We start from the raw sequence: 55,323 nt of genomic DNA on the forward strand, positions 1-55,323 counted from the left end.
GCGCGATTGCCGGGTCCGTTGCCTTGTCCGTCGCCGTCGCCCTGCTGCATGGCCTCGGCCATGCTCTGGGCGCCCTTGCGCAGCGCGTCGAGCGCCTTGCCCTGCGAATCCACAGCGCCGTCGGCGTTGCCCTCGCCGAGCCTGCCGCCGGCATCGTCCATCGCGCTGCCGGCATCGCCGAGCGGATCACCGCTGTCGCCCTGCTGCTGGTCCCCGTCCTGACCCTGCTCGCCTTTCTGGCCGCGCTGGCCCTGACCAGCCATGCCGCGCTTGGCAAGCTCCTGCTGCAACTTGTTGAGCCGGTCGCGCAGGCTTTGCTGATCCTGCTGCAAATCGCCCATGTCCTGGTCGCCCTGCTTGCCGCGCATGCGGTCGCGCCGCGAATCCTGGCCCTGCCTGAACGTCTTGTCGCGCAATTGCTGCTGCTTGCGGATCACGTCGCCGAGTTCGTTCAGCGCCTGCTCCATGTCGCCATCGCCGGACTGGCCGGGCTGCGCCATTTGCAGATTTTCCAGCATCGATTCCAGCTGGTCGAGCAATTGCTTGGCGGCGTCCTTGTCGCCCGAGCGCGACAACCGCTCCATGCGCTCGATCATGCTGTCGAGATCCTGCTGGCGCATCACCCTGGTATTGGGATCGAGCGGACTGGCCAGGGCTTGCGGATTGTTGCGCATCTGCTCGGCAAGCTGGCGCATGAAATTATCCAGCGCGGCGCGCAGATCATCGGTAAGCTTCTTGATCTCCTCGTCGCTGGCGCCGCGTTCCAGCGCCTGCTTCAGCGCGTCCTGCGCGGCGCGCAGCGCCTTGTCGACGTCGCTGATATTGCCGTCCTCGATCGACACCGCGAGCGCCCACAGGCTGCCGACCACCTCGCGCAGCGCATCGTCGGAGCGCGCCCGCTCAAGCTGGTTGGACACCGTGTAGAGCCCGAGATATTGCCCGGGCTCCGGCGTGAACAATTCCGGCGCGATCAACAGCGCCTCCAGCGCGGCGGCGACGTCGGCATTATGGCCAGCGTCGAGCGCCAGAATCCGGCGCTGCTCGATCAGCGCGCGCGCCAGCGGCTTGGTGAACAGCCGCTCCGGCAGCCGCATCTCGAACGGCTCGCTGTTGCCCTCATTGCCGGCCTCGTCCTTGGCGCTGAGCGTCAGCGTCACTTCGGCGCCGGCAAAGGGATCCTCGCTGAGGTCCTTCACGGTCTGGCCGACGCCATTGCGGGTCCGCGCATTGGGCAGCACCAGGGAAAATTGCGGCGGCTCGAACAACGGCCGCGGCGCCGCGCCGCCCGGGGTCTCGCCGGCGCGGGCGGCAAATCTGGCGTGGGCCTCGGTGACGCCGTAGTCGTCCTCGAGCCGGTACGACAGCTGCAGCGAGCCGCGGGCCTGGCGCTCGGGGTCTTTGGCGAGCGCAATGCTCGGCGCGCGGTCGGCGGCGGCGGCGAATTTCCACAGAGGCTGGCCGGACGGTGAGCGCACCTGCGCCGAGCCATCGCCGGCGATGCTGAAATGCCGTTCGCTGGTGCCGGCGGGCGGCGGCGCGGTCGGCGTCGTCTCGGTGATGCCGCCGGACACCGCGACGTCGAGCGAGCCGCCGCTGGCGCGGACCACCAGCGTCGAGCCGGCCGGCACCGACAGCACCGGCGCCTCGACGGCAAGCTCGCGGCTAGCGGTCAGGATGATCGGCGGCTTGTTAGTGTAGAGCGGCGGCGCGACCCAGGCGTCGACCCGGGTCACCGCCGGCGCCAGCACCCCGTTCCAGTCGAACGCTGCCGCCACCCGCGCGGCGCGCTCCTCACCGGCGGCAATGAAGGTCGCGACCAGCAGCACCGCGACCAGCGCGCGCAGCGCCCAGGGATCGTGAATCGCCAGCCGCGGCGACGGCAGCCCGGCGCGGATGGTCTGCAGCGAGGCCAACGTGCGCTGCCGCTGCACCTGCCACAGCGCCTGCGCCACCGGATCTTTCGAGGCCAGCGTGTCGGCCAGCGCGGTGGCCGGGCGATGCTTGATCCCGGTGCCGCGGTCGAGCCGGTGCAGCGCCTCGTCGCGGCTCGGCCAGCGGAATTTCACCAGCGGCGTCAACGCCGCCAGCGCCAGCACCAGCAGCAGCGCCAGCCCGATCGCACGGCCGACGAACGGCAGCGCCAGCCACAGCCCGGCCCAGGACAACACCAGGAACAGCCCCGCGACGCTCAACAGCCGCGCCAGAACCGGCCAGCCGCGCTCCCAGGCGATCGCCCATTGGGCCCGCCGCAGCGCCTGCGCCAGTTGCAGGCGGCTCGCCGCCTCGGGATCACGCGCGGGCTGTGCGGGGTTGGGGGGTACGCCGCTCAAGGAACTCTCCGGGTTGTGCAAACAGCAGCCTACCACAACGGCGGCAATGAGGCACCGCCGCAAATGCCATCACCTGCCGCCCGGCCGAGCAGCACACGAAAGCGTGACGCCGGCCGGCGGCCGGCGCCGGGTCGGTAAGGTTGATTGGTTAGGTTAAGCGACGGATTGCGTTGCTCAGCGCCGGCGTTTCGCTACCGTGGCGCGGTCGCGCAGTTGGACGGCGAAGCCGCACTTCCCGTCCAACATTTTAATGCCGCGATCGGGACCGCCGGGTTTTCGTTGCGTCTGGCGGTCCCACCCCATTTGCCGCGCGAGCCCGCGGGCCTCACAGCCACGGCGCCGGCCGGTCCAGCGCGATCAGTTGGGCGACCTCCAGCCGCGGCCGCACCACCGCGTACTGATCGTCCTTGACCAACACCTCCGGCACCAGCGCGCGGGTGTTGTAGGTGCCGGCCTGCACCGCGCCATAGGCGCCGGCGGTCATGATCGCGATGAGGTCGCCGGGTTTCGGCTCCGGCATGCTGCGCGCCAGCGCCAGATAGTCGCCGCTCTCGCACACCGGGCCGACCACGTCGGCGAGAATTTCGCGCGACTCCGCCGACGCTTGCTGCACCGGCAGGATGTCGTGATAGGCCTCGTACAGCGTCGGCCGGATCAGGTCGTTCATCGCCGCATCAATGATCACGAAATTCTTGGCGTCGCCGCGCTTCACGTAAACCACGCGCGCCACCAGGATGCCGGCATTGCCGACGATCAACCGCCCCGGCTCGAACATCAGCGTGCAGCCGAGATTGTGCGTCACCCGCTTGACCATCTCGGCATAGGCCTGCGGCTCCGGCGGCACGCCCGGCTCCTCGAAATAGGGAATGCCGAGGCCGCCGCCGAAATCGACGTGGGAAATGGTGTGGCCGTCGCCGCGCAGCACGGTGACGAAATCCGCCAACAGCCGGAACGCGACCTCCAGCGGCGCCAGATCGGTGATCTGGCTGCCGATATGCATGTCGACGCCGGTCACCTTGATGCCCGGTAGTTGCGCGGCGCGGCCATAGACCGCGCGGGCGCGGCTGATCGGGATGCCGAATTTGTTTTCGGATTTGCCGGTGGAGATTTTGGCGTGACTGCCGGAATCGACGTCCGGATTGACCCGCACCGAGATCCGCGCCACGCGGCCGAGATCGCTGGCGATGCGCGACAGCAATTCCAGCTCGGGCTCGGATTCCACATTGATGCACAGGATGTCGTGATCGAGTGCGGCGCGCAGTTCGGCTGCGGTCTTACCGACGCCGGAGAACAGGATTTTTTGCGGCGGAATGCCGGCCGCCACCGCGCGCTGCAACTCGCCGCCGGAGACCACGTCGGCGCCGGCGCCGAGCTTGGCCAGCGTGCGCAGCACCGACTGGTTGGAATTGGCCTTCATCGCGTAGCACACGAGCGCATCGACGCCGGCGAAGGCCTCGCTGAACACCCGGTAGTGCCGTTCCAGCGTCGCGGTCGAATAGCAATAGAACGGCGTGCCGACGGCGTCCGCCAGCGCTGACAAATTCACCGCCTCGGCGTGCAGCACGCCGTTGCGATAGTCGAAGTGATGCATTGCGGTGGCTCAGTCGTTGAGGAGCGGGTCGAGGATGAACGGCTTCTTGCGCCCCTTGGCGGCGACCGGCGGCGCGCTCGAGCTCGGCGACTGGTCGAACAGCCCGCTCTGCGCGGCCGGTTCGGTGCCGGCGGTCGGATCGAGCGTCGGCGCGACTTGCGCCGACGCGCCCGGCGGCAGATCCAGCCCGGATTTGCGGCCGCAGCCCGCCAGCAGCACGGCGGCAAGGGTCAGAGCGAGCACGGCCCCTGTCGGGCGGATCAAGCGGTTCACGGCGGAGTCCCCAATTGCGCGGGCACCATACAAAGAATGCTCCGCTCTGGCGAGAGCCGCGGCCGGGCGAATTTCTCGCGCCCGGCCGGGCTTCATTTCTGCTCTTTTTCCAAGCGCTTGAGCCAGGCCTTGGCCTGCGCGCGGACGTTTTTCGGCGCGGTGCCGCCATAGCTGACGCGGCTTTTCACCGACGATTCGACGCTCAACACCGACAGCGCCTGCGCCGTAATGCGCGGCTCGACCACCTGCATCTCGGCCAGCGGCAAGTCGTGCAGCGGCAGATTTTGCGCCGAGGCCAGGCCGACGATCCGCCCGGTGACGTGATGGGCGTCGCGGAACGGCATCTTCAATTCGCGCACCAGCCAGTCGGCGAGATCGGTGGCGGTGGCATAGCCCTCGCCCGCCGCCTGCTTCATCCGCGCCTCGTCCGGCACCAGATCGCTGACCATGCCGCTCATCGCCCGGATCGCCAACGACAGCGCGGCAAAGGCTTCCATGGCGCCCTGCTTGTCCTCCTGCATGTCCTTTTGATAGGCCAGCGGCAGCCCCTTCATCACGATCAGAAGCCCGGTCAAGGCGCCGATCACCCGACCGGTCTTGGCGCGGGCGAGTTCAGCGGCATCCGGATTGCGCTTCTGCGGCATGATCGAGGAGCCGGTGGTGAATTTGTCGCTCAATCGCACCATTCCGACCAAGGGCGAGGTCCACAGCACGATCTCCTCGGCAAAGCGCGACAGATGCACCGCGGCGATCGACGCCGCCGCCAGCGTCTCCAGCACGAAATCGCGATCCGACACCGCGTCGAGCGAATTCGCCATCGGCCGCTCGAAGCCGAGCGCGCGCGCGGTGGCGTCGCGGTCGATCGGAAACGAGGTGCCGGCCAAGGCCGCGGCCCCGAGCGGGCTTTCGTTGAGCCGCTTGCGGGCGTCGCGGAAACGGCCGCGGTCGCGCGACGCCATTTCCACATAGGCCATCAGATGATGCCCGAGCGTCACCGGCTGCGCGGTCTGCAGATGGGTGAAGCCCGGCATCACGGTATCGGCGTGCTGTAGCGCGCGTTCCGCCAGCGCGTGCTGATAGCCAGCCAGCGCCGCGTCGATGCCGTCGATGGTGTCGCGCACGAACAGCCGGAAATCGGTCGCCACCTGATCGTTGCGGGAGCGCGCGGTATGCAGCCGACCGGCGGCGGGGCCGATCAGCTCGCTGAGCCGGCTTTCCACATTCATGTGGATGTCTTCCAGCGCGCGCTTGAAGTCGAACGATCCGGCGACGATCTCTGACAAAATCGTGTCTAGACCCTTGCCGATATTTTTCGCATCTTTCGCGGTGATGATGCCCTGCGCGGCCAGCATGGCGGCGTGCGCCTTCGAGGCGGCAATGTCCTGGGCATAAAGGTGGCGGTCGACATCGATCGAGACGTTGATTTCTTCCATGATCGCGTCGGGACGCTCGGTGAACCGGCCGCCCCACATCTTGTTACTCATGTCCATCGCTCACGATCATGTCCTGTTGCATGCCTTGTTATATGCCTGAACCCGTCACCCGCCGCACCCCGCCACCTCGGAATATCGATCCCGCATGAATGACGACAGCCACGAGTCCCCGGCGCCGCGCCGCGCTTCCCGCCGCGTTCCCATAATCCTGGCCGCGATCCTGGTCGGCGCGGCGGCCGGATTTGCCGGGGTATACGGGATTGCAGCGCTGAAGCGCAATCCGCCGGGCGATCCGGCGTGCCGGCCGGCGGTCGATCTGGCGCAGAAGATCGCGCCGCTGGCGAAGGGCGAGGTCGCGGCGCTAACCATGGCGACCGCGCCGCTGCGGCTTCCGCAGCTCGCCTTCGCAGACGGCGCCGGCCAGCCGAAGACGCTGTCGGACTGGCGCGGCAAGACCATCTTGGTGAACCTGTGGGCGACCTGGTGCGTGCCGTGTCGCAAGGAGATGCCGGCGCTCGACAATCTGCAGGGCAAGCTCGGCAGCGAGCGTTTCGAGGTGGTGGCGATCAACATCGACACCCGCGACCCCGACAAGCCGAAGAATTTCCTGAAAGATGCAGGGCTCGCCCGGCTTGGCTATTTCGCCGATCCGAACGCCAAGGTGTTCCAGGATCTGAAGGCGGTGGGTCGGGCGCTGGGGATGCCGACCTCGGTCCTGGTCGACGGCACCGGCTGCGAGATCGCCACCATCGCCGGACCGGCGGAGTGGGACAGTTCCGACGCGCTGACGCTGATCGACGCCGCGACGGCGCGGTAGCCTCAGGCGGCGATGTTCAAATTGCCGCCGACGCCGGCGCCGACATTGGCCAGCGACAGGTTTTGCTGCGCCGCGCCGAGCAGCGTGGTCACCGCGGAGGCTTCCGCGTCCATGTTCGATTTGACGATCGCGGTGGCGACCTGGGTTTGCAAACCGCCCGCCTGCAAGGCGAGAAGGCTGCCGACCATACTGACTGTATCCATGGCAATGTGCTCCGGACCGCAAGCTAGGCCCGGCCGGTTAACGATCAGTCACGATTCGCGTCTTCGACGCGATGCGCCGAAGCGGCGCCGACAGCGGAGGTAGAGCGTTGAAAGTCCTCAATATTCTAGTGCGTCGCTGCGTTCCGCTGCAGCGCTTCGAGGCGGCGGTGGGGTTTTACGAGCAATTGTTCGGGCAATCCGCGCGGCTGCGCTTCGATTATCCCGAGCGCGAGCTGAAGCTGGCACAGGTCGCCTCGCTCTTGATCGTGGCGGGATCGGCGCAAAGTCTCGCGCCGTTCGTTGACACCGAAGCCACCTTCCTGGTCGATGAGATCGAGGCGTTCGCCGCGAGCCTGCCCGGCCAGGGCGCTGCGATTGAGAGGCCGCTGAAGGCGGTGCCGACCGGGCGCAACATGCTGGTGCGGCATCCCGACGGCATGCTGGTGGAATATGTCGAGCACCGCGACAAGCATCCGGCGGACCGGATGGCGGAGTAAGCCGTCTCAGCGGGTCGGCACCGGCTTGTCGCCGCGATAATCGTAGAAGCCGCGGCTGGTCTTGCGGCCGAGCCAGCCGGCCTCGACGTATTTCACCAGCAGCGGGCACGGCCGATATTTGGAATCCGCCAGGCCCTCGTGCAGCACCTGCATGATCGACAGGCAGGTGTCGAGCCCGATGAAATCGGCGAGCTCGAGCGGCCCCATCGGATGATGCGCGCCGAGCTTCATCGCCGCGTCGATCGCCTCGACATTGCCGACGCCTTCATACAGCGTGTAGATCGCCTCGTTGATCATCGGCAGCAGGATGCGGTTGACGATGAAGGCCGGAAAATCCTCCGACACCGCGATCTGCTTGCCGAGCTTGGCGACGAAGGTCTTGGCGGCCTCGAAGGTCGCGTCGTCGGTGGCGATGCCGCGGATCAATTCGACCAGCTCCATCAGCGGCACCGGATTCATGAAGTGAATGCCGATGAAACGCTCCGGACGATCGGTGGAGGCGGCGAGCCTTGTGATCGAGATCGACGAGGTGTTGGAGGCGACGATCGCCTCCGGCTTCAGCACCGCGCACAGATCGTGGAAGATCTTGCGCTTGACCTCTTCCTTCTCGACCGCGGTCTCGATCACCAGATCGCAATCGGCGAGGCCTTCGAGCCGCTCGGCGCCGGTGATCCGCGCCAGCGCCTGCTTGCGGGCGTCTTCCGTGATGATCTTCTTGGCCACCTGCCGCGACAGATTGCCGTTGATGGTGGCCATCGCCGACTTGGTGCGATCGGCGGAAATGTCGTTGAGCACGACGTCGAATCCGCCCAATGCCGCGACATGGGCGATGCCGTTGCCCATCTGGCCCGAGCCGATCACGCCGACCTTCTTGATTGCTACCGCCATGTTGTCATCTCACCGGAGGGCTTTGCCGCGGCTCGCGACATCGCATCCTCGCACAGATCCAAGTCGGTGTCCGTCGCGCCGGCGACGCCGGCCATCCGGATCGCCGGCGTCGTTGCAGACACCTTCAAACAAACCAGCCAAACAAACCCGTCAAATAGATCCATTGCCTCGTCCGGCGACCGCAGGGCGGAGGCGCCGGCCCGTCACTTCCCGAGCTTGCCGAGCGCCTCGGTCAGTTCAGGCACCGCCTGATACAGATCCGCCACCAGGCCGTAATCGGCGACCTGGAAGATCGGCGCGTCCTCGTCCTTGTTGATCGCCACGATCACCTTGGAATCCTTCATCCCGGCGAGATGCTGGATCGCCCCGGAAATCCCGATCGCGACGTAAAGCTCCGGCGCCACCACCTTGCCGGTCTGGCCGACCTGCCAGTCGTTGGGGGCGTAGCCGGCATCGACCGCGGCGCGCGAGGCGCCGACGCCGGCGCCGAGCTTGTCGGCCAAGGGCTCGATATATTTGGTGAAGTTCTCGCGGCTCTGCATCGCACGGCCGCCGGAAACGATGATCTTGGCCGAGGTCAGTTCCGGACGATCGCTTTTGGCGACCTCCTCGCCGACAAAGCTCGACAGGCCGGGATCACCGGCGGCCGTGGCGCTCTCGATCGCGGCGCTGCCGCCCTCGCCGGGTGCCGCGGCAAAGGTCGAGGTGCGCACCGTGATCACCTTCTTGGCGTCCTTCGACTTCACGGTCTGGATCGCGTTGCCGGCATAGATCGGCCGCTCATAGGTATCGGGCGCGATCACCTTGATGATTTCCGAGACCTGCATCACGTCGAGCAAAGCGGCGACCCGCGGCATCACATTCTTGAACCGCGAGGTCGCCGGCGCCACCAGGGCGTCATAGCCGGGCGCCAGCGAAACGATCAGCGCCGCCAGCGGCTCGGCCAGGTCATGGGCATAAAGCGCGTCCTCGGCGACCAGAACCTTGGTGACGCCAGCAAGCTTGGCGGCGGCGTCCGCCGCCGCCTTGGTGCCTTCGCCGCCACCGGCCACCAGCACATGGACCTCGGCGCCGAGTTGGCTCGCCGCGGTCAGCGCCTTGTTGGTGGAATCCTTGAGGAGCGCGTGTTCGTGTTCGGCAATCAGCAGCGTCGTCATCAGATCACCCCGGCTTCATTCTTGAGTTTCGAGACCAGCTCGGCGACGTCCTTGACCTTGACGCCGGCCTTGCGGCCGCCGGGTTCGACGGTCTTCAGAATCTCCAGATGCGGGGTGAGATCGACGCCGTATTGCTCGGCGGTGGCTTCGGCGATCGGCTTTTTCTTCGCCTTCATGATATTGGGCAGACTGGCATAACGCGGCTCGTTCAACCGCAGGTCGGTGGTGACGATCGCCGGGCCTTTCAGCTTCACGGTCTGCGAGCCGCCGTCGACCTCGCGGGAGACCTGGAAGTCGGCGCCGTCGACCTCGAGCTTGGAGGCAAAGGTGGCCTGCGACCAGCCGAGCAAGGCGGCCAGCATCTGGCCGGTCTGGTTGGAATCGTCGTCGATCGCCTGCTTGCCGAGGATCACCAGGCCGGGTTTCTCTTCGTCGGCGATGGACTTGAGGATCTTGGCGACCGCCAGCGGCTCGACATTGCCGTCGACCTTGACCAGGATGCCGCGGTCGGCGCCCATCGCCAGCCCGGTGCGGATGGTCTCGGAGGCCTGGGCCGGTCCGATCGATACCACCACCACCTCGGTTGCCTTGCCGGCTTCCTTCAGGCGCAGCGCTTCTTCGACCGCGATTTCGTCAAACGGATTCATCGACATCTTGACGTTGCCGAGTTCAACGCCGGTGCCGTCGCTCTTGACCCGGATCTTGACGTTGTAATCGACTACCCGCTTAACCGGCACCAGAACCTTCATCGATCCTCTTTCGTGTTAAGTTAAGTTTGAATCTCGTGGCCGCGGAACCTAAAGCGCCCGTTATCAGCGGTCAACGCGGCAAAGCCAAAAAGTCGGAGCGCTGGGCTTGATCAGCGGTTCTGCCCCGGCACCCAGAGAATATCGGCGGCGCCGTTGTCATTCGCCGTCCGGCTGGCAACGAACAGGAAATCCGACAGCCGGTTGATGTACTGGATGGCGATCGGACTGAGCGTCTCATCCGGCAGCGCCGCCAGTTCTACCATCGCCCGTTCCGCCCTGCGGCATATGGTGCGGGCGACATGCAGATGCGCGGCGGCCGGCGAGCCGCCCGGCAGCACGAACGAGTTCAACGGTTTCAGCGCCGCATTGAGGCTATCGATCTCCTGCTCCAGCCGGTCGACCTGGGTGGTGAGCACGCGCAACCGTTCGGCGCTGCCCTGCCGCTGCGGCACCGCGAGGTCGGCGCCGAGATCGAACAGATCGTTCTGGATCCGGCCCAGCATGGCGTCGACCGCCGGCGCATGCGCCAGATGCAACCGCACCACGCCGATCGCGGCGTTGGTTTCGTCCACGGTTCCATAGGCGCAGATGCGCAGATCGTATTTCGGCCGCCGCTCGCCATTGGCCAGCGCCGTGGTGCCGTCGTCGCCGCTGCGGGTATAGATTCGATTGAGCACTACCATCATTGTCCCCTGTTGCTTGGTGTGGCCGAGTTCCGCTAGCGCCCCAGCGCCCAGACCGCCAGCATCGTCACCACGATCGCGACCAGCTGCAGCAGAACCCGCCATCGCATCAGCTGCTGCGATCGATTCGCCGAGCCGCCCCGCATCATGTTGACGAGGCCGAGCAGCAGCACGATCGCGACCGCACCGACCGCGACGGGAAGAAGAATGGTGCTCAGGAACGTTGCCATTGGGGTCTCATAACACCACAGCCGCAGCGGCGCCATTGCCGACGTCGAGGCCCGACAGCGCGTTCGGTCATCTTCCCTCGCGGCGCCGGATGATAGTATTGTGGCACGTCAGCCCGCTTCGGACCAAGGTGAACCGTGAGGCAACTTCGCTACGCCTATCTGGTCGGGATGGACGCCTTCTACACGTTCCTTGCCGATGACGGCTGGGCGATCGCCAGCCATATCGCGCTGTCCAGCCTGATGGCGCTGTTCCCGTTCCTCATCGTCCTGACCTCGCTGGCGGGGTTTTTCGGCTCCAAGGGGCTGGCGGACCAGGCCGCGGAACTGATGCTGCAGGTTTGGCCGATCCAGGTCGCCGACGCGCTGTCCAGCGAAATCCACGACGTCTTGACCACGACGCGCGGCGACGCTTTGACCATCGGCCTGCTGCTGGCGATCTACTTCGCCTCCAACGGCGTCGAGAGCCTGCGGGTGGCGCTGAACCGCGCCTATGCGGTGATCGAGCCGCGGCGCTGGTACTGGCTGCGGCTGGAATCGATCGGCTACACGCTGGTCGCGGCGTTCACCGCGCTGGCGATGGCGTTCCTGATCGTGCTCGGCCCGTTGCTGCTGGCCACCGCGCGCTATTTCCTGCCGCTGATGGTCGACGACAATGTGCGGCTGCTCAACGTCGCGCGCTACGGCGTCACCATCCTGGCGCTGGTGGCCGCGCTGTTCATCCTGCACGCGCGGCTTCCGGCCGGGCGGCGGACCCTGGTGCAGATCTTCCCCGGCATCATCTTCACGCTGATGGCTTCGCTGGCCTCCAGCATCGGCTTCGGGATGTATCTGGCGCGGTTCGCCGGCAACTACGTCTCGATGTATGCCGGGCTCGCCTCGGTGATCATCGCGCTGGTGTTTCTGTATTTCATCGCCGCGATCTTTGTGTTCGGCGGCGAATTGAACGCCGCGATCATCAAGTCGCGACTGCCTCACGGCGTGTCGCTTCAAGCAGCGCAGTCGCTAGCCCCCGAGGAGACACTGGTTTGAGCAGAAAGGCGTCGGCGCCGGCGGCACGCGAGGCGATCTCGTCGTCGCCGCGGCCGGACACCCCGATGATGGCGATGCGGCCGGCGGGCCCCGGCAGCGCGCGGATCTGACGGATCGCCTCGATGCCGCTGATGCCGGGCAGCACCATGTCCATCAGCACCGCGTCGAACTGGCCCTCCTCGATGCGCGCGGCGGCGATTTCGCCGCGGCCGACGAATTCGGTGCGATGGCCGAGCTCGGTGAGCACCGCGTTGAGCACCACGCGGCCGAACGGATTGTCCTCGACGCTGAGGATATGCAGCGGCGCGCCGCGATCCTCCGGGCTCTCGCCGTCGGCGCCAAGCGTGATCGAGGGCGCGCCGGTCGCCCGCGTCAACGCCACCGTCAGCGTGAAGGTGGTGCCGCCGCCGGCCCGCTGCGCCACCGCGATGTCGCCGCCCATCGCCCGCGCGATCTGCCGCACCGACGACAGCCCGAGCCCGGCGCCGCCGAACCGCGTGGCGATGGTGACGTTGGCCTGCGAGAACGGACGAAACAGCCGCTTGATCTCGGCGAGCGACAACCCGATGCCGCTGTCGGACACCGCGAACACGATGCCGACCTTGCCTTTCGGCGCCCGCGCGGTGGTCACCTTGATCGCGACCGAGCCCTGCTCGGTGAACTTCACTGCGTTGTCGATCAGGTTTTCCAGCGCGGCGCGCAACCGCACCGCGTCGCCGACCACGAAGCTCGGCAGGGTTTCGCTGATCTTGACCGCGGCCTGCAGGCCCTTGGCGGCGGCGCGACCGGACAGCGAGTCGGCAGCGGTGCGGGCCAGCGCGCGCAGGTCGAAGAAATCCTCGCGCACGCCGAGCCCGGAGGCGCTCGAGCGCGCGGCGTCGACGAACAGCGTCGCCAGGCCGGCGAGATGCTCGGCGCCGGCCTTGATGGTGTCGACCCAGCGACGCTCGCGGTCGTCGAGATCCGAGGTCGCCAGCAGATCGCTGACCGCGAGAATCCCGGTGAGCGGGGTGCGGACCTCATGCGCGAACGCCGCCAGCGCCAATTCGACCATGCCGGGATCGGCGCGCGGCGCGGCGCGGCGCTTCGGCGGCTTCGGCGCGGGTTTGCGGGCGCGCTTCTTCGCCGTCCGCTTCACCAGCGTCCGCCCGCTTCGCAGCTGGCGCGATGTTACTGCCATCAATCCCCCGACCGCCCCGCGGCGCACCATGCCACGACAGCAGGCTTCGAGTCACGCCGGCTGCGCGTTTTCGGCTTGCGGCAAACTTCAGGCAGCGGGCGGCAGATCCAATTGCAGCCGAATCGCCTGCGGCGTGACCCCGCTACCTCTTAACTCCGCCAGCGAAGTTGCGCGGGTCGACTTCGACAACTTGCGCCCGGCGCGGTCGCGCACCAGGAGGTGGTGGCGGTAGGCCGGCGGCGGCAGATCGAGCAGCGCCTGCAGCAGCCGGTGCACGCTGGTGGCAAAGAACAGGTCGCGGCCGCGCACCACCTCGGTGACGCCCTGCAGCGCGTCGTCGAGCACCACCGAGAGGTGATAGCTGGTCGGCGTCTCCTTGCGCGCCAGCACCACGTCGCCCCAGGCCTGCGGATGGGCTTGCACCGTGCCGGTCTCGCCGTCAGGGCCTTCGCCGTGTTCAATCCAGCTCAGCTCGCCGACCCGGGCCAGCGCCGCCGCGATGTCGAGCCGCAGCGCATAGGGCGCGCCCGAGGCCAGCAGCTTGGCGCGCGCTTCGGGCGCCAGCGCCTTGGCGTCGCCGGGATAGAGCGGCGCGCCGTCGGGATCGCGCGGCCACGGCCCGGCCTGCTCGCGCTGCGCCACCAGCCGGGCAATCTCGGCGCGGCTCTCGAACGCCGGATACAGCAGGCCGATCTCCGACAACCGCGCCACCGCCTGTTGATACAGGTCAAAATGCTCGGACTGCCGCCGCACCTCGCCGTCCCAGCGGACCCCGAGCCAGCCGAGGTCGTCGCGGATCGCGGTCTCGAATTGCGGGCGGCAGCGGCTTGCGTCGATATCCTCGATCCGCAGCAGCAGCCGGCCGCCGGCGGCCCGCGCCAGGTCGAAATTCAGCAACGCCGAATAAGCGTGGCCGAGATGCAGGAGGCCGTTCGGGCTCGGCGCAAAACGGAAAACGGGTGGCATTGATCTCTTTCGGCGGACATGATGGTTGTAAGCCGCGATGACCGTCCACCTCAACAGCCAGGCCGACCTCGACGATGCGATCACGGCGCTGGTCAAGCAGGACCCGCGGCTGCGCGCGGTGCTGAAACGCGCCGGCAGGCCGGCGCTGCGGCGCCGCGAGCCGGGCTTTGCGGGGCTCGCCGCGATCGTCTGCGGCCAGCAATTGTCGGTGGCCTCGGCGGCGGCGATCTGGCAGCGGGTGTCGGCGGCGTTCGATCCGTTCCACCACGACGCGCTGCGCCGCGCCCGCGCCGACCGGCTCGGCCGGCTCGGGCTGTCGGCGGCCAAGATCAAGACGCTGAAGAATCTGGCGCGCGAACTCGCCGCCGAACGGCTCGACCTCGAGGCACTGGCCGAGCAGGATGCCGACGCCGCGCACGCCCGGCTGACCGCGCTGCACGGCATCGGGCCGTGGACCGCCGACATCTATCTGCTGTTTTGTCTCGGCCATGGCGACGCCTGGCCGGCCGGCGACCTCGCGCTGCAGGAGGCGATGCGGGTCGGGCTGAAGCTCGAGGCGCGGCCGACGCCGAAGCAGATGGCGCCCTTGGCCGAGCCCTGGCGGCCGCTGCGCGGCGCCGCGGCGCATCTGTGGTGGGCCTATTACCACGCGGTCAAACAGCGCGAGGGCGTGATCGGGAAGGTCTCGGCGTGAGACATTTCGAATTGGATTGAAGCAGCCCTGCGAATGCCGTCGTCATTGCGGATTGCGAGTTCGCAAGAACGAGCGCGACTCACGCCTCGGTCGGCGCGTGCGGCGTGGCGAGCTGCGCCGCGATTGCCGCGAGCACCCGCGCCGGCGAGGTGCGGGTCATGCCGTCCGGTGCGCAGCGGCCGTCATCGGGCAGGATCGGGTGGATGAAGCGCGAATAGTCGAGCACCGAGGTGGTGCCGAACAGCCCGAACGCCGGCGTGCCCACCGCGGCGGCGACGTTCAGCGGCCCGGAATCCGGCCCGACATAGAGATCGGCCGCAGCGATCAGCGCCGCCGATTCCGCGATCGGCAGCGCGCAGGCGTTGACGCCGCAGCCGGTGGCTTCGATCAGCGCCGCGGCCCGCGCGGCGTAGCTCGGACCGCCGACCAGCAACGCCGTGCCGCTGATGCGCTGCCGCAGGCCTAGCAGGAACGCGGTCCATTGCGCGTCCGACCAATCGTGATTGGCGCGCGAAGCGCCGATGCCGAGCACGATCCACGGCCGCGGCCAATCATGGTAGCGCCGCAACAGTTCGGCGCGCAGCGCAGCCGGCAGCGTCAGCCCGGGCTCGGTGCTTGGCAGCGGCAACGCCATCGCCGCCATCAAGGCTTTCAGCCATTCGATCGGGTGCTCGGGCCGGTAGCGCGCGTCGATGCCGGGATTGCTGATGAACAGCCGCTGCTGGCCGAAGCCGAGCCCGATCCGGTTCGGGATGCCGGCCGCGAGCGCCGCGAGCGCCGGACGCACCGAGCGGTCGAGAATCCACAGCGTGGTGAAGCGGCGCGCCCGCAAGGTGCCGATCAGCCGGGCGAGGTGCCGGCCGCGCGCCCATTCCGAGCCGCGGTTTTCATAATAGATCGTTTCGGCGACGCAGGCCTCGCCGCTCAACAGATCGCGGGCGAAGCTGGAGGGCAGCGTCAGGAAGGTCACCGCGCGCTCCGGCGTCGCCGCCGCGATGGCGCGGATGAACGGCAGATGCCACATCACGTCGCCGATGCCCTGCTTGGTCTGGATCACGGCGGTGGAGGTCATGGCGGGGCCGCGCGAGGTGGACGGGACGTCCTCTATAAGCCAAACGCCGCGGCAGGCAATCGGCGCGGCAGCGCGGCGGCAGCACCATCGACCGCGAGCAGCAGCCGGTGCGGCGCGCCGCTATTTGCGCATCTGCACGACATTGCCGGCGCCGCCGCCGCCCAGCGCGCGGCTGATCTTGCGCAGCAATTCGTCGTCGCGGAACGGCTTCTGCACGATGGCGTCCTCGCCGATATTCTGCAGCGCGGCGAGATCGGCGTAGCCGGTGATGAAGATCATCGGCAGGCCGGGCCGCCGCAATTGCGCCTCGCGCGCCACCTCGGCGCCGGTCATGCCGGGCATCGCGAAATCGATCACCATCAGATCGAACGGCGCCGGATCGCGCTCCAGAATATCCAGCGCGGCGCCGCCGCTGCCGGCCTCGATCACCATGCAGCCGATCTCGCGCAGCATCGCCGCGGTGACGTCGCGCACCGCGCTGTCGTCGTCGACCAAGAGCAGCCGGCGCGCCGGGCCGCGCAGCGGCGCGGCCTCGTTGCGGTCGGCGCGGCGCGCCGCGGCACTGCGCGCGGCGCGCGGCAGAAACACTTTCACCGTGGTGCCTTCGTCGACCCGGCTGTCGATCCGCACCCCGCCGCCGGACTGCTTGGCGAAGCCGAACACCTGGGCGAGGCCAAGCCCGGAGCCCTTGCCGACCGGCTTGGTGGTGAAGAACGGCTCGAACGCCTTGGCCTGCACCTCGGAGGTCATGCCGGTGCCGGTGTCGGCCACCGCGATCATGACGTATTCGCCGGCGGCCGGCATTTCCGGCCGGGTCGGCGCGCCGAGCCGGACGTTGGCGGTCTCCACCGTCAGCGAGCCGCCGACCTGCATGGCGTCGCGGGCGTTGATCGCCAGATTGAGGATCACCAGCTCGATCTGGGTCGGATCGACCAGCGCCTGCCAAAGATCCGGCTGCAACACGGTTTCCAGCCGCACCGAGCCGCCCATCGAGCTTTGCAACAGCTCACGCATCTTCGCCACGGTCTCGTTGAGGTCGACGGCGCGGGTCTCCAGCCGCTGCCGTCGCGAGAACGCCAGAAGCTGCGCGGTCAGCGTGGCGCCGCGTTCGGCGGCGCTGCGGATGTTGGCGAGCCGGGCGTGCGCCTTGGCGTCGGCGCCGGCGCGCTCCAGGGTCTTTTCCAGGAAGCCGAGATTGCCGAGCACCACGGTCAACAGGTTGTTGAAATCGTGCGCCACGCCGGAGGTGAGCTGGCCGACCGCCTCCAGCCGCTGCATCTGCCGCAGCGTCGCCTCGACCCGCTCGCGCTCCTCGATCTGGCTGACCAGTTGCCGGTTCGCCGCGGCGAGTTCGGCGGTGCGCTCCTCGACGCGGGCTTCCAGAGTCTCGGTGATGCGCCGCAACTCGACGTCGCCGGCAACCCGCCGGGTGACGTCGGAGCCCTGCACGAAGATGCCAGTGACCTCGCCATTGCCGTCGCGCACCGGCTGATAGACGAAATCGACGAAGCGGTCGTCGACGGCGCCGCCGGGCTCGCGTTGCAGGCTGACCTTCAGCGCATTGCCGACAAACGGCTGGCCGGAGCGGTAGCAGTCGTCCATGATTTCGGAAAAGCCCTGGCCCTCGACCTCGGGCAGCGCCTCGCGCAGCGGCTTGCCGATCACGTCGCGGTGGCCGATCAGTCGCAGATAGGCCTGGTTGGCGAGGGTGAAGACGTGCTGCGGACCCTCCATCATCGCCATGAAGCCCGGCGCCTGTTCGAACATGCTGAGCAGCCGGTCCTGCTCGGCGGCGACGCGCTGATCGGCCTGCACCCGCTTGGTGGTTTCCACCACGATGGCGATCACGCCGGCGGGCCGGCCGGCCTCGTCCAGCACCGGCGAATAATCCAGATTCATCCACACCGGCTCGGGAACGCGGTTGCGGTACAGCGTCAGTTTCTGGTCGCGATAGGCGAGGCTGCGGCCGCCGAGCACGATCCGCATCACGTTGTCGTTGAAATCGGCGACCTCGGGCCAGCCGTCGCGGACCTTGCTGCCGAGCAGCGCCGGATGCCGGGCGCCGGCGAATTCGGAATAGGCGTCGTTGTAGATCATCAAGCCGTCGGCGCCCCACAGCGTCACGATCGGCACCGCCGAATGCACCACGAACCCCACCGCGGTCCGCAGCGACGGCGGCCATTGCGCGATCGCGCCGAGCGCCGTCGATTGCCAATCGAATCCCGCAATCAGCGCGCCGGTCTCGCCCCCGCCGCGCAGAAATGCCGTGTCCGAAGATGCCATATCGTGGATGCCCTCGATCGGCCGCCGATGGCGACCCGGTTCGCGCGGCCCCGACAAGGGCAAGTGACGCATTGGCCGAGGCGGAGAGCCTCTTTCTGGATGCCAGACGTCTGGAGGCCAAACGTCCGGATGCCAATGCCGGGCACAAACCCGGTGAGGCTGAAATCGTTCCCGCGGCGCGAAGAAAATCTCGCGGCGCCGACCGCCGAAAACTTGCGGCGTCCGCTCGACAGAAAAGGCGCGCCGGTTGCCCGGCGCGCCCTCTCCTCGATCTCGCTGGTTCCCGGCGCCGAGGGCGCCACAGCCTTGGGTCGACGTCGACCGTTAGCGGGCGGCCTCAGCGAGGTGACAGCGCTTTGAATAAGACACTGGATCACCTCCTTTCGTTGGTTGCGGATGAACCCAACATAGGCACGCGGTGCCGCGATGGGAAGTCCCCGCCGGGCACCGGAACGAGTCGCGTTGCTGACGGTTGATTCCACCACAAGGGAGACGAGCATGATCACCGAAGCAGACGAAACCGTCAGCCTGATCGGCAGCGACAAGGTGCAGGGAACCGCGGTCTACGGTCCCGACGGCGAGAAAATCGGCGCGATCGAGCGGCTGATGATCGAGAAGGTGTCCGGCAAGGTGTCCTATGCGGTCTTGTCGTTCGGCGGCTTCCTCGGCATCGGCGACGACTACTACCCGTTGCCGTGGCCGTCCTTGAAATACAACGTCGACCTCGGCGGCTACCAGACCATGGTGACCGACGACCAGATCAAGGGCGCGCCAAAATACGCCCGCAGCTCGGACTGGGACTGGCGCGACGAACAGGGCACCCGCAAGATCGACGATTACTACGGCGTGGCGATGGCCTGACCGCAGATGGCCTGACCGCAGATGAATCTTGAAACTGGATTGGCAGCGATGCCCGGCCCTGCGCCGGGCATCGCCGTTTGTCGGGGGGCGCGATGATCGACGATCTGTGGTACAAGAACGCGGTGTTCTACTGTCTGTCGGTCGGCACCTTCATGGACGCCAATGGCGATGGCGTCGGCGACTTCAAGGGGCTGCTGCGCCGGCTGGACTATCTGCAGGGCCTCGGCGTCACCGCGATCTGGCTGATGCCGTTCCAGCCTTCGCCCGGCCGCGACGACGGCTATGACATCTCCGATTACTACGGCGTCGATCCGCGCTACGGCACGCTCGGCGACTTCGTCGAATTCACCTACGGCGCCAAGCAGCGCGGCATGCGGGTGATCATCGACCTCGTGGTCAACCACACCTCGGACGCGCATCCCTGGTTCAAGGCGGCGCGGACCTCGAAAGATTCGCCCTATCGCGACTGGTATGTGTGGAGCGACACCAAGCCGGCCAATGCCGACAAGGGCATGGTGTTTCCCGGCGTGCAGAAATCCACCTGGACCCACGACAAGCAGGCCAAGGCCTGGTTCTTCCACCGCTTCTACGATTTCCAGCCCGACCTCAACACCTCGAACCCGCTGGTGCAGGCCGAGATCCTGAAAATCATGGGGTTCTGGATCCAGCTTGGCGTCTCCGGCTTCCGGATGGACGCGGTGCCGTTCGTGATCGCCAGCAAGGGCCCCAAGGTCAAGACCGCGGTCGAGCAATACGACATGCTGCGCGCTTTCCGCGAATTCCTGCAGTGGCGGCAGGGCAACGCCATCATTCTCGCCGAGGCCAATGTGCTGCCGGACACCGACATGGAATATTTCGGCCGCGACGGCGACCGCATGCACATGATGTTCAACTTCCACGTCAACCAGCATCTGTTCTACGCGATGGCTTCCGGCGACACCCGGCCGCTGGCGAAATCGCTCGCCGCCACCAAGCCGCGGCCGGCCACCGCACAATGGGGGTTGTTCCTGCGCAACCATGACGAGCTCGATCTCGGCCGGCTGTCGAAGCCGCAGCGCGCCGCGGTGTTCAAGGCGTTCGGCCCGGACAAATCGATGCAGCTCTATGACCGCGGCATTCGCCGAAGGCTGGCGCCGATGCTCGGCGGCGACCGCCGCCGGCTCGAACTCGCCTACAGCCTGATGTACACGCTGCCCGGCACCCCGGTGCTGCGCTATGGCGACGAGATCGGCATGGGCGACAATCTCGATCTGCCGGAGCGCAATTGCGCGCGCACGCCGATGCAATGGTCGACCGAGCCGCATGGCGGCTTCACCAAGAGCGACAAGCCCGCGGCGCCGGTGATCGACTTTGGCCCCTACGGCTTCGATAACGTCAACGTCGCCAAGCAGCGCCGCGATCCGGGCTCGATGCTGAACTGGACCGAGCGGATGATCCGGATGCGCAAGGAGATCCCGGAGATCGGCTGGGGTGACTTCAAGGTGATCTCGGCGCGCGACCCGGCGGTGCTGATCATGCGCTATGACTGGCGCAACAATTCGGTGCTGTTCGTGCATAATCTCGACCAGAAGCCGCGCGAGGTGTCGTTCGCGGTCGGGCTGCCCGGCGACGCCGGCCATTCGCTGATCAATCTGTTGGCCGAGGACCACAGCCGCGCCGATCGGCGCGGCCGCCATACGCTGATGCTGGAGGCCTATGCCTATCGCTGGTACCGCGTCGGCGGGCTCGACTATCTGTTGAAGCGCAGCGACATCGACCAGCAGCAGGACTCGCATCCGGAGTGAGCGAGCATGGGGGGCCGTCATCCTGAGGTGCGAGCCGGCAACGCAATCAGCTTCACCGCGCCAATGGCGCAGGCGAGCCTCGAAGGATGACGGCGGAGTGCTTGCGGCGCATCCTTCGAGGCCCGCGCCAAGTCACGCGCCCGTTGGCGTTCTACCCGCCGGCGCGGGCACCTCAGGATGACGGTGACTGCGTGGAGAGCGCGGCGTGGGGGACCGACCCGAAAACTTCCCCGCCTTCGCCCCTACACCACCTCCTCCGGCGCCGGGCCGACGATGACACCTTCATGGCCGCGCAGGTTGAGTTCACTGCCAACCCGCTCGCCGCCGCGGTCCATCGCGGTGGAGAGCAGGATCTCGCCGTCGAGCCCGATCGAATCCGACACCACCGAGACCGGCTCGGCGCCGAGATTGAGCGCGATCAGCACCGAGCCCTCGGCGTCGTGGCGACGATACAGCAACAGGTCGCCGTCGGCGGCGAGCGGCGCGTAGTCGCCGCGCGCCAGCTGCGGCAGCCGTTTGCGCAACGCGATCAGCGCGCGGTAGAGATTGAGGATCGACTGCGCCTCCGCGGCAAGATTGGCGACGTTCTCCTGCGGGTAATCCTCGGCCAGCGGCAGCCACGGCGCGGCGGAGGAAAATCCACCATGCGCCGAGGCATCCCATTGCATCGGCGTGCGACAGCCGTCGCGGCCGACCCCGATGCCGGGCACGTTCTTCTCGAACGGATCGCGCACTTGGTCGGGCGCGATCGCCACCTGCTGCATGCCGATCTCGTCGCCGTAATACATCGTCGGCGTGCCGCGCAGCGTCAGCAACAGCATCGCCGCGACCCGGGCCTGCGCTGGACCAACGCGGCTGGCGATCCGCGGCCGATCGTGATTGCCGAGCACCCAATTCGGCCAGGCGCCCTGCGGCAGCGCGGCTTCGTAGCGGTCGATCAGCTTGGCCAGGGTGCGGGCGTGCCACGGCGCCGACAGCAGCGCGAAATTGAACGGCAGTTGCGCGCCGCCGAGGCCCTCGCCGTAATAAGCCACCAGCCGCTCGATCGGCAGATAGATCTCGCCGATCAGCACGCGGGCGTCGAATTCGTCGACGACGCGGCGCAGTTCGGCGACCACCTGCAAGGTCTCCGGCCGATCGGCGGAATACACCGGATGCAACGCGGCGTGCGGCGGCATGCCCGGCTTGAAATCCGGGTTCGGCGGATTGTCGCGGAACTGATCGTCCTTGATCAGGTGCCAGATCACGTCGACGCGGAAACCGTCGACGCCCCTGCCGAGCCAGAACCGCATCACGTCATAGATCGCCTCGCGCACCTTGGGGTTGCGCCAGTTCAGATCCGGCTGCTGGGCCAGAAAGGCGTGATAGTAATATTGCCGCGTGGTCTCGTCATATTGCCAGCCGGAGCCGCCGAATTCCGACAGCCAGTTGTTCGGCGCACCACCGTCCGGCGCGGGATCGCGCCACAGATACCAGTCGCGTTTCGCATTATCGCGCGACGACCGGCTTTCGATAAACCATGGATGCTGATCCGAGGTGTGGTTCGGCACCAGATCGAGAATCACTTTCAGGCCGGCGCGGTGCGCGGCGTCCACCAGCGCGTCGAAATCGTCCATGGTGCCGAACAACGGATCGATGCCGACATAGTCGGCGATGTCGTAGCCGAAATCCGCCATCGGCGAGGGAAAGATCGGCGACAGCCAGATCGCGTCGACGCCGAGTTCGACCAGATAGGGCAGCCGGGCGATGATGCCTGAGAGATCACCGACGCCGTCGCCATCGGAGTCCTGAAACGAGCGCGGATAGATCTGGTACAGCACGCCCAAGGCCCACCAGGACGTGATCGCAGCACTCGGCATCGGCGGCTCCTTCCCCAACATGACGTCGAACGCGCAAGCTCGGTTCCATGCGGAGCACGCGGGCGGTTTCGCAGCATCATGCTGTAAACCGTGATCGGCCGGTTCGGAAATGCCCGCGCCGTGGCGATCGTTTGTGAAGGATTTACCAAGCCGCGCCGGCGACAACGGTTGCAGACTACCGGGCTTCATCAATCGGCTAGCACGCGGCTATGCGTCGGTTCACTACCTCGCAACCGCGGCACGGTATCCAAATCCGACAAAACCGTGTAGGGCAATGACAAGCCCGTGACGGTGGAACTGAACAACGGCGACCGATTTACCTAGGGAAAGTTTAATCCGCGCCGCTTGCGCGAAACGATTTTCACATGGGGCCGCTAGTGTGGCTCGTAATCGACAAAGGAGTGAGAGACTTATGGCGCAGATGATCAGAACATTCGACAATCCCCGCACCGCTTCGGCGGTGGTCGCCCAGCTCAAGGCGGCTGATTATGACGACGTCGAGCTGGTATCAGACGGCAAGGGCGGTAGTGTGGTAGCGGTGACCGCACCGTTCGGCAAGGGCGCCAAGGCGGAGCAGATTCTCAACAGCGCCGGCCCGAGCAAGGCCACCAATGGCAGCGGCAATGGTTATGCCCGCGCCAGCAACGGCGCTTCGAAGCCGGATGCCGCGGCCCCGCTGTCGAGCGCGATCGGCGCCCCGACGCTGACCCGCTCGTCGACCAGCCTGACCGGCGCGCCGCGCATCACCGAATCCAAGACCACCGGCTCGTGGCTCGGTCTGCCCGAGGTGATTAGCTCGGACAGCTTCTTCTCCGGCTTCCCGCTGCTGACCCGCAGCCAGGAGCCGTTCTCCTCGCTGAGCCATAGCCAGGAGCCGTTCTCCTCGCTGAGCCACAGCCAGGCGCCGTTCTCCTCGCTGTCGGCAAACCAGCGCGGCTCGGCGTCGCTGATCCACGACCCGGCGCCGTTCTCCTCGATGCTCGGCCTGCCGGTGCTGCTGCGCGGCTAACCGCGGTCCCGATCCCGCATTCGGCGGACCTGAAGTCAGCGGATAAAAAAACGCCGGGGGATATTTCCCCCGGCGTTTTGCTGTCTGCTGCTCGCTTGGTTTTTGATGCGCTTCGCAATTCACACTGGTCATTCCGGGGCGCGAGCCCATTTGGGTGAGCGAACCCGGAATCTTGCTGCAAAGACAAAGCCGCGCTGAAACGTTCGCAGCTATTGCGAGATTCCGGGTTCGCTCGAGCTATCGCTCTCGCGCCCCGGAATGACGCTTGGTGTTTGCTGCCCTGCCAGCAGCGGCGCCAACCGCAACTGCCGTCGCGATCAGCCGGCGTCCTTCAGCGACGCCATGTCGATGACGAAGCGGTAGCGCACGTCGTTCTTCAACAGCCGCTCATAGGCCTTGTTGATGTCCTGGATGCGGATCATTTCGACGTCGGAGACGATGCCGTGTTCGGCGCAGAAATCGATCATCTCCTGGGTCTCCGGCATGCCGCCGATCCCCGAGCCGGCCAGGCTGCGGCGGCCGTGGATCAGATTGCCGCCGACCACCGGATCGACCGGCGTCAAGGCGCCGACCAGCACCATGGCGCCGTCGAGCTTCAACAATTGCAGATACGGATTGACGTCGTGGCCGACCGGGATGGTGTTGAGCAGGAAGTCGAACGAGCCCGCCGCCTTGGCCATCGCGTCAAGATCCTTCGACACCAGCACCTCGTCGGCGCCGAGCCGGATCGCGTCCTTGCCCTTCTCCGGCGAGGTGGTGATCATCACCACATGGGCGCCGAACGCCTTGGCGAACTTGACGCCCATATGGCCGAGCCCGCCGAGCCCGATCACGCCGACCTTCTGGCCGGGGCCGACCTTCCAATGCCGCAGCGGCGAATAGGTGGTGATGCCGGCACACAATAGCGGCGCCACCGCCTTGAGGTCCAAGGTGGCCGGAATCTTCACCACGAAACGCTCGTCGGCGACGATCGCTTCGGAATAGCCGCCGAAGGTGATCTGCTCGGAGCCGCGCTCATGGGCGTTGTAGGTCCAGGTCGGACCCTCGAGGCAATATTGCTCGAGCCCGGCCAGGCACGGCGCGCAGTGCCGGCAGGAATCCACCATGCAGCCGACGCCGGCGAGATCGCCGACCTTGAGGTTTTTCACCTGCGCGCCGGTGGCTTTGACGCGGCCGACGATCTCGTGGCCCGGCACCATCGGATAGATCGAACGGCCCCAATCGTTGCGAGCCTGGTGCAGATCGGAATGGCAGACGCCGCAGTACAGAATCTCGATCTGCACGTCGTGCGGGCCGGGATCGCGCCGGTCGAGACCGAACGGCGCGATCGGCGAAGCCGCGGACTGCGCGGCGTAGGCTTTGACATGAATCATCTTGGTCTTTCTGAGTGGTGTTGTCGGATGCTCTTGCGGGCCGGCCGCGCGGTTCAGCGGCCGGTCAGAACTTCGAGTTGTTCAGGGTAGCGGTCGCCCTGCACATTGGCGGCGGCGGCGTCGATCTCGCGCAGATCGTCGGGCGACAGCGTCAGCGCGACCGCGCCGAGGTTTTCATCGAGCCGGTTCAGCTTGGTGGTGCCCGGGATCGGCACGATCCACGGCTTTTGCGCCAACAGCCAGGCCAGCGCCACCTGCGCCGCGGTGGCCTGCTTGCGCGCCGCGATGCGGCCCAAGAGATCGACCAACGCTTGATTGGCGGCGCGCGCCTGCGGGGTAAAGCGCGGCAGCGAAGAGCGGAAGTCGGTGCTGTCGAAGCTGGTGGTGGCGTCGATCGTGCCGGTGAGGAAGCCGCGGCCGAGCGGGCTGTAGGGCACCAGGCCGATGCCGAGCTCGGCGAGCAGCGGCAGCGTTTCGGCTTCCAGGCCGCGCCACCACAGCGAATATTCGCTCTGCAGCGCGGTGACCTTCTGCACCGCATGGGCCCGCCGGATGGTCTGGGGAGCGGCTTCCGACAGCCCGAAATGCTTGACCTTGCCCTCGCGGATCAGATCCTTCACAGCGCCGGCGACGTCCTCGATCGGCACCTGCGGATCGACGCGGTGCTGATAGAACAGATCGATGCGGTCGGTCTTCAGCCGCTTCAGCGAGGCCTCGGCGACCTCCTTGATGTGCTGCGGCCGGCTGTCCAGCCCGGCCCATTTTTCCTTGCCGGTGGGATCGAGCTTAAAGCCGAATTTGGTGGCGATCACCACGCGGTCGCGCAGCGGCGCCAACGCCTCGCCGAGCAGCTCCTCATTGGTGAACGGGCCATAGACCTCGGCGGTGTCGAAGAACGTCACGCCGCGCTCCACCGCCGCGCGCAACAGCGCGATCATCTGCCGCTTGTCCTTCGGCGGACCGTAGGAAAAGCTCATGCCCATGCAGCCGAGCCCGAGCGCCGAGACCTCGAGGCCGCTGTTGCCGAGTTTGCGTGTCTGCATTGTCCACTCCTGTCACCTGATGGGCGCGCCGCATCGGGCGGCGGGAGCCGCAATCTAGCGCTTTGACGCTGTGCGACTAGCCGCTATAATCGGCATGTGGTTATGAGGATATTTCATGAATAATCGGGCCCCGCTCGGCGACCTCGCGGCCTTCGTGGCGGTGGCGGAGGAGCGCAGCTTCACCCGCGCCGCGGCCAAGCTCGGGGTGTCGCAATCCGCGCTCAGCCACACCATCCGCGACCTCGAGGCCCGGATCGGGCTGCGGCTGTTGACCCGCACCACCCGCAGCGTGGCGCCGACCGAAGCCGGCGAACGGCTGTTGCACACCGTGGCGCCAAGGCTGGCCGAGATCGACGCCGAACTCGCGGGCCTCAGCGATCTGCGCGAGAAGCCGGCCGGCACCATCCGCATCACCGCCGGCGAGCACGCCGCCGAGACCGTGCTATGGCCGGCGCTGGCGCGGCTCTTGAAGGATTATCCGGAGATCCGGATCGAGATCTGCGCCGACAACACCTTCACCGACATCGTCGCCGAGCGCTTCGACGCCGGCGTGCGGTTCGGCGAGCAGGTCTCCAAAGACATGATCGCGTTGCGGATCGCGCCCGACATGCGGATGGCCGCGGTGGCCTCGCCGGACTATTTCGCGCAGCGCTCAAAGCCGGAGACGCCGCAGGACCTCACCCACCACGCCTGCATCAATCTGCGGCTGCCGACCTATCACAGCCTCTACGCCTGGGAATTTGAGAAGGACGGCCGCGAGCTGAAGGTGCGGGTCGAAGGCCAATTGGTGTTCAACACCCTGCCGCTGGCGCTGCAGGGCGCGCTGGCCGGCTTCGGCATCGCCTTTGTGCCGGAGGATCTGGTGCTACCTTATCTCGACGACGGCCGGCTGATCCGGGTGCTCGGAGACTGGTGCCCGCCGTTTCCGGGCTATCATCTGTATTATCCGAGCCGGCAGCCGACCCCGGCCTTCGCCGTGCTGGTCGAGGCGCTGCGCTACAGGGGGTGAGCGGCGGCCGCGGCCGCGGCCGCGGCCAAGGCCATCCGATGCGCGATCTGGGCGTGGGTGATGCGACGGGCTGGAGCGGGCGAAGGGAATCGAACCCTCGTATGCAGCTTGGGAAGCTGCCGTTCTACCATTGAACTACGCCCGCGAAATCAACGAGTTACAGCATCCTCCGCGGATCCCGGCGGTGTATCATCGATTGCGGGGCAACGATAGACAAAGCTGGCGGCATTGGCAATTTCCGATAACGGCCATCCACTTGTCCCAAGTGCGCCAGTTGCAGGACGCGGCCATCATTCGCGCGCGACGTGATGGATATGCAATATTTCGACCGCATCCGCCGTGACGCGATAGAAGACGTTGTAGGCATAGCGGACGAGAGGCGCCATGCGCACGCCCGGATCGTCGGAGACGTGCTGAGCACTCTGCGGCCACTCGCCGATCCGAGCCACCACCGCCGTCAGCCGGGTTCGGAACGGCTCCGCCACCGTGGGGAAATTTTCGGCGATATGATCGAGAATCCGGTCGAGGTCGTCCAACGCCGCGGCGGTGAACACCACCCTCATGCCGGCCGACGCTTTTCCAGAACCCCGCGGACCTCGTCGTCAGAAGCGAACCGGCCAGCGCGCGCGTCGCTCAGGCCGCGGGCGATGCCTTCTCGCTCGGCCGCGGTCGGGTGATAGAGACCCGCCGATAGCCCGGCATCGATCTCCCTGGCGATCTGGGCGAGCTCCGCCTGAGCCGCCTCCGGCCAGGACTCGGCCCGCTGCATCATCTCTTGAAGCGCCTTGCTGCCCATGCACGCAGAATAACACGAGATCCGTTCGAGTGCATGACCGGCGAGGCTGCCGGGCTCAGCGCACGTCGTCGACAATCCCGACACTTTTCTGACAACTTTCCGGATGCGGAGCGCAACGCCGCTGCTATAGTCGTAGAATGGGGGAGCGGGCGTACACAGTTTTCGACACCGTGGTCGGGCGATGCGCCATCGCCTGGGGGGTGGCCGGCATTGTCGGCGTGCAGCTCGCCGAAGCCCGCGAAATCGAAACCCGGCGGCATTTGTTGCGCCGCTTTCCCGACGCCCGCGAGACCAGGCCCACCCCAGAGATCGAGGCCGCGATCGACGGCCTCAAAGCGCTGCTGCGCGGCGAGCCGGCCGATCTGTCCGACGTCGCACTCGATATGGCGGACGTCTTGCCGTTCGCGCGCCGGGCATATCAGCTGGTGCGGACCATCCCGCGCGGCGAGACGCTGACCTTCGCCGACATCGCCAGCCGGCTCGGCGCCTCCGGCGCGGTGCTGTCGGTCGGCCAAGCGCTGGCGAAAAACCCGTTCGCCCTGCTGGTGCCGTGCCACCGCGTGTTGCCGGCGCGCGGCGAAACCAGCGGCACGCTGGCCTGCGGCGGCATCGTCAGCCGATACCGGCTGCTGTCGATCGAGGGCGCGCTGACCGGGCGCGGCCCGACGCTGCTCGACGCACTGTCATTCGCGCCGCCGCGCTCGACCGGCTAGAGCTATTCCGGGTCTGATAGAATCAGAACCGGAGCTCTGGATCCCTATTTTGACGCGTTTTCTTCACGCGAACCGGACTCCGCTTCGCTCGAAAACGCTATGGCCGCGCGGTTCTGCCGCAGCAAGTCACATCAAATTCATGGCGCCGCGCTGAACGTTGCCGCCGTTGCGGCATTTGTTCGGAAACGCCGAGGACGTGCCATGGGTGGAAAATTCGTTGTCGCCAGCTGTCTCGCCGCGCTGACCCTGCCGCTCGCCGCCTGCAACGAGCAGGCCACCGTTACCGGCGGCGAGGATTTCGGCCCCTCGCCGACCCTGGTCGCACCGACGTCATCGCTGATCCCCACCATCAACGTGGCGCCGGTCAACCGTCGGCCGGACGGCGCCAAGCCGACGCCGGCTGCCGGCATGGCGGTGAACGCCTTCGCGAGCGGCCTCGACCATCCGCGCCAGCTCTACGTGCTACCGAACGGCGACGTGCTGGTGGCGGAGAGCAACGCGCCGCCGAAGCCCGAGGACGGCAAGGGCATCCGCGCCTGGGCGCAGCGATTGTTCCAGAAGCGCGCCGGTGCGATGACGCCGAGCGCCAACCGCATCACGCTGCTGCGCGACGCCGACGGCGACGGCACAGCGGAAACCCGCAGCGCATTTCTCGAGGGATTGAAATCGCCGTTCGGCATGGTGCTGGTCGGCGACGAACTCTATGTCGCCAACTCGGATGCGGTGGTGAAATTTCCCTACCACGAAGGCGACACCAGGATCACCGCCGCGGCGGTGAAGGTCGCCGATCTGCCCGGCGGGCCGATCAATCACCACTGGACCAAGGACCTCACCGCCAGCCGCGACGGAGCCAAGCTCTACGCCACCGTCGGCTCCAACAGCAATGTCGGCGAGAACGGCATCGCGGCCGAAAAGGATCGCGCCGGGATCCTGGAAATCGACCGCGTCAGCGGCGCGACGCGCGTGTTCGCCTCCGGCCTGCGCAATCCGAACAGCCCGTCCTGGCAGCCGCAGAGCGGCGCGTTGTGGGTCACTGTGAACGAGCGCGACGAGATCGGCAGCGACCTGGTGCCGGACTACATGACGGAGGTCAAGGACGGCGGCTTCTACGGCTGGCCGTACAGCTACTACGGCCAGCATGTCGACGTCCGGATGCAGCCGCAGCGGCCGGATCTGGTAGCCACGGCGATCGTGCCGGACTACGCGCTCGGCGCCCACACCGCCTCCTTGGGGCTGACCTTCAACACCGGCGAGTTGTTTCCCGAGCCGATGAAGGGCGGCGCCTTCATCGGCCAGCACGGCTCGTGGAACCGCAATCCGCATTCCGGCTACAAGGTGATCTTCGTGCCGTTCAAGGACGGCAAGCCTTCGGGCAAGCCGCAGGACGTGCTGACCGGCTTTCTCAATGACAAGGACGAGGCGCAAGGCCGCCCGGTCGGCGTCAAGATCGACAAGCGCGGCGCGCTGTTGGTCGCCGACGACGTCGGCAACACGGTGTGGCGGGTGACGCCGGACACCGCGGCGAAGGCGGCGGAGGCGGGGCGGTGAACGCCAAACGCTTTCGATTTCCCGGCTGATAGCCTATATTTGCCGGCAGCTCTTACGACTGGAGGCCGCCGTGTTGTTGGAAAAGGCCCGCGAGCACGCTGATGAAATCCGCGGTGCCGGCGCCGAGGCTGCCAAACTGGCTTTGGCAGCCGGAGTCCCGGTGTATTATTTCGATGACAGTCTCGGCGACGGCATCATCAAGGAAATGCCGGATGGAAATCGCTTCCGCATCGCTGTGACCGGTGGCAAAGCCGTCGTGACCGAGGCGCTCCCGCCCAAGCCATGAGTCCTCCCCGGCCCACCTGCACTATTCTAGGCGGCGCAAACGGCTCTGGAAAATCGACCATCTACCGAAAGCTCCATCTGGATGGCGAATTCGTCAACGCCGATCTGGTGGCCCGTCAGATCTCGCCGGAACATCCCGAAGCAGCGACCGAAGCGGCTGGCCGCCGCGTCCTTAAGCGCTTGAGGCAGTTGCTGTTGGCCCGAGAAAGCTTCGTCTATGAGACAACACTTTCAAGCTATCAGTCGATCCGGCTGATGGAGCACGCCCGAGCCGGCGGCTACAGCGTCAATCTGGCATTCGTGCTGCTACGCGATCTCGAACTCAACGTGCTTCGTGTTGCCGAGCGCGTGATGCAGGGCGGCCACTCGATCCCGGAGAACACCATCCGGCGACGATATTCGGCCGCCTTCGAAAGATTGCCGCGCGCAATCGCCCTCGCGCATCAGGCTATCGTCTACGACAACAGCAACCAGACCGATCTGCAGACACTGCTCACGATCAAGGATGGATCGATCGTCTTCAACTCGCTCGATGCGGCCCGCCCGCTGCATACCCGCATCGCCACATCTGTCGGGCGCGGACTGAACGTCAGCACTGTTCAGATCTTGAACGCAGCCAGACCGGGGTAGATGCGTTGCGGATTCACGCCTTGAAATGCTTGCTCAGCTTCAGGCTCTGGCCCTGGTAGTTCGAGCCGATGCGCTGGCCGTACATCGCGGCCGGGCGCGCCAGCATCTTCTCGTAGATCAAGCGGCCGACGATCTGGCCGTGCTCGAGGATGAACGGCACCTCGCGCGAGCGCACTTCAAGAACCGCGCGGGAGCCGAGCCCGCCGGCCCCTTCGTAGCCAAAGCCGGGATCGAAGAAGCCCGCGTAATGCACCCGGAATTCGCCGACCAGAGGATCGAACGGCACCATCTCGGCGGCGTAGTCCGGCGGCACTTGCACGGCTTCCTTGGAGGCCAGGATGTAGAACTCGCCGGGATCGAGGATCAGGCTGCCGTCGGGCCGGGCCGCGATCGGCTCCCAGAATTCGCCGATCGGATAGCCGCCGCGGCGATCGATGTCGACCACCCCAGTGTGGCGCTTGGCGCGATAGCCGACGAAGCCGCTGGCCTTCTCGCCGGACAGGTCGACGCTCAGCGCCACGCCGCCGGCGAGATCGGCATCGTCGCAATCCACCAGCCGCTCGAGGTCGTGCAGCGCCTGCAATTCGTCGGCGTCGAGCACCGCCTCGCCGATGCGAAACCGCACCTGCGACAGCCGCGAGCCCTCGCGCAGCAACACCGGGAAGGTCTTCGGGCTGATCTCGGCATAGAGCGGGCCGTGATAGCCGGCGCCGATCATGTCGAAGCGCCTGGTGCCGTCGGCGATGACCCGCGTGAACACGTCGAGCCGCCCGGTCGAGCTTTTCGGATTCGCCGCGGCGACGATGTTCTTCGGCAGCGCCAGGCTTTCCAACAGCGGCACGATGTAGACACAGTTGGTTTCCAGCACCGCGCCGTCGGACAGATCGATCTCGTGCAGCTTCAGCTCATCGATCCGCTCGGCCACGGTGCAGTCCGGCCCCGGCAGAAAGCTGGCGCGTACCCGGTAGGCGATGTCGCCGAGCCGCAGATCGAGGCTGGCCGGCTGGATCTGGCTCTCCACGAACGGGTAGTCCGGCAGAATCAGCCCGGCATCGGCCATCGCCGCGATCATGCGGTCGGGCAGAATTCCGTTGGCGTCGGCGGGGAGTATAAATGGCACGGTGTCGGTCCTTCGGATGGCAGCCATGCCCTCCAGGCGCTTAAATCACGCGCTTTTATCGGTTATCTGAAGCCCGGCTTGACGGAAAGAGCGCTCAGGATTAAGAGCAAGACTTATCCCGTGGTGATTTGAGCCGGCCGGCTTGCAGCCACGTTAAATAAATCGCTAAACAGGCCGGGGACAGTGTGATCCCGGCCTGTGGAATTTTTCCAGGCCGGTTTTTTGTGCCCGCGCTGCGGGCACGATGGAGACCACATGTCCGAGATCAAGACCACCGCCCCAGTAACCTCCGCCTATCGTCGCGAGACCAGGCTGGTGCATTCCGGCACGCTGCGCTCGCAATATGGCGAGACCTCCGACGCGCTGTTCCTCACCCAGGGCTTCGTCTACGCCTCCGCCGAACAATGCGAGGCGCGCTTCACCGGCGACGACCCCGGCTTCCAGTATTCGCGGTTCTCCAACCCGACGGTATCGGCGTTCGAACAGCGCATGGCAGAGTTCGAAGGCGCCGAGGCGGCGCGCGCCACCGCCACCGGGATGGCGGCGGTGACCGCGGCGCTGCTGGCGCCGCTGCGCGCCGGCGATCACGTGGTCGCCTCCAAGGCGATGTTCGGCTCCTGCCGCTACGTGGTGGAAGACCTACTGCCGCGCTACGGCATCGAGTCGACGCTGATCGACGGGCTCGACCTCGACCAATGGCAGAAGGCGCTGCGGCCCAACACCAAGACGTTCTTTCTCGAAAGCCCGACCAATCCGACGCTCGACGTGCTCGACATCGGCGAGATCGCCAAGATCGCCCATGCCGGCGGCGCCCGCCTCGTGGTCGACAACGTGTTCGCGACCTCGCTGTGGCAGAGCCCGCTCGAACTCGGCGCCGACGTCGTGGTGTATTCGGCGACCAAGCATATCGACGGTCAGGGCCGCTGTCTCGGCGGTGTGGTGCTGTCGTCGAACGCCTTCATCGAAGAACACATCCAGATGTATCTGCGGCAGACCGGGCCGTCGCTGTCGCCGTTCAATGCCTGGGTGCTGTTGAAGGGGCTGGAGACGCTGGCGATCCGGGTCGAGCAGCAGACCAGCAACGCCGCGGCGGTCGCCGACGCGCTGGCCGGCCATCCGAAGATCACCCGGCTGATCTATCCCGGCCGCGACGATCATCCGCAGGCCGCTACGGTGAAGAAGCAGATGCGCGCCGGTTCGACGCTGGTCGGCTTCGACGTCAAGGGCGGCAAGGAAGGCGCGTTCCGCTTCCTCAACGCACTGCAGCTGACGCTGATCAGCAACAATCTCGGCGACGCCCGCAGCCTGGTCACCCATCCGGCGACCACCACGCACCAACGGCTGAAGCCGGAGGTGCGCGCCGAACTCGGCATCAGCGAGGGCTTCATCCGCTACTCCGCCGGGCTCGAGCACAAGGACGATTTGATCGCGGATCTGCACGCCGCGCTGGAAAAGGCGTAAGGCGACACGGCCGTCGTCCCGGCAAGCGAGCAACGCGAGCGCAAGCCGGGACACAAGTCACATTGTTAGCAATAGAACCGTTGTTAGCAATAGAATGCCGTCATCCTGAGGAGGCCGGCGAAGCCCGAAGGGCGCAGCCGGGCGTCTCGAAGGATGGCGGCGCGCGTACTCGTCGCCGTCATCCTTCGAGGCTCGCCCGGCCGCGCAAATGCGCGCCCCGGCGAGCACCTCAGGATGACGAGCCACCCGCCCGAGACGACGACGGCGGCCGACAGATTACATCGGCCGATAGGTGTGCACGTCGGCCGGCACGTTGACGCCGAGCTTGATCTGGCCGACCGAGCGGATGATGTCGTCGCCGAGCAATTGCGCGAAGCAGGCATAGCCCCAATCGTTCATGTGCAGGCCGTCGGCGATCACGAAGCTGTCGAACGGGATCGCCTGGGCCTCGTGCCATTGACGCATCACTTCGAAGCGCGGGAAGAAGCCGACGCGGCGCAGTTCGGCGACCCGGCCGAGCAGTTGCACCATGCGGCCGGCTTTCTCGGCCTTCTCGGTGACCCGCGGGGCATATTGCGGATCGACCAGCACGAGGTCGGCGCCGGCGGCCTGGATCGTGGTGATGCCGTCCTCGACCATCTTGGCGGTGTCCGCCGGATCGAGGTTGCGCAGGATGGCGTTGGTGCCGACCTGCCAGATCACCAGATCGGGCTTCAGATCCAGCACCGAGCTCTTCAGCCTCGCCATCATCTCGGGGGCGTCTTCGCCGCCCTGGCCGCGGTTGATCACCGAGATGTCGGCGGTCGGGTAATGCCGGCGCAGCTGCGCCGCCAGCCGGTTCGGATAGTTGAAAGCCGGCGAGGTCGAGCCGTAGCCCTGGGTCGAGGACGAGCCGAACGCCACGATCACCACCGGCGTTCCGGCGATCAGCTTGTTTGCGACATGCGGCAGCGAGCCCATCGGTTTCAGCCCGCCCTTCGGCGGCAGGCAGGGCACCCGGGTCAGGATGTCGCCGGCCTGTTTGGCGGCGTCCTTGACGCGGTCGATCGCCTTGCCGGCGAGACCCTTGTCGGGAAAGCGGTCCTGCGATTTATCTTGGGAGCTATCTTGCGGCTGCAGCGCGCCAGGCGCGTCGGCGGCCGCGGAAACCTCGGGATGAAGCGGCGCCGGCGCCGCATGGGCGGCCTGGGCGCGGGCCTGCGGCGCCCCCGCGAGCAACAGCAGCGCCGCCGCCACCGCGGTCGCCCGCCTCGCCTGTTTCACGCCATCACGCAACATTAACGCTGTATCCTCAATTCCCCCGGATTGATCCGGGCCGCGTCGATCACAAAGCTCGACAGCGCGCGCCCGATGCAGTCGTGCACGCGCTTGGCCAAATCGATCCCTGGCGACGGGCTGAACAGGTCGAACTCGCCCTTTTCATTCCATTCCCGCATGATCGCGAAACGGTCGAACAGCGGGACGTCGTGTTTCTGGGCCACCACGCGCAAATTGTCCAAATACGGCGCCGAGGAGATCATCGTCTCGGTGCGGGGGCTGTACTGCAGATTCATTAAAATCACGTCGGCACCGGCCTTCTGCATCAGCGTGACGCCCTCATCGACGGCGTCGCGGAACTCGTCGGGATCGACCGACCGGGTGGCGTCGAAGGTTCCGGTCTGCCAGATCACCAGCACCGGCTTGCGCTCCTCCATCATCTTGGCGAAGCCGGCGACCGCCTCCTCGGCGGTCTTCTTGACCTTCAGTTCCACCGCGACGTTGATCGTCGCCGCGGCAAGCTTTTCCTGCAGCGCGCTCTGCATCCGCCACGGATAAGCGGTGGCGTCGGCGGTCATGATGGTCGAGGACCGGCTGCCGACCACCAAGATGTCCAGTGGGCGGCCGGCTTTCAAGGCATCCGCGACCTTTGGCAGCGCGCTGTCGCTGGCCAACAGATATGCCGGCACATTGCAGCTGCCGGGTTGATCTTCCGCAAGGGCCAGGCCCGGCGCCAGCATGGCGAGCAGTACCAGCCCAAGCACCAGCCGAGGCCTGGCCGCCGATCTGGCCGTCATGCTGCCCCTCCCGCCAGGTCGGCGTCGTTGCCGGCGCCGCGCGATCCGGCCTTGGCTGCGACCCGTTTGTACCACGAAAACAGCCAGGCTGCGGCCGTCATCAGCACCACGCCGGAGACGCTGACCAGGAAATGCATCAGCGCGCCGCCGGCGATTTCGGCGAGGATGAAATAGCCGGCGAACGCCAGGAAAATGCCGAGGCAGAAAATCTCCAGCGAATGCTGGCCGCACAGGATCACCGGGCGCAGCCACGGCGATTTCAGGCCGGGCCAATCGCGGTGCAGAAACCGCACGGTGATCGCAGCCAGCGCCAGAAAATGCGCGAAACGCAGCACGTCGAGGTCGGTCTTGTTGATCGGATACATCCACTGTTCGATCAGCCGGGGCATCAGAGGATGCAGTTGCGGCACGTACCAGGTCAACGTGACAAAAAATGCCGCAAGAAGATAGGCGACAGATATCGCCAGCGTAATGTTGGAGGACAGAATCCGCGCCATCCGTTGTGCACCGCCGAGCGCGCACCACGCCCCGAATACAAACAGCAGTTGCCAGGCGTAGGGATTGAACGCCCACACCCCGCTCGGATAGGCGCTGAGATAAAGATCGAACTCCCAGGTCGCGGCATATAGCGCGACCGACAGCGTCAGCGCCAGATCCGGCTTGCGCAGCATCAGCCACAGGATCGGCGGCAGGAAGAACATCAAGACAATATAGAGCGGCAGCACGTCCATGTTGACCGGGCGAAACCGCAGCAGCAGCGCCTGCACGATGGTGACGTCGGGCTGCTTGAGAAAGTCCAGGATGCCCATTTCCTCGGAATATAACGGGCTTTCGAACGAGGTCGCGACGTAGGAAATTTCGGCGAGAAAGATCGTGAACAGGAACACGTGGGCGACGTAGATCTGCCAGACCCGCTTCAGGATGCGCGCCGCGGCAACCACAAAGCCCTGCTCGACCATGGCGCGGCCGTAAACAAATGCCGCGGTGTAGCCGGAGATGAAAATAAAAATCTCGGTGGCGTCGCTGAAGCCGTAATTGCGGATGGTCAGCCAGGTCAGGATATTGGGCGGCAGGTGGTCGATGAAGATCAGCCACAGCGCCAGGCCGCGAAACAGATCGAGCCGCAGCTCGCGCTTGCCGGCGGCCGGCGGCTTGGCGGCGGGAGGTGGAATCGGCCCGGCGACGTCGGTGCCGAACGGCGCTGCGGCAGTGGATTCAGCGACGGACGTCATGGGGCACCGTTCAGACAGATCAGGGTCGCGGATCGGCGCGACCGGCCGGATCGCGCTGAGCGTGGAAGAAATGCACGGATCGGCCCACGAATTGCAAGGTCGTCGGCTTGCAAAGTTGTCGGCCCCGGCCGGCGCCGGATGCGCGCGATCGATCGCCGCGAGGAACCGAACCGGACCGGATCATTTGAGTCCACGTCGGCTACCACGCAACTGTGTTGAAACGGCGGTCCGGCCGATGACGCCGCCGCCAAATCTGGTTGCGGCGCCTAATTTCGCGTATAATGGAAAAAACTGAAAGACGCCCGCTATGTACCGTGCCGTAACCCGCCAGATCGAGGTGACCGTTGAGCCGAACTTCCTGCCGGAACGCTCGTCGGCGGAAAACCGCCAGTTCTTCTGGTCCTACACCATCGTCATCATCAATTCCGGCGACGAGACGGTGCAGCTGCGCACCCGGCACTGGATCATCACCGACGCCTCGGGCCGCAAGCAGGAAGTCCGCGGCGAAGGCGTGGTCGGCGAACAGCCGGTGCTGGAGCCGGGGCAGCGCTTCGAATACACCTCGGGCGTGCCGCTGCCGACCGCCTCGGGCTTCATGGCCGGGCGCTATCAGATGGTCACCGCCAGCGGCGAGCCGTTCGAGATCGACGTGCCGGCCTTCTCGCTGGACAGCCCGGAAGCCAAGCGGACGTTGAATTAGCGGCCTCGGAATCGGCCGGCTTTGCGTTTCATCGGTCGTCGTCGCCCCAAAACACGCTGTCATTCCGGGGCGTGAGGCCGCGCCAGCCTGGAATCTCGCAACAGGTCCGACGCTTGTTCACGCCGCGAGATTCCGGGTTCACTCGCGGCTCACGCCGCTTGTGCCCCGGAATAACCGGATGCAAGGTCGACGTTGCTCGGCCCCGACCTGATAGTTGGGCCACGCATCGCCATGACTGCAAACGCCGCGACGCTGCTACTCCACCCCGGCCTCTTGCGGCGTGAATTCATAGACCGACGAGCAGAACTCGCAGGTCACCACCACCTTGCCGTCCTTGACCATCTCGGCGCGGTCCTTGGCTTCGAAGTTCGACAGCATCGCCGACACCGCCTCGCGCGAGCAGGAACATTGGGCGCGCAGCGACAAGGGCGCGAACACCCGCACGCCGCGCTCGTGAAACAGCCGATACAGCAGGCGCTCGCCGGAGAGGTCCGGATCGATCAGTTCGATGTCCTCGACGGTGCCGATCAGCGACTGACCCTCGACCCAGGCGTCGTCGTCCGGCACCTCGTTGACCGCGCGGCCTTCCGGCGCATCGCCGGGATGCAGATCGCGCTGCGCCCGTGCCGCCGCCTTGGGGAGAAACTGCAGCAACATGCCGCCGGCGCGCCAGCGATGTTTCGGGCCGTCGCCGCCGCGCCATTCCTCGCCGACAGCGAGCCGCACCTTGGTCGGGATCTGCTCGGAGCGCAGGAAATATTCATGCGCGGCGTCTTCCAGGTCGCCGCCCTCCAGCGCCACCAGGCCCTGATAGCGCTTCATGTCGGCGCCCTGGTCGATGGTCATGGCGAGATGGCCGCGGCCCAGCAATGCTGCGGAATCCTGTCCCTCGGAGAGCCTCGTCTTGTCGAACCGGGCGTAGGCGCGGATGCGGTCCGGCGCCTGGAAATCCACGATCAGGAACGACACCGGGCCGTCGGTCTGGGTCTGCAGGATGAAGCGGCCGTCGAATTTCAATTGCGAGCCGAGCAGCGTCGCGAGCACGATGGCCTCGCCGAGCAATTTGCCGACCGGGGCCGGATAATCGTGCTTGGTGAGGATGTCGTCGAGCGCGGGGCCAAGCCGGGTCAGCCGGCCGCGCAGATCGAGCGAGCCCACCTCGAACGGCAGCACCTGGTCGTCGACGGGAACCGGCGACGGCGCGCGCTCCGGCGGAGTGGCTTGGATTTTCGGATCGGGGGATTGCGATGTCATGACGCTCTATCTGGGGTCAGCGTGTTGCGATGAAAACCCCCGGCGCGCGGGGAAAGGTGATGCAGGATGCACGCTCCCTCCCTCTCCCCTTGTGGGAGAGGGTGGCTTCGCGAAGCGAAGCCGGGTGAGGGGTCGAGGGATCGGTCGGTGTCACCCCTCATCCGGCACGGACTTCGTCCGTGCCACCTTCTCCCACAAGGGGAGAAGGAAGAAAGGGCAGGGCCGCGGAGCTTGTTAGGAGACCGCCTCAGCCCACCGCGTCGAAGCACCAGGCCAGAATGCCCTTCTGCGCGTGCAGGCGGTTTTCCGCCTCGTCGAACACCACCGATTGCGGACCGTCGATGATCTCGTCGGTGACCTCCTCGCCGCGATGCGCCGGCAGGCAGTGCATGAACAGCGCGTCGGGCTTCGCCAGCGACATCAGCTTGGCGTTGACCTGATAGGGCTTCAGCAGATTATGGCGATGCTCACCGTCCTTGTCGCCCATCGACACCCAGGTGTCGGTGATGACGCAATCCGCGCCCTTCACCGCCTCTTCCGCGTCGGTGCCGAGCACGATCGGCGCGTCGGTGGCCTTGATCCAGTCCTTCAGCAGCTTGTTCGGCGCCAGTTGCGGCGGCGTCGCCACCTTCAGGTTGAAACGGAAGCGCTCGGCGGCGTGCGCCCACGACGCCAGCACGTTGTTGTCGTCGCCGGTCCAGGCGATGGTGCGGCCCTCGATCGGGCCGCGATGTTCCTCGAAGGTCATCAGGTCGGCCATCACCTGGCAGGGATGCGAGCGCCGCGTCAGCCCGTTGATCACCGGCACGGTGGCGAACGCCGCGAGCTCCAAGAGCGCGTCGTGGCTGAGGATGCGGATCATGATGGCGTCGACATAGCGCGACAGCACCCGCGCGGTGTCGGCGATGGTTTCGCCGCGGCCGAGCTGCATTTCGGCGCCGGTCAGCATGATCGACTCGCCGCCGAGCTGCCGCATGCCGACGTCGAACGAGACGCGGGTGCGGGTCGAGGGCTTCTCGAAGATCATCGCCAGGGTTTTGCCCTCCAGCGGCTTCTCGCGGATGGTGTGACGGGCCTTCTGCGCTTTCAGCTTGGCCTTCAAGGCGACGCCAGCGTCGAGCATGGCGCGCAGCTCGGCGGTCGGCATCTCGCTGAGATCGAGAAAATGACGCGGCGACTTGCTCATGACGCAACCTCACGCTTCGCTGCCGGCGCCGACAGCGCGACACAGGCGCGCTCCAGCCGCTCGACCGCCTCGTCGATCTCGGCTTCAGAGACGATCAAGGGCGGCAGCAGCCGCACCACATTGTCGCCGGCGCCGACCGTGAGCAGTTTCTGCTCGCGCAGCGCCGCCACCAGATCGGTCGACGGCACCACCGCCTTCAGGCCGATCAGCAGGCCTTCGCCGCGCAGTTCGGCGAGCACGCCGGGATAGCGATCGACCACCGAGGCGAGTTTCTGCCGCGCCAGCCGCGCGATCTGCTGCACACGCTCGAAGAAGCCCGGCTTCAGCATGATGTCGAGCACCGCGTTGCCGGCGGCGACCGCCAGCGGATTGCCGCCGAAGGTCGAGCCGTGCGAGCCCGGCAGCATGCCGGACGCGGCGGCCGCAGTGGCAAGGCAGGCGCCTATCGGAAAGCCGCCGCCGAGCGCTTTGGCCAGCGACATCACGTCCGGGGTCACACCGAACCGCTGATGCGCGAACAGGATGCCGGTGCGGCCCATACCGGTCTGCACCTCATCGAAGATCAGCAGCAGGCCGTGCTGGTCGCACAATTCGCGCAGCGCCCGGAAGAACGCCGGCGGCGGCGAGCGCACGCCGCCCTCGCCCTGCAGCGGCTCGATCAGGATGCCGGCGGTGCCGGGGCCGATCGCGGCCTTCATCGCCGCGATGTCGCCGAGCGGCACCTGGTCGAAGCCGTCGACCGGCGGGCCGAAACCGTCGAGATATTTCGCCGATCCGGTCGCCGCCAACGTCGCCAGGGTGCGACCGTGGAAGGCGCCCTCGAAGGTGATGATACGGTAGCGCTCCGGATGGCCTTTGGCGGCGTGGTGCTTGCGGGTGATCTTGATCGCGCATTCCATCGCCTCGGCGCCGGAATTGGCGAAGAACACCAGGTCCGCAAAGCTGTGCTCGCACAACCGCGCCGCCAGCCGCTCGCCGTCCGGGCTCTTGAACAAATTCGACATGTGCCAGAGCTGCGTCGACTGCTCCTGCAGCGCCGCCACCAGATGCGGGTGGCAATGGCCGAGCGCATTGACGGCGACGCCGCTGGTGAAATCCAGATAGCGCTCGCCGGTGGTCGAGATCAGCCAAACCCCTTCGCCGCGCGCGAAGGCGAGATCCGCCCTGGCAAATACCGGCAAAAGATGGGAGGTCGTAGCGCTCTTGGACATGGCCGATCCGATCGGAAGTTGGGGTGGAGCTCGATCCGCGGCGATCGCGCGATCGGGCTGAGCGACCCCGGAAACGAAACGTGCCGCCTTTCCAGGCGGCACGTGGCATTATTCTATGTGCGCTGCGATCACTGTCAACCTGTGTGTGCGTCAGAGTTCCCGCAATCGCCGCCGAGCGCCGCCGCGCCTCGACAAAAATAGGCCGATACGTGCAATCCTAGTAGTTAGAAGGTGTGGACGCACCTGCCCGGACTCTTGCGCGAGAGTCACGGCATATTGTAGCCTTTGGTCTGTCGGGTACGACATCTCGTGCACGGTTTGTGATCCACTCGAGTCCTCAGTACTGCGTAACGCCCGCGCGCGCTTGCAGCGTGCGGCGAGGGCTAAGGGATTCTGCCGACAGGGATTTTGCAGACATTTGAGTCGCAGCGCGGCCCTGGAACGGCGGCCGCGACACGAAGGGATAGAGCGATGACGGTATTGACCTGGACCGACGATCGCGTCGAACAATTGAAGAAGCTCTGGGAAGGCGGGCTGTCGGCCAGCCAGATCGCCGCAGAGCTCGGCAATGTGACGCGCAACGCGGTGATTGGCAAAGTTCACAGGCTCGGCCTGTCGGGACGCGCCAAGAGCCCGACGTCGGCGGCGCCGCGCCCGCGCAAGGCGCGTCCGGCCCAGCACATGATGCGGGTGACGCGCCCGGTGTCGCGCGGCAACACCGCGCTGGCGCATGTGTTCGAGGTCGAAGCCGAGCCGGATCCGGTGACGCACGACAATGTGGTGCCGATGAGCCAGCGGCTCAGCCTCTTGGAGCTCAACGAGGCGACCTGCCATTGGCCGATCGGCGACCCGAGCAATCCGGAATTCTTTTTCTGCGGCGGCAAGGCGCTGCAGAGCCTGCCCTATTGTGCGCATCACTCGCGCATCGCCTACCAGCCGGCGGGCGATCGCCGCCGCCAGCAAGCCAAGCCGACGCGCTAAGCGCGCGGCGATTTTTCTCGACGACGACTGCTCAGGATGCGACGTCATCCTGAGGTGCCCGCGCTCGCGAAGCGCCTCTTCACGTGATGAGTTGCGCGCGGGCCTCGAAGGATGACGCCACGGCGCGCGGCTTCCATCCCTGCAGCAAGCCCATCGCAGATCAGCCGTCGCCCTTCGAGGCGCGCCGGCTCCGTGTTTGGTTTTGCGCCCATTCGCCGGCGCGCACCTCAGGGTGACGGGGCCTGGCCTGATGCAACGCTGCACGCGTTGCACGGCGGGCCGCGGCGAGATCAACACCCACGGCGTCCACACACCACCCGTTCCATCACTCCGCCTTGGCGAAGCGATCGGCCGTTCGGATGAACTACTCCGCCTTGGCGAAGCGGTCGTCGAGCGCGTAGCCGGCGCCGCGCACGGTGCGGATCGGGTCCTGCTCGCGGCCGGGATTGAGCAATTTGCGCAGCCGGCCGATATGCACGTCGACGGTGCGCTCGTCGATATAGATGTCGCGGCCCCAGACGCTGTCGAGCAATTGTTCGCGGCTGAACACCCGGCCGGGATGCTCGAGGAAGAACTCCAAAAGCCGATATTCGGTGGGCCCGAGATCGATCGGCCGGCCGGAGCGCGCCACCCGGCGCTTGTCGCGGTCGAGCTCGATGTCGCCATAGGCCAGCACGGTGGCGAGCCGCTCGGGGCTGGCGCGCCGCAACAGGCCGCGCACCCGCGCCAGCAATTCCGGCACCGAGAACGGCTTGACGATGTAGTCGTCGGCGCCGGTAGCAAGCCCGCGGACCCGCTCACTTTCCTCGCCGCGCGCGGTCAGCATGATGATCGGCAGTTGCTTGGTTTCCGGCCGCGCCCGCAAGCGGCGGCACAATTCGATACCGGACAGCCCCGGCAGCATCCAGTCCAGCACGATCAGGTCGGGAATCCGCTCCTTCAGCCTTGTGTCGGCGTCGTCGCCGCGCGCCACGGTTTCGACGTCGTAGCCTTCGGCGTCGAGGTTGTAGCGCAGCAGCGTCGTCAGCGCTTCTTCGTCTTCAACTACCAGGATGCGGGCGCTCATCTATCCGTCTCTCATGTGTTGCCGGGTGCGGCGTCGGCGAAATTGGTCATGTCGCCCTTCGGCCGCTTGTCGAGGATCTGCTGGCCTTCGATCATGTAGAACACGGTCTCGGCGATGTTGGTGGCGTGGTCGCCGATCCGCTCGATGTTCTTGGCGCAGAACATCAGATGGATGCAGAAGCTGATGTTGCGCGGGTCTTCCATCATGTAGGTGAGCAGTTCGCGGAACAGCGAGGTGCAGATCGCGTCGACCTCCTCGTCGCCGTTCCACACCACCATCGCCGCCGGCAGATCGTGCGCGGCGTAGGCGTCGAGCACCGCCTTGACCTGCGACTGAACCAGGTCGGTCATGTGCTCGAGGCCGCGGATCAGCTTCAAGGGATGGAAGTCGTTGTCGAGCGCGTTGACGCGCTTGCCGATGTTCTTGGCGAGGTCGCCGATCCGCTCCAGATCGGTGGCGACGCGCAGCGCGCCGACGATCTCGCGCAGGTCGACCGCCATCGGCTGCCGCCTTGCGATGGTCAGCACCGCGCGCTCCTCGATCACCCGCTGCAACTGGTCGATCTCGGAATCGGCGGCGACCACGCGGGCGCCGAGCGCGACGTCGCGGCGGGTCAGGGCGTCGACCGAATCCACGATCTGCCGCTCGGCGAGGCCGCCCATCTCGGCGACCAGCCGCGTCAGTTCCTGCAGATCGCTGTCGAAAGCCTTGGTGGTGTGTTCGAAAGCCATGTTGGTTCTTTCTGCCTCAGCCGAAGCGGCCGGTGATGTAATCCTGGGTCCGGCGATCGGAGGGCGAAGTGAAGATCTTGTTGGTTTCGCCGAATTCGATCAACTCGCCGAGATACATGAAGGCCGTGGAATCCGACACCCGCGCCGCCTGCTGCATATTATGGGTGACGATGGCGATGGTGTAGTCTTCCTTCAATTCGTCGATCAGTTCCTCGATCTTGGCGGTGGAAATCGGGTCCAGCGCCGAGCAGGGTTCGTCGAACAGGATCACTTCCGGCCGCACCGCGATGGTGCGGGCGATGCACAGCCGCTGCTGCTGGCCACCGGACAGGCTGAGGCCCGAGGCGCCGAGCTTGTCCTTGACCTCGTTCCACAACGCGCCGCCGCGCAGCGCGCGTTCCACCCGGTTGTCCATCTCCGATTTGGAGATCTTCTCGTACAGCCGGACGCCGAAGGCGATGTTCTCGTAGATCGTCATCGGAAACGGCGTCGGCTTCTGGAACACCATGCCGACCCGCGCCCGCAGCAGGTTGAGGTCGAGCTTGGCGTCGAGCACGTTCTGGCTGTCCAGCATCACCTGGCCGGTGGCGCGCTGGCCCGGATAGAGATCGTACATCCGGTTGAACACCCGCAACAGCGTCGACTTGCCGCAGCCCGACGGGCCGATGAAGGCGGTGACCCGGTTGGCGATCAGATTGAGGTTGATGGCCTTCAGCGCGTGGTTGTCGCCGTAGTAGAAATTGAGGTCGCGAACGCTGACCTTGGCGCGCTCGATCTGGCCGCCCACCGCGGGCGGCGGCGCGCCGACGTCCGGAACGCTGGTGGTAATCGAAATCTCGGTCATTTCGCAGTCCTCTCGGCGCCAAGAATACGCGCGCCAATGTTCAGGGCCAGAACGGTCAGGGTGATGATCAAAGCCCCGCTCCAGGCGAGCTGCTTCCAGTACTCGTAGGGGCTTTGCACGAAATTGTTGATGGTCACCGGCAGGTTGGCCATGGTCTTGGTGAGATCCAGGCTGAAGAACTGGTTGCTCAGCGCGGTGAACAAGAGTGGCGCGGTCTCGCCGGCGACCCGGGCGGTGGCGAGCAATACGCCGGTGATCAGCCCGGCGCGGGCGGCGCGGTAGGCGATCCGTTTGATCACCAGCGAGCGCGGCAGGCCGAGCGCGGAGGCCGCCTCGCGCAGCGAACTCGGCACCAAGAGCAGCATGTCCTCGGTGGTGCGCACCACCACCGGGATCACGATCACCGCCAGCGCCAGCGAGCCCGCAAAGGCCGAGAAGCCGCCCATCGGCACCACCACCGCGCCGTAGATGAACAGGCCGATGATGATCGAAGGCGCCGACAACAGGATGTCGTTGATGAAGCGGATCACCGAGGTCAGCTTGTCGTGCTTGCCGTATTCGGCCAGATAAGTGCCGGCGAACAGCCCGAGCGGCGCGCCGATCCCCACCCCGATCACCGTCATGATGATCGAGCCGACGATGGCGTTGAGCAAGCCGCCGTCGGTGGAGCCCGGCGGCGGGGTGTTCTGGGTGAACACCTGATAGTTGATACCGGCGAGGCCGTTGTAGAACAGCGTGAACAGGATCATCGCCAGCCAGGTGACGCCGAATAGCGTCGCCGCCAGGCACAGCGCCTTGACGGTGAAATCGGAGCGGCGGCGCGATTTGTAGATCGGGTTCATGGCGTCACCTTGAGGGGCCTGATCCGGCGCGACCGCCGCGGGGGAGCGTTGCGGCATGGCTAGTTCCCCGCCTTGCGTTCGAGCCGCATCAGCATCAGCCGCGCCGCCGACAGCACCAGAAAGGTCAGCACGAACAGCAACAGGCCGAGCAGGATCAGGCCGGACTGATGCAACCCGTCGCTCTCGGCGAATTCGGAGGCGATCGCCGCGGAGATCGTGGTGCCCGGCGAGAACACCGAGCCGGTGATGCGGAAGGCGTTGCCGATGATGAAGGTCACCGCCATGGTCTCGCCGAGCGCGCGGCCGAGCGCCAGCATGATGCCGCCGATCACGCCGACCCTGGTGTAGGGGATCACCACCTTGCGCACCACTTCCCAGGTGGTGCAGCCGATGCCGTAGGCGGCTTCCTTCAAGACCGGCGGCACGGTCTTGAACACGTCGACCGAAATCGCGGTGATGAAGGGCAGTACCATGATCGCCAGGATCAATGCTGCGTTGAACAGGCTGAGATAGGACGGCGGACCGGCGAAGATCGAACCCAGCACCGGCACGCCGTCGAACGCCTTGATCAGGAACGGCTGCAGATGATTGGCCATGAACGGGCCGAGCACGAAGAAACCCCACATGCCGTAGATGATCGAGGGAATCCCGGCCAGCAGTTCGACCGCGAGGCCGATCGGCCGGCGCGCCCATTGCGGGCACAATTCGGTGAGGAAAATCGCGATGCCGATGCCGACCGGGATCGCGATCACCATGGCGATCACCGAGGTCACCAGCGTGCCGTAGATCGGCCCCAGCGCGCCGAGGATCGGCGGGTCGTTGGCCGGCGCCCAGCGCTGGGTGAACAGGAAGGAAAATCCGAATTCGCGGATCGCGGGCCAGGCCCCGGCGATCAGCGAGATGATGATGCCGCCGAGGATCAGCAGCACCGAGATCGCGCACAGCCGCGTGGTCCAGTAGAAGGCCAGGTCGCCGAGCTTGAATGCGCTCAGCGCCTTGGCGCGGTCATAGGGGCCAGCGGCCGCTTCCATTCCGGTGCTTTGAACGGCCATATCTGCCACGCAAGTCCCCTGTACTACAATTGAACGCTACGAAAGCGCAATGCCTGCTCCAGAGCGAATTCGGCTCGGAAGCTGGCGCCGCGGTTGTCATTCGGGATCCGCCCCTGTGGGCGCAAGCCCGGACGCCATCCTTCGACGGGCGATGGAATCCGGGAACCAGTTGCCGCTGCGCTGCCCGCGCCCCGCTTGCCGCGGGGCGCGAACGCTTCGATCGGCTTAGCTCTTGATGTCGGCCGACCAGGTCTTCTCGATCAGCTTGACGACCGGCTCGGGGATCGGAATGTAGTCGAGCTCTTCCGCCGCCTTGCCGCCCTTCTCGAACGCCCATTTGAAGAACTTGATGGCTTCGGCGGAGGCCGCCTTGTCGACCGGCTCCTTGTGCATCAGGATGAAGGTCGCCGCGGTGATCGGCCAGGAGGCTTCGCCGGGCTGGTCGGTCAGGATCAGGTAGTAGCCAGGCGCCTTGGCCCAGTCCGCATTGGCGGCGGCGGCCTGGAATGCGGCGACGGTCGGCTGCACGGTCTTGCCGGCCTTGTTGATCAGCCCGGTATAGGTCAGCTTGTTCTGCTTGGCGTAGGCATATTCGACATAGCCGATCGAATTCTTGGTCTGGCTGATGTTGCCGGCGACGCCTTCATTGCCCTTGGCGCCGACGCCAGCCGGCCATTCCACCGCGGTGCCGGACCCGACCTTGGTCTTCCAGTCGGCGCTGGCCTTGGACAGATAGTCGGTGAAGTTGAAGGTGGTGCCCGAACCGTCGGAGCGGCGCACCACGGTGATGGCGTCGGAGGGCAGCTTCAGCTTCGGATTGAGCTTGGCGATCGCGGCATCGTCCCATTTGGTGATCTTGCCGAGATAGATGTCGGCCAGGGTTTCGCCATCGAACACCAGCTCACCCGGCTTGATGCCTTCGAGATTGACCACCGGCACGATCGCGCCCATCACCTGCGGCCATTGCACCAGGCCGTCCTTCTCGAGCTGCTCGGCCTTGAGCGGCGCGTCGGTGGCGCCGAAGGTCACGGTCTTGGCCTGGATCTGCTTGATGCCGGCGCCGGAGCCGATCGACTGGTAGTTCAGACCGTTGCCGGTCTCCTTCTTGTAGGTGTCGGCCCATTTGGAATAAATCGGGAACGGGAAGGTGGCCCCGGCCCCGGTGATATCGGCGGCGAACGCCGACGTCGACGCGGCAACCAGGCCGGCGGCGACGATTGCCTTGAAGAAATTCATCGGAGGTCTCCATCTGGTAAGCGAAGCGCTCTGCGCGCCCGATTGCGCTTACCCCGCCCATCTACGGGCGAGCGATTGACCTTTTATGAGGGTTTGATGACAGTCATGTGACTGAGACAAGCCACTGATTTCAAATCAATTTCGGCCGCGACCCTAGGGCTTTCCCGGAGGGAAACAGGCGGTGAAGGTGGCGCCTTTGGTGAGCACGGATTCGATCAGCAAACGGCCGCGATGCCGGTTAACGATATGTTTCACCAGCGACAATCCTAGCCCGGTACCGCCTTGGGCGCGGCTGTCGCCGACGTCGACGCGGTAGAATCGCTCGGTCAACCGCGGCAGGTGCTCGGGCGCGATGCCGGGGCCGAAATCCCGCACCACGACGCGATATTCGAGCACCCCCTCGCCCGAATTGGCCTGCGTCAGCGCGACGCTGACCCGGCCGCCGGAGGCGCCGTATTTCAGCGCGTTTTCGATCAGGTTTTCGAACAGCCGCAACAGCTCCTCGCGGTCGCCGGCGATCGTCGCCGCCGCGGCGGGGAATTCGGTCTCGATCACCACCCCGCGTTCCTTGGCCAGCGGCTCCAGCCCCTCGATCACCTGGCGGATCAGCGGCACGATATCGACCAGCGCGTCGGGCCGCACATGCGCCGACAACTCCACCCGCGACAGCGACAACAGATCGTCGATCAGCCGCGCCATCCGCTTGGCCTGGGTCTGCATGATGCCGAGAAACCGTTCGCGCGCCTTGACGTCGTCGCGCGCCGGGCCCTGCAGCGTATCGATGAAGCCGGACAACGCCGCCAGCGGCGTGCGCAATTCATGGCTGGCATTGGCGACGAAATCGGCGCGCATTTCCTCGACCCGGCGCAGCGGGGTGAGGTCGTGGAAGGTCATCAGCATGCATTGCTCGGTGCCATCGAACGCGGTCGGCACCGGCACCGGGGTGATGATCAGTTCCAGCCAGCGATCGACCGGGACGTGATCGAGATACATCGCGCGGCGCGGCTGCGCAGTGGCGATGGCTTCGCGCAGCGCGATGACGAATTCCGGCGAGCGCAGCGCGAACTGCGCGAATTCGTTGACGCGTAGCGCCGGCGCGAGCTGCGCCGCGGCGACGTTGAGGTGCAGCACCCGTCCGGCGCGGTCGAGCAGCACCGCGGGGTCCGGCATGCCGGCCACCACGGCGCGCACCACCGCGGTCTGCACCGGATTGACGCCGAGCTGCTCCTCGCGCGTCGCCACCGCGTCGTGCAGCCGCCACGGCACCAGCGCCGCTGCGACGATACAGATGAAGCCGGCGATCGCCCGCGCCGGCGCCAGCCCGGCAAACAACACCAGAGCCGCCAGCACCAGGCCGGCCATCAGCAGCACGATCGCGGAATGCCGCAGCCGGTCCGCCCACCGCGCCAGCAGCGAGGTCTCGGCCGGCCCCGGCAGGGGCGGGCCGATCGGGCGGATCTGGTCGTCGGGCGGGCGGGCGCGCATGGCTATCCCGGGGTCGGGTCTTCGCGGACCGGCTTGGCGTCGAGCGCCACCGCGATCTTGCGCAACCGTTTGGAGCGGGCGCCGAGCACCAGCTCACGGATCGCCAGCACGATCACCGAAAGGACGAAAGGAGCGACGTAATACAGCATGCGGAACAGCAGCATGCCGGCCAGCAGGTCTTCCTTGTCCATCTGCCACAGCCCGACCAGCATGGCGGCGTCGAACACCCCGAGGCCGCCCGGCGAATGGCTGGCGAAGCCGAGCAGCGTCGCCGAGACGAAGATCACCGCCACCACGACGAAGCCGACATTGGGCTCGTCCGGCACCAGCACATACATCGCCAGCGCGCAGAAGCCGAGGTCGATGATGCCGATCGCGATCTGCACCAGGGTCAGCATGCCGCCCGGCAGCGTGACCTTCCAATGCCCGCGGCCGACGCAGCGCGGCGCGATCGAAACCCAGGTCACATAGCTGAGAAGCCCGACGATGATGATGATGGCGCCGGCGCGGTTGACCCAGGGCGGCAGCTGATCGATCGCCGAGGCGGCCTCCGGATGATAGGCGATGCCGAGCCCGAGCACCGCGGCATTGCCGAGCCAGAACGTCAGCCCGGCGAGAAAGCAGATCTTCGCGACGTCGACGCCGTCCAGCCCCCACGCCGAATAGATCCGATAGCGCACCGCGCCGCCGGTGAACACGCTGGCGCCGACATTGTGGCCGATCGAATAGCTGGCGAACGCCGCCAGCGCGTTGACGCGGTAGGGCACGTCGGGCCGGCCGATCGCGCGCACCGCGAACAGATCGTAGAACGTCAGGGTGAAATAGCCGGCGGCGACAAACAACGCGGACAGCGCCACCGAGCTCGGCTCGGTCTGTTTCACCGCATCGATCACGTCCTCGACGTCGATGCCGCGCAACATATGAAAGAGCACGTAGCAGGCAATCGCGATGACCACGACGCTGATCAAATAGCCGAGCTTATGCAGGATTTGCTTCTGGCGCAGAAACGAGACCGCCCTGCGTATTGCTTCCAGCATCTAGACCTCGAATGCGCTTCCGTCGGCAGTGGCGATCAGGCCCGACATAGCCGTTGCCGGTTTGTCTCCCGAACAGGGTGGTAGCGCGTTTCCGAGCGAAGTGGAAATCGGCCGGTGCGTCAACTGCGCTCCTCAAGCTTATTAAAGACGGAATAGCCCAAACGGTTGCACGGCTTAGCCGGTTCGCGCGGGCGCGGGACAATGCGCCACGGCAGAAGGCGCGGTCAGGCAGCGCCCTGGTGTCGCGAAACCACCCAGAAGCGCAACCAGGAGCCGACCGCGCAGCCGGCGAGGTAGACCGCCAGCATCACCAGGCCGAGGTCGAGCCAATAGCCCGGACGGCCCGGCACCAGCCGCGCCAGCGCCAGCCCGAGCAGCCCCGCCACCAGCAGTCCGAGCCAGCCCGCCGCGGCCTTGGACAGTCCGTGGCCGCGGTGCACCACCGCGATCCAGCCCATCGCAAAGCCGAGCAGCCCCGCGCCGAGCAACCAGCCCCAGTAAAATGACGCCAGCGTGACCATCGCCGCTACCTCACCATGAATTCGATGCGGCGATTCTGCGCCTTGCCTTCGTCGTTGTCATTCGGCGCCACCGGCGCACTGCTGCCATAGCCGACCGGGCGGAAGCGCTCCGCCGGCAGGCCGGCCCGCACCATATACTCCGATACCGCCTGGGCGCGTTTTTCCGACAGGCTCTGATTGAAGGCGCTGTCGCCGTCGCCGTCGGTATGGCCGGCAATCTCGATGGTGGCGTTGGGACAACGCAGCGCGATCTCGATCAGCCGGTCGAGCAGCCCGGCGGAATCCGGATCGATGGTGGCGCGGCCGGATTCGAAGCGGATTTTGCTCTTGGCCAGCAGATCGGCAAACAATTGCTGGCACACCGTGGGGTCGACCGGCGCCGCCGCCGGCTTCACCGAGACCTCGGTCTTGACCTGCCAGCCCTGCGGCAACTCCTTGGCGAGCCCGGCGCGGATCTGGCTGACCGCCTCGTCATACAAGGCGTCGCCGGACAGCATCACGGCGCGGTCGGACACCACCAGCGTGCCGGTCGACAGCCGCGACAGCGCGCCGAGCGCTGCCACCACCGCGTTGGAAAACCCGGCCGGGGCGCCGACGCTGGCCTTCAGATTGTCCACAACCTTTTCCGAGAAGAACTTGCGCGCGGCGGCCGCCGCCAGCGCGGCGTGCACGGCGTTGTCCGGCACGTAGCCGGTCAGCGTCAGCGTCACCGCGACCGGGTCCTTGTTGGCCTGGAACACGTAAGGCGGCGCCTTGATGTCGTTGGTGACGACGCTGAACTCGTCCGGCAGGTTCTTCAGCGCCGCGGCGATCGCCTCGCGGCCGCCGAGGTCGCGCGCCATCCCCGACAGGCTGACCTTGCTGTCGGTCAGGGTGATCTTGCCTTCCTTCAGCCGGCCGATTTGGTCGATCAGCAACAGCGCCGCGGCGTCGAAGCGCTGCGGCGCGCCGCGCGCCAGCGCCATCCGGTCGGCGATTTCGATGCCGTTCAGGCTGCCGCGCGCGGCGTCGAGCAGCCGAGCCTTGCTGGCCGGCAGCGGCGTCGAGCCGCCGAGCGTCACCCGCACCACGTCGCGTTCCACCGACCAGACATAGGGCTTCGCCTCGGCCACCAGCCGGGTGTCGTCATTGACCAGCCGCACGCCGGGCACCGCTTCCACGGTGGCGACCGCGCTGCGCCGGCCGTCCTCGGAAAACGCCTCCGCGGTGAAGGTCACGTCGCGGCCGGCGACCGCGATCTGGGTCTTATCGAGAACCGTATCCTTGAGCGCGGCAGTGGCGCGCGCCGCGACGTCGGCTTCCAGGGGAACGGTGGTGGTCCAGGCCGCCAGGCCCCACAGCACCAGCAACGGAACCGCACCCGGCCACCATTTGCTGCTCCATCTGACAAGTCCGCGCATTCGACATCCTGCTGGTCGGGAACCAGAGAGAAAACAAACCCTTGCAGGGCTGTCAAACGGCAAATGCGGCAAATCGAAACAACTCTCCCGGATCCGCAGTTCGCCAGCGCGACGCGCCGTTCCGCCCCGCCGGCGTCGGCATTAGAGTTTCCTTAGCCGATGCGAGCTAGTCTCAGTCCATGGCGCCCACCAAGCTCGGCGAATTGATGAAGCGGTTTCGAAACAATGTCATCCGTGCCGGACTCGGCGCGCTGTACTTCACCGGAGCCCACCACGCGTTGCGGCCGATCTTCGCCGGCGTCGGCACCATTTTCGTGCTGCACCATGTGCGGCCGGCGCGCGACGCCGCGTTCCAGCCCAACCACCATCTCGAGGTGACGCCGGATTTCCTGCGCGCGACGCTGGGCTATCTGCGCGCCAGCGGCATCGATATCGTCAGCCTCGACGAAGCGCGGCGCCGGCTGGTCGAGCAGGACTTTTCCCGCCGCTTCGCCTGCCTGACGCTGGACGACGGCTATCGCGACAACCGGGATTTCGCGCTGCCGCTGTTTCGCGAATTCGAGGCGCCGTTCACCGTCTACGTCACCAGCGATTTCGCGCAAGGCATCGGCCGGTTGTGGTGGGTGGCGCTGGAGCGCCTGATCGCCAGCACCGAGCAGATCGACGTTTCGATCGATGGCGTCGAGGAACGGATCGACTGCGCCAGCGACGCCGCCAAGCAGGCGGCGTTCGAGCGGCTGCACGGCTGGATCCGCACCCTATCCGACGCCGGCGAGGTCGGCCGCGAGGTCGCCGCGCTGTGCGCGCGCCACGGCATCGACGACCTCGAAATCACCCGCGACCTCTGCATGCCGTGGGATGAGCTGACGGCGTTCGCCGAAGATCCGCTGGTGACCATCGGGGTCCACGGCATCACCCATAGCAACCTCGCCAAGCAGAGCGAGGTGATCGCCAAACACGAGATCGCCTACAGCCGCAAATGCATCGAAGCCGCGCTGCAGCGGCCGGCGCTGCACCTCGCCTATCCCTATGGCGACAAGGCCGCCGCCGGCGCCCGCGAATTCGCGCTGGCGCAGGCGCTCGGCTTCAGGACCGCGGTGACAACCCGCCCCGGCATGGTGTTCGCCGAAAACGCCGATTATCTCACCGCGTTGCCGCGGCTGTCGTTGAACGGCAACTACCAGGACGAGCGGCTGCTGCCGGTGTTGACCTCCGGCGCAGCCACCGCGATGTGGAACGGCTTCCGCCGCATCGACGCGGCGTAACCTTGGCGCAGGCATTCAACACGTCATTGCGAGGAGCTCTTGCGACGACGCAATCCAGGGCTCCGCGCGCGGCCGCTGGATTGCTTCGCTCTTCGCTCGGCGCTGCGCGCCGGCCTCGGCCCGCAATGACGACCCCCCTGATTTTTTCAGCTGCTTTTTGAGTTAGCTTTCAGGCCTCACAGCGCGCGCAGCACCAGCCGATTGAGTCTCGCCGAAAACGCCGCGGGATCTTCCGGCAATTCGCCGTCGAGGATCTGCGCCTGCTCCAGCAACAATAGCGACAGATCGGCGGCGTCGGCGGCATTGGCCTTGGCGACCGCCGCCACGATCGGATGGCGCAGATTGACCTCGAGGATCGGCTTGCTCGCGGTGCCGCGGTTCTGCTGCGCCAGCATCCGCTCTAGCGCGCGGTCGGGGCCGAGCCCGCCGGCGACCAGGCAGGACGCGCTGGCGGTCAGCCGCTGCGAGGCGCGCACGTCGGACACCTTGTCGCCGAGCGCGTCCTTGATCGCGGCGATGGTCAAGGCCTCGTCGGTCTCGGGCTTGGCCTCCTCGTCCTTATGCTCCTCGGTGGTCGGGATCAGACCGAAATCGACGTCGCCCTGGCTCAGCGACTTCAGCGGCTTGCCGCCGAAATCCAGCGGCGCCGAGGTCCAAAACGCGTCGACCGGATCGGTCAGCAGCAGCACCTCGATGCCGCGCGCCGCCGCCGACTCCAGCTTCGGGTTGGATTTCAGCCGCTCGATCGAATCGCCGACCAGATAGTAGATCTCGGTCTGGTTCTCTTTCAGATCCTCGACATATTGCTTCAGCGTGCGGTTCTCGCCCTTGGTGGTGGTGAAGCGCGATAGCGCCAAGAGCTTTTCGCGGCGCTCAAAGTCCTCCCAGATGCCTTCCTTGATCACCAGGCCGAAGCCGTCCCAGATCTTGCCGAACGCCTCGGGGTCCTTCTCGCCGAGGCTTTCCAATTCGCCGATCACCTTGCCGGTGACCGCCTTGCGGATCTGCGCCAGCTGCGGATTGTTCTGCAGCATTTCGCGCGACAAATTGAGCGGCAGATCCTCGCTATCGATCACGCCGCGGATGAAGCGCAGATAGGACGGCAGCAGATCGGCGTCGTCGGTGATGAAGACGCGGCGGACGTAGAGCTTGACGCGGCCCTTGCGCGCCGGCTCGAACAGGTCGAACGGCTTGGTCGACGGCGCAAACAGCAGCACCGCATAGGAGTAGCGGCCCTCGGCGCGGTAGTGCAGCGTCATCGCCGGCTCGTCGAAAGCGCCGGCGATCTGCTTGTAGGCCTGCGCATAATCTTCCGCCGTCAGTTCGGATTTCGAGCGCTGCCACAGCGCGCTGGCGGAATTGATCTGGCGCGGCTCGCCGTCTTCCGGCACCAGCTCGATCGGGAACTGGATGTTGTCGGAATACGCGCTGACGACCCGCTCGATCTCATAGGCTTCGAGATATTTCGCGGCGTCCTTCTTCAGGTGCAGCACGATCTCGGTGCCGCGGACCACGCGCTGCGCGTCCTCCTCGCTGGCCGGGGCGATCTCGAAGCCGGCGCCGCCCGACGACGACCAGGTCCAGGCCTCCTTGCTGCCGGCGCGCCGGCTGGTGACGACGATGCGGTCGGCGACCATGAAGGCGGCATAGAAGCCGACGC

The 55,323-nt window shown here is 66.4% G+C and carries 54 protein-coding genes, 1 tRNA gene and 1 riboswitch (1 of these 56 only partly in view); of the genes, 16 read left to right on the forward strand and 39 right to left on the reverse strand.

The genetic code is table 11. From position 1 onward, the window contains the following. The 4 genes from VGC77_RS14730 to argH form a co-directional block, all read right to left on the reverse strand. Window positions 1-2,330, reverse strand: a 2,330-nt coding sequence (locus VGC77_RS14730; protein ID WP_331172310.1) for a TIGR02302 family protein, incomplete at its 3' end; no start/stop codon positions are given. Window positions 2,331-2,655: 325 nt separating this feature from the next. Continuing rightward, window positions 2,656-3,921, reverse strand: a complete 1,266-nt coding sequence (gene lysA, locus VGC77_RS14735) for a diaminopimelate decarboxylase (protein WP_331172311.1) — start codon at window positions 3,919-3,921, stop codon at window positions 2,656-2,658. A gap of 9 nt (window positions 3,922-3,930) precedes the next feature. Further along, complete coding sequence (locus VGC77_RS14740) at window positions 3,931-4,164, reverse strand: lipoprotein (protein ID WP_414709674.1); 234 nt, start codon at window positions 4,162-4,164, stop codon at window positions 3,931-3,933. Between the two features lie 122 nt (window positions 4,165-4,286). Then, window positions 4,287-5,678, reverse strand: coding sequence for an argininosuccinate lyase (gene argH / locus VGC77_RS14745; RefSeq protein ID WP_331172313.1), 1,392 nt, complete (start codon window positions 5,676-5,678; stop codon window positions 4,287-4,289). 94 nt (window positions 5,679-5,772) lie between these two features. On the opposite strand from argH, the gene tlpA reads away from it, so the two are divergent. Continuing rightward, a complete protein-coding gene (gene tlpA / locus VGC77_RS14750; protein WP_331172314.1) occupies window positions 5,773-6,444 on the forward strand; it encodes a thiol:disulfide interchange protein TlpA in 672 nt (223 codons plus the stop codon). 2 nt (window positions 6,445-6,446) lie between these two features. Here the strand turns inward: tlpA and VGC77_RS14755 are convergent, their stop codons facing one another. After that, a complete protein-coding gene (locus tag VGC77_RS14755) occupies window positions 6,447-6,647 on the reverse strand; it encodes a putative motility protein (RefSeq protein WP_331172315.1) in 201 nt (66 codons plus the stop codon). A gap of 107 nt (window positions 6,648-6,754) precedes the next feature. Here VGC77_RS14755 and VGC77_RS14760 point away from each other — a divergent pair, with 107 nt between their 5' ends. Beyond that, window positions 6,755-7,144, forward strand: a complete 390-nt coding sequence (locus tag VGC77_RS14760; protein ID WP_331172316.1) for a hypothetical protein — start codon at window positions 6,755-6,757, stop codon at window positions 7,142-7,144. A 6-nt stretch (window positions 7,145-7,150) separates the two neighbouring features. Here VGC77_RS14760 and VGC77_RS14765 read toward each other — a convergent pair whose 3' ends face one another. From VGC77_RS14765 to VGC77_RS14790, 6 genes are all read right to left on the reverse strand, one after another. Next, a complete protein-coding gene (locus tag VGC77_RS14765) occupies window positions 7,151-8,032 on the reverse strand; it encodes a 3-hydroxybutyryl-CoA dehydrogenase (RefSeq protein ID WP_331172317.1) in 882 nt (293 codons plus the stop codon). Further along, window positions 8,023-8,196 carry a hypothetical protein gene (locus tag VGC77_RS14770; protein ID WP_331172318.1) on the reverse strand — a complete coding sequence of 58 codons (174 nt, stop codon included), beginning with the start codon at window positions 8,194-8,196 and terminating at the stop codon, window positions 8,023-8,025. The genes VGC77_RS14765 and VGC77_RS14770 overlap by 10 nt, the downstream gene beginning before the upstream one ends. A 39-nt stretch (window positions 8,197-8,235) precedes the next feature. After that, complete coding sequence (locus tag VGC77_RS14775; RefSeq protein WP_331172319.1) at window positions 8,236-9,189, reverse strand: electron transfer flavoprotein subunit alpha/FixB family protein; 954 nt, start codon at window positions 9,187-9,189, stop codon at window positions 8,236-8,238. Next, window positions 9,189-9,938, reverse strand: coding sequence for an electron transfer flavoprotein subunit beta/FixA family protein (locus VGC77_RS14780; RefSeq protein WP_331172320.1), 750 nt, complete (start codon window positions 9,936-9,938; stop codon window positions 9,189-9,191). Before VGC77_RS14780 ends, VGC77_RS14775 begins: the two co-directional genes overlap by 1 nt. Window positions 9,939-10,048: 110 nt before the next feature. Beyond that, a complete protein-coding gene (locus VGC77_RS14785) occupies window positions 10,049-10,621 on the reverse strand; it encodes a cob(I)yrinic acid a,c-diamide adenosyltransferase (protein WP_331172321.1) in 573 nt (190 codons plus the stop codon). Between the two features lie 35 nt (window positions 10,622-10,656). Beyond that, entirely contained in the window at window positions 10,657-10,851 is a 195-nt protein-coding gene (locus tag VGC77_RS14790) for a twin transmembrane helix small protein (protein ID WP_331172322.1), read from the reverse strand. 135 nt (window positions 10,852-10,986) lie between these two features. Between VGC77_RS14790 and VGC77_RS14795 the strand changes: the two genes are divergently transcribed. Then, window positions 10,987-11,880, forward strand: a complete 894-nt coding sequence (locus VGC77_RS14795) for a YihY/virulence factor BrkB family protein (RefSeq protein ID WP_331172323.1) — start codon at window positions 10,987-10,989, stop codon at window positions 11,878-11,880. Here the strand turns inward: VGC77_RS14795 and VGC77_RS14800 are convergent. Beyond that, the gene (locus VGC77_RS14800; RefSeq protein ID WP_331172324.1) at window positions 11,807-13,060 is read right to left on the reverse strand and encodes an ATP-binding protein; all 1,254 of its coding nucleotides are present in this window, start codon (window positions 13,058-13,060) and stop codon (window positions 11,807-11,809) included. The two genes, VGC77_RS14795 and VGC77_RS14800, sit on opposite strands and share 74 nt — an antisense overlap. 87 nt (window positions 13,061-13,147) lie before the next feature. Further along, window positions 13,148-14,026: a tRNA glutamyl-Q(34) synthetase GluQRS gene (gene gluQRS / locus VGC77_RS14805; protein ID WP_331172325.1), complete on the reverse strand. Its 879-nt coding sequence runs from the start codon at window positions 14,024-14,026 to the stop codon at window positions 13,148-13,150. A gap of 37 nt (window positions 14,027-14,063) precedes the next feature. Between gluQRS and VGC77_RS14810 the strand changes: the two genes are divergently transcribed. Continuing rightward, a complete protein-coding gene (locus tag VGC77_RS14810) occupies window positions 14,064-14,720 on the forward strand; it encodes a DNA-3-methyladenine glycosylase 2 family protein (RefSeq protein ID WP_331172326.1) in 657 nt (218 codons plus the stop codon). Window positions 14,721-14,799: 79 nt separating this feature from the next. On the opposite strand, the gene VGC77_RS14815 is transcribed toward VGC77_RS14810, so the two are convergent. Continuing rightward, window positions 14,800-15,792, reverse strand: coding sequence for a glycosyltransferase family 9 protein (locus VGC77_RS14815; protein WP_331172327.1), 993 nt, complete (start codon window positions 15,790-15,792; stop codon window positions 14,800-14,802). A gap of 120 nt (window positions 15,793-15,912) precedes the next feature. Then, complete coding sequence (locus VGC77_RS14820; protein WP_331172328.1) at window positions 15,913-18,075, reverse strand: PAS domain-containing protein; 2,163 nt, start codon at window positions 18,073-18,075, stop codon at window positions 15,913-15,915. Window positions 18,076-18,573: 498 nt separating this feature from the next. Between VGC77_RS14820 and VGC77_RS14825 the strand changes: the two genes are divergently transcribed. Both VGC77_RS14825 and VGC77_RS14830 read left to right on the forward strand, forming a co-directional pair. Further along, window positions 18,574-18,936, forward strand: a complete 363-nt coding sequence (locus VGC77_RS14825) for a PRC-barrel domain-containing protein (RefSeq protein WP_331172329.1) — start codon at window positions 18,574-18,576, stop codon at window positions 18,934-18,936. A 92-nt stretch (window positions 18,937-19,028) separates the two neighbouring features. Beyond that, on the forward strand, window positions 19,029-20,720 hold the full coding sequence (locus VGC77_RS14830; RefSeq protein WP_331172330.1) for an alpha-amylase family protein: 1,692 nt from the start codon (window positions 19,029-19,031) through the stop codon (window positions 20,718-20,720). A 242-nt stretch (window positions 20,721-20,962) separates the two neighbouring features. On the opposite strand, the gene VGC77_RS14835 is transcribed toward VGC77_RS14830, so the two are convergent. Beyond that, window positions 20,963-22,579, reverse strand: a complete 1,617-nt coding sequence (locus VGC77_RS14835; RefSeq protein ID WP_331172331.1) for an alpha-amylase family glycosyl hydrolase — start codon at window positions 22,577-22,579, stop codon at window positions 20,963-20,965. A gap of 412 nt (window positions 22,580-22,991) precedes the next feature. On the opposite strand from VGC77_RS14835, the gene VGC77_RS14840 reads away from it, so the two are divergent. After that, window positions 22,992-23,588, forward strand: a complete 597-nt coding sequence (locus VGC77_RS14840) for a hypothetical protein (RefSeq protein WP_331172332.1) — start codon at window positions 22,992-22,994, stop codon at window positions 23,586-23,588. Between the two features lie 317 nt (window positions 23,589-23,905). Here VGC77_RS14840 and VGC77_RS14845 read toward each other — a convergent pair whose 3' ends face one another. Beyond that, window positions 23,906-24,961, reverse strand: a complete 1,056-nt coding sequence (locus VGC77_RS14845; protein ID WP_331172333.1) for an NAD(P)-dependent alcohol dehydrogenase — start codon at window positions 24,959-24,961, stop codon at window positions 23,906-23,908. Between the two features lie 53 nt (window positions 24,962-25,014). Continuing rightward, entirely contained in the window at window positions 25,015-26,004 is a 990-nt protein-coding gene (locus VGC77_RS14850; RefSeq protein WP_331172334.1) for an aldo/keto reductase, read from the reverse strand. Window positions 26,005-26,119: 115 nt separating this feature from the next. On the opposite strand from VGC77_RS14850, the gene VGC77_RS14855 reads away from it, so the two are divergent. Then, window positions 26,120-27,013, forward strand: coding sequence for a LysR family transcriptional regulator (locus VGC77_RS14855; protein WP_331172335.1), 894 nt, complete (start codon window positions 26,120-26,122; stop codon window positions 27,011-27,013). A gap of 71 nt (window positions 27,014-27,084) precedes the next feature. Here the strand turns inward: VGC77_RS14855 and VGC77_RS14860 are convergent. The 3 genes from VGC77_RS14860 to VGC77_RS14870 form a co-directional block, all read right to left on the reverse strand. Then, window positions 27,085-27,158: transfer RNA gene (locus VGC77_RS14860), tRNA-Gly, on the reverse strand. Between the two features lie 145 nt (window positions 27,159-27,303). Next, entirely contained in the window at window positions 27,304-27,576 is a 273-nt protein-coding gene (locus VGC77_RS14865) for a type II toxin-antitoxin system RelE/ParE family toxin (protein ID WP_331172336.1), read from the reverse strand. Next, window positions 27,573-27,809 carry a hypothetical protein gene (locus VGC77_RS14870; protein WP_331172337.1) on the reverse strand — a complete coding sequence of 79 codons (237 nt, stop codon included), beginning with the start codon at window positions 27,807-27,809 and terminating at the stop codon, window positions 27,573-27,575. The genes VGC77_RS14865 and VGC77_RS14870 overlap by 4 nt, the downstream gene beginning before the upstream one ends. 137 nt (window positions 27,810-27,946) lie before the next feature. Between VGC77_RS14870 and VGC77_RS14875 the strand changes: the two genes are divergently transcribed. The 4 genes from VGC77_RS14875 to VGC77_RS14890 all read left to right on the forward strand — a co-directional run bounded on the left by VGC77_RS14875 (window position 27,947) and on the right by VGC77_RS14890 (window position 30,985). Continuing rightward, window positions 27,947-28,522, forward strand: a complete 576-nt coding sequence (locus VGC77_RS14875; protein ID WP_331172338.1) for a methylated-DNA--[protein]-cysteine S-methyltransferase — start codon at window positions 27,947-27,949, stop codon at window positions 28,520-28,522. 201 nt (window positions 28,523-28,723) lie between these two features. Next, window positions 28,724-30,070 carry a sorbosone dehydrogenase family protein gene (locus VGC77_RS14880; RefSeq protein WP_331172339.1) on the forward strand — a complete coding sequence of 449 codons (1,347 nt, stop codon included), beginning with the start codon at window positions 28,724-28,726 and terminating at the stop codon, window positions 30,068-30,070. Window positions 30,071-30,140: 70 nt separating this feature from the next. Beyond that, window positions 30,141-30,356, forward strand: coding sequence for a hypothetical protein (locus VGC77_RS14885; protein ID WP_331172340.1), 216 nt, complete (start codon window positions 30,141-30,143; stop codon window positions 30,354-30,356). After that, window positions 30,353-30,985, forward strand: a complete 633-nt coding sequence (locus VGC77_RS14890) for a zeta toxin family protein (RefSeq protein WP_331172341.1) — start codon at window positions 30,353-30,355, stop codon at window positions 30,983-30,985. The genes VGC77_RS14885 and VGC77_RS14890 overlap by 4 nt, the downstream gene beginning before the upstream one ends. A 13-nt stretch (window positions 30,986-30,998) precedes the next feature. Here VGC77_RS14890 and VGC77_RS14895 read toward each other — a convergent pair whose 3' ends face one another. Beyond that, window positions 30,999-32,105, reverse strand: coding sequence for a 2'-deoxycytidine 5'-triphosphate deaminase (locus tag VGC77_RS14895; protein WP_331172342.1), 1,107 nt, complete (start codon window positions 32,103-32,105; stop codon window positions 30,999-31,001). 110 nt (window positions 32,106-32,215) lie between these two features. Further along, window positions 32,216-32,295: riboswitch (SAM riboswitch) on the forward strand. Between the two features lie 65 nt (window positions 32,296-32,360). On the opposite strand from VGC77_RS14895, the gene VGC77_RS14900 reads away from it, so the two are divergent. Then, entirely contained in the window at window positions 32,361-33,566 is a 1,206-nt protein-coding gene (locus tag VGC77_RS14900) for an O-succinylhomoserine sulfhydrylase (protein WP_331172343.1), read from the forward strand. 276 nt (window positions 33,567-33,842) lie between these two features. On the opposite strand, the gene VGC77_RS14905 is transcribed toward VGC77_RS14900, so the two are convergent. Genes VGC77_RS14905 through VGC77_RS14915 form a run of 3 tightly spaced genes read right to left on the reverse strand, consistent with a single transcriptional unit; the run spans window position 33,843 to window position 36,852 of the window. Next, entirely contained in the window at window positions 33,843-34,844 is a 1,002-nt protein-coding gene (locus VGC77_RS14905) for an SGNH/GDSL hydrolase family protein (RefSeq protein ID WP_331172344.1), read from the reverse strand. Then, the gene (locus tag VGC77_RS14910; protein WP_414709675.1) at window positions 34,844-35,620 is read right to left on the reverse strand and encodes an SGNH/GDSL hydrolase family protein; all 777 of its coding nucleotides are present in this window, start codon (window positions 35,618-35,620) and stop codon (window positions 34,844-34,846) included. Before VGC77_RS14910 ends, VGC77_RS14905 begins: the two co-directional genes overlap by 1 nt. Continuing rightward, entirely contained in the window at window positions 35,617-36,852 is a 1,236-nt protein-coding gene (locus VGC77_RS14915) for an OpgC domain-containing protein (RefSeq protein ID WP_331172345.1), read from the reverse strand. The genes VGC77_RS14910 and VGC77_RS14915 overlap by 4 nt, the downstream gene beginning before the upstream one ends. 307 nt (window positions 36,853-37,159) lie before the next feature. On the opposite strand from VGC77_RS14915, the gene apaG reads away from it, so the two are divergent. After that, a complete protein-coding gene (gene apaG / locus VGC77_RS14920; protein ID WP_184253019.1) occupies window positions 37,160-37,552 on the forward strand; it encodes a Co2+/Mg2+ efflux protein ApaG in 393 nt (130 codons plus the stop codon). Between the two features lie 255 nt (window positions 37,553-37,807). Here apaG and VGC77_RS14925 read toward each other — a convergent pair whose 3' ends face one another. The 3 genes from VGC77_RS14925 to VGC77_RS14935 form a co-directional block, all read right to left on the reverse strand. Continuing rightward, window positions 37,808-38,806, reverse strand: a complete 999-nt coding sequence (locus VGC77_RS14925; protein ID WP_331172346.1) for an Hsp33 family molecular chaperone — start codon at window positions 38,804-38,806, stop codon at window positions 37,808-37,810. Between the two features lie 247 nt (window positions 38,807-39,053). After that, window positions 39,054-39,992, reverse strand: coding sequence for an ornithine carbamoyltransferase (gene argF / locus VGC77_RS14930; protein ID WP_331172347.1), 939 nt, complete (start codon window positions 39,990-39,992; stop codon window positions 39,054-39,056). Further along, window positions 39,989-41,203, reverse strand: a complete 1,215-nt coding sequence (locus tag VGC77_RS14935; RefSeq protein ID WP_331172348.1) for an aspartate aminotransferase family protein — start codon at window positions 41,201-41,203, stop codon at window positions 39,989-39,991. The genes argF and VGC77_RS14935 overlap by 4 nt, the downstream gene beginning before the upstream one ends. A 471-nt stretch (window positions 41,204-41,674) precedes the next feature. Here VGC77_RS14935 and VGC77_RS14940 point away from each other — a divergent pair, with 471 nt between their 5' ends. Beyond that, on the forward strand, window positions 41,675-42,184 hold the full coding sequence (locus VGC77_RS14940; RefSeq protein WP_331172349.1) for a GcrA family cell cycle regulator: 510 nt from the start codon (window positions 41,675-41,677) through the stop codon (window positions 42,182-42,184). A 364-nt stretch (window positions 42,185-42,548) separates the two neighbouring features. Here the strand turns inward: VGC77_RS14940 and phoB are convergent, their stop codons facing one another. The 10 genes from phoB to VGC77_RS14990 form a co-directional block, all read right to left on the reverse strand. Then, window positions 42,549-43,250 carry a phosphate regulon transcriptional regulator PhoB gene (phoB, locus tag VGC77_RS14945; RefSeq protein ID WP_331172350.1) on the reverse strand — a complete coding sequence of 234 codons (702 nt, stop codon included), beginning with the start codon at window positions 43,248-43,250 and terminating at the stop codon, window positions 42,549-42,551. Window positions 43,251-43,261: 11 nt separating this feature from the next. Further along, the gene (gene phoU / locus VGC77_RS14950) at window positions 43,262-43,981 is read right to left on the reverse strand and encodes a phosphate signaling complex protein PhoU (RefSeq protein WP_184253031.1); all 720 of its coding nucleotides are present in this window, start codon (window positions 43,979-43,981) and stop codon (window positions 43,262-43,264) included. A 16-nt stretch (window positions 43,982-43,997) separates the two neighbouring features. After that, entirely contained in the window at window positions 43,998-44,825 is an 828-nt protein-coding gene (pstB, locus tag VGC77_RS14955) for a phosphate ABC transporter ATP-binding protein PstB (RefSeq protein ID WP_331172351.1), read from the reverse strand. Then, window positions 44,822-45,667, reverse strand: coding sequence for a phosphate ABC transporter permease PstA (pstA, locus tag VGC77_RS14960; RefSeq protein WP_331172364.1), 846 nt, complete (start codon window positions 45,665-45,667; stop codon window positions 44,822-44,824). Before pstA ends, pstB begins: the two co-directional genes overlap by 4 nt. A gap of 59 nt (window positions 45,668-45,726) precedes the next feature. Continuing rightward, entirely contained in the window at window positions 45,727-46,728 is a 1,002-nt protein-coding gene (pstC, locus tag VGC77_RS14965) for a phosphate ABC transporter permease subunit PstC (RefSeq protein ID WP_331172352.1), read from the reverse strand. A 216-nt stretch (window positions 46,729-46,944) separates the two neighbouring features. Beyond that, window positions 46,945-47,955 carry a phosphate ABC transporter substrate-binding protein PstS gene (gene pstS / locus VGC77_RS14970; RefSeq protein WP_331172353.1) on the reverse strand — a complete coding sequence of 337 codons (1,011 nt, stop codon included), beginning with the start codon at window positions 47,953-47,955 and terminating at the stop codon, window positions 46,945-46,947. A 153-nt stretch (window positions 47,956-48,108) separates the two neighbouring features. After that, the gene (locus tag VGC77_RS14975; RefSeq protein ID WP_331172354.1) at window positions 48,109-49,440 is read right to left on the reverse strand and encodes an ATP-binding protein; all 1,332 of its coding nucleotides are present in this window, start codon (window positions 49,438-49,440) and stop codon (window positions 48,109-48,111) included. Between the two features lie 2 nt (window positions 49,441-49,442). Further along, a complete protein-coding gene (locus tag VGC77_RS14980) occupies window positions 49,443-50,477 on the reverse strand; it encodes a UPF0104 family protein (protein WP_331172355.1) in 1,035 nt (344 codons plus the stop codon). 224 nt (window positions 50,478-50,701) lie between these two features. Next, window positions 50,702-50,998: a hypothetical protein gene (locus tag VGC77_RS14985; RefSeq protein ID WP_331172356.1), complete on the reverse strand. Its 297-nt coding sequence runs from the start codon at window positions 50,996-50,998 to the stop codon at window positions 50,702-50,704. A 5-nt stretch (window positions 50,999-51,003) separates the two neighbouring features. After that, on the reverse strand, window positions 51,004-52,398 hold the full coding sequence (locus VGC77_RS14990) for an OmpA family protein (RefSeq protein ID WP_331172357.1): 1,395 nt from the start codon (window positions 52,396-52,398) through the stop codon (window positions 51,004-51,006). Between the two features lie 206 nt (window positions 52,399-52,604). Here VGC77_RS14990 and VGC77_RS14995 point away from each other — a divergent pair, with 206 nt between their 5' ends. Next, window positions 52,605-53,663 carry a polysaccharide deacetylase family protein gene (locus VGC77_RS14995; RefSeq protein WP_331172365.1) on the forward strand — a complete coding sequence of 353 codons (1,059 nt, stop codon included), beginning with the start codon at window positions 52,605-52,607 and terminating at the stop codon, window positions 53,661-53,663. Between the two features lie 176 nt (window positions 53,664-53,839). Here VGC77_RS14995 and htpG read toward each other — a convergent pair whose 3' ends face one another. Then, window positions 53,840-55,323, reverse strand: the 3' portion of a protein-coding gene (gene htpG, locus VGC77_RS15000; RefSeq protein WP_331172358.1) for a molecular chaperone HtpG. Its footprint extends 379 nt past the window's final position; 1,484 of the gene's 1,863 nt are visible here — the last part of the coding sequence; its start codon lies beyond the right edge, outside the window; the stop codon is at window positions 53,840-53,842.

Source organism: Rhodopseudomonas sp., from assembly GCF_036404135.1.
Taxonomy (GTDB): Bacteria; Pseudomonadota; Alphaproteobacteria; order Rhizobiales; family Xanthobacteraceae; genus Rhodopseudomonas_A.

Bases quoted from the DNA above. Each gene is read 5' to 3' on its own strand.
- lysA (WP_331172311.1), bottom strand. From the start codon at position 3,921: ATGCATCACTTCGACTATCGCAACGGCGTGCTGCACGCCGAGGCGGTG.
- argH (WP_331172313.1), bottom strand. From the start codon at position 5,678: ATGAGTAACAAGATGTGGGGCGGCCGGTTCACCGAGCGTCCCGACGCG.
- tlpA (WP_331172314.1), top strand. From the start codon at position 5,773: ATGAATGACGACAGCCACGAGTCCCCGGCGCCGCGCCGCGCTTCCCGC.
- VGC77_RS14755 (WP_331172315.1), bottom strand. From the start codon at position 6,647: ATGGATACAGTCAGTATGGTCGGCAGCCTTCTCGCCTTGCAGGCGGGC.
- VGC77_RS14765 (WP_331172317.1), bottom strand. From the start codon at position 8,032: ATGGCGGTAGCAATCAAGAAGGTCGGCGTGATCGGCTCGGGCCAGATG.
- VGC77_RS14770 (WP_331172318.1), bottom strand. From the start codon at position 8,196: ATGGATCTATTTGACGGGTTTGTTTGGCTGGTTTGTTTGAAGGTGTCT.
- VGC77_RS14775 (WP_331172319.1), bottom strand. From the start codon at position 9,189: ATGACGACGCTGCTGATTGCCGAACACGAACACGCGCTCCTCAAGGAT.
- VGC77_RS14780 (WP_331172320.1), bottom strand. From the start codon at position 9,938: ATGAAGGTTCTGGTGCCGGTTAAGCGGGTAGTCGATTACAACGTCAAG.
- VGC77_RS14785 (WP_331172321.1), bottom strand. From the start codon at position 10,621: ATGGTAGTGCTCAATCGAATCTATACCCGCAGCGGCGACGACGGCACC.
- VGC77_RS14790 (WP_331172322.1), bottom strand. From the start codon at position 10,851: ATGGCAACGTTCCTGAGCACCATTCTTCTTCCCGTCGCGGTCGGTGCG.
- VGC77_RS14800 (WP_331172324.1), bottom strand. From the start codon at position 13,060: ATGGCAGTAACATCGCGCCAGCTGCGAAGCGGGCGGACGCTGGTGAAG.
- gluQRS (WP_331172325.1), bottom strand. From the start codon at position 14,026: ATGCCACCCGTTTTCCGTTTTGCGCCGAGCCCGAACGGCCTCCTGCAT.
- VGC77_RS14810 (WP_331172326.1), top strand. From the start codon at position 14,064: ATGACCGTCCACCTCAACAGCCAGGCCGACCTCGACGATGCGATCACG.
- VGC77_RS14815 (WP_331172327.1), bottom strand. From the start codon at position 15,792: ATGACCTCCACCGCCGTGATCCAGACCAAGCAGGGCATCGGCGACGTG.
- VGC77_RS14820 (WP_331172328.1), bottom strand. From the start codon at position 18,075: ATGGCATCTTCGGACACGGCATTTCTGCGCGGCGGGGGCGAGACCGGC.
- VGC77_RS14825 (WP_331172329.1), top strand. From the start codon at position 18,574: ATGATCACCGAAGCAGACGAAACCGTCAGCCTGATCGGCAGCGACAAG.
- VGC77_RS14830 (WP_331172330.1), top strand. From the start codon at position 19,029: ATGATCGACGATCTGTGGTACAAGAACGCGGTGTTCTACTGTCTGTCG.
- VGC77_RS14835 (WP_331172331.1), bottom strand. From the start codon at position 22,579: ATGCCGAGTGCTGCGATCACGTCCTGGTGGGCCTTGGGCGTGCTGTAC.
- VGC77_RS14840 (WP_331172332.1), top strand. From the start codon at position 22,992: ATGGCGCAGATGATCAGAACATTCGACAATCCCCGCACCGCTTCGGCG.
- VGC77_RS14845 (WP_331172333.1), bottom strand. From the start codon at position 24,961: ATGATTCATGTCAAAGCCTACGCCGCGCAGTCCGCGGCTTCGCCGATC.
- VGC77_RS14850 (WP_331172334.1), bottom strand. From the start codon at position 26,004: ATGCAGACACGCAAACTCGGCAACAGCGGCCTCGAGGTCTCGGCGCTC.
- VGC77_RS14855 (WP_331172335.1), top strand. From the start codon at position 26,120: ATGAATAATCGGGCCCCGCTCGGCGACCTCGCGGCCTTCGTGGCGGTG.
- VGC77_RS14865 (WP_331172336.1), bottom strand. From the start codon at position 27,576: ATGAGGGTGGTGTTCACCGCCGCGGCGTTGGACGACCTCGACCGGATT.
- VGC77_RS14870 (WP_331172337.1), bottom strand. From the start codon at position 27,809: ATGGGCAGCAAGGCGCTTCAAGAGATGATGCAGCGGGCCGAGTCCTGG.
- VGC77_RS14875 (WP_331172338.1), top strand. From the start codon at position 27,947: ATGGGGGAGCGGGCGTACACAGTTTTCGACACCGTGGTCGGGCGATGC.
- VGC77_RS14880 (WP_331172339.1), top strand. From the start codon at position 28,724: ATGGGTGGAAAATTCGTTGTCGCCAGCTGTCTCGCCGCGCTGACCCTG.
- VGC77_RS14890 (WP_331172341.1), top strand. From the start codon at position 30,353: ATGAGTCCTCCCCGGCCCACCTGCACTATTCTAGGCGGCGCAAACGGC.
- VGC77_RS14900 (WP_331172343.1), top strand. From the start codon at position 32,361: ATGTCCGAGATCAAGACCACCGCCCCAGTAACCTCCGCCTATCGTCGC.
- VGC77_RS14905 (WP_331172344.1), bottom strand. From the start codon at position 34,844: ATGTTGCGTGATGGCGTGAAACAGGCGAGGCGGGCGACCGCGGTGGCG.
- VGC77_RS14910 (WP_414709675.1), bottom strand. From the start codon at position 35,620: ATGACGGCCAGATCGGCGGCCAGGCCTCGGCTGGTGCTTGGGCTGGTA.
- VGC77_RS14915 (WP_331172345.1), bottom strand. From the start codon at position 36,852: ATGACGTCCGTCGCTGAATCCACTGCCGCAGCGCCGTTCGGCACCGAC.
- apaG (WP_184253019.1), top strand. From the start codon at position 37,160: ATGTACCGTGCCGTAACCCGCCAGATCGAGGTGACCGTTGAGCCGAAC.
- VGC77_RS14925 (WP_331172346.1), bottom strand. From the start codon at position 38,806: ATGACATCGCAATCCCCCGATCCGAAAATCCAAGCCACTCCGCCGGAG.
- argF (WP_331172347.1), bottom strand. From the start codon at position 39,992: ATGAGCAAGTCGCCGCGTCATTTTCTCGATCTCAGCGAGATGCCGACC.
- VGC77_RS14935 (WP_331172348.1), bottom strand. From the start codon at position 41,203: ATGTCCAAGAGCGCTACGACCTCCCATCTTTTGCCGGTATTTGCCAGG.
- VGC77_RS14940 (WP_331172349.1), top strand. From the start codon at position 41,675: ATGACGGTATTGACCTGGACCGACGATCGCGTCGAACAATTGAAGAAG.
- phoB (WP_331172350.1), bottom strand. From the start codon at position 43,250: ATGAGCGCCCGCATCCTGGTAGTTGAAGACGAAGAAGCGCTGACGACG.
- phoU (WP_184253031.1), bottom strand. From the start codon at position 43,981: ATGGCTTTCGAACACACCACCAAGGCTTTCGACAGCGATCTGCAGGAA.
- pstB (WP_331172351.1), bottom strand. From the start codon at position 44,825: ATGACCGAGATTTCGATTACCACCAGCGTTCCGGACGTCGGCGCGCCG.
- pstA (WP_331172364.1), bottom strand. From the start codon at position 45,667: ATGAACCCGATCTACAAATCGCGCCGCCGCTCCGATTTCACCGTCAAG.
- pstS (WP_331172353.1), bottom strand. From the start codon at position 47,955: ATGAATTTCTTCAAGGCAATCGTCGCCGCCGGCCTGGTTGCCGCGTCG.
- VGC77_RS14975 (WP_331172354.1), bottom strand. From the start codon at position 49,440: ATGCGCGCCCGCCCGCCCGACGACCAGATCCGCCCGATCGGCCCGCCC.
- VGC77_RS14980 (WP_331172355.1), bottom strand. From the start codon at position 50,477: ATGCTGGAAGCAATACGCAGGGCGGTCTCGTTTCTGCGCCAGAAGCAA.
- VGC77_RS14985 (WP_331172356.1), bottom strand. From the start codon at position 50,998: ATGGTCACGCTGGCGTCATTTTACTGGGGCTGGTTGCTCGGCGCGGGG.
- VGC77_RS14990 (WP_331172357.1), bottom strand. From the start codon at position 52,398: ATGCGCGGACTTGTCAGATGGAGCAGCAAATGGTGGCCGGGTGCGGTT.
- VGC77_RS14995 (WP_331172365.1), top strand. From the start codon at position 52,605: ATGAAGCGGTTTCGAAACAATGTCATCCGTGCCGGACTCGGCGCGCTG.